The sequence below is a fragment of the Streptomyces sp. NPDC052020 genome, from assembly GCF_040680575.1.
Taxonomy (GTDB): domain Bacteria; phylum Actinomycetota; class Actinomycetes; order Streptomycetales; family Streptomycetaceae; genus Streptomyces.
This window is the reverse complement of sequence record NZ_JBFAWY010000011.1, coordinates 1-55,627: the sequence shown is the minus strand read 5'-3', so window position 1 is coordinate 55,627 and position 55,627 is coordinate 1. Positions and strand designations below refer to the sequence as shown.

Genomic DNA, 55,627 nt, shown 5'->3' with positions numbered 1-55,627 from the left:
CGGCGGCGGCAGCGACCCGGTCGGCATCACGTCGATGGTCGACTGGGTCTCGCAGACCTACCGCGCCGATCCCGGCCGGATCTTCGCCACCGGCAATTCCTCCGGCGCCATGATGACGAACGTGCTGCTCGGCGACTACCCGGACGTCTTCGCGGCCGGTGCCGCCTTCGCGGGCGTCCCGTTCGGCTGCTTCGCCACCACCGACGGCTCCGCGTGGAACAGCGCCTGCGCGGCCGGCACCGTGACCCGGACCGCGCGGCAGTGGGGCGATCTGGTCCGGGGCGCCTACCCCGGTTACACCGGCCCCCGGCCTCGTATGCAGCTGTGGCACGGCACGCAGGACGGGACCCTGCGGTACCCGAACCTCGGGGAGGAGGTCAAACAGTGGACCGATGTGCTCGGCGTCTCCCAGACCCCCGCCGTCACCGACTCCCCGCAGCCCGGCTGGACCCGCACCCGCTACGGCGGCACCGGTGACCGGGCGCCGGTGGAGGCGATCAGCCTCGCGGGCGCCGGACACGACCTCTACGCCCATGGCATGGGCGAGCGCGCCATCGCGTTCTTCGGCCTGGACGCCGCCGGCCCCGCGCCCGCGCCTCCGGCGGGCCCGTGCCGGGTGACCGTCACGACCAACGCGTGGAACACCGGCCTGACCGCCTCCGTGACCCTCACCAACACCGGCGCCACCACGGTGAACGGCTGGAAGCTCGCCTTCACCCTGCCCGCCGGCCAGACGCTCACGGCCGGCTGGGGCGCCGCCTACGCACCCGCCTCCGGCGCGGTCACGGCCACCAGCGCCCCGTACAACGGCACGCTCGCGCCCCACGCGAGCGTCACCCTCGGATACCAGGCGACCCACACCGGCGACAGCGCCGCCCCGAGCGCCTTCGCGCTCAACGGGACGGCGTGCGCCACGGGCTGAGCCCTCCGTACGTGCCCCTCCGACCGGAACCGGAGGGGCACTTTCCGTTCGTGCGGACCTCAGACGGAGCGGTGGTACTGGTCCGGCACGTGCACCTCGCCGCCCAGCTCACGCGCCGCGTGCCGCGCCCAGGACGGGTTGCGCAGCAGCTCACGGCCGAGCAGGACCGCGTCGGCCTCGCCGTTGGCGAGGATCTTCTCGGCCTGCCGGGTCTCGGTGATGAGGCCCACCGCGGCGACCGGCAGCGTGGTCTCGGCCTTCACCCGCGCGGCGAAGGGCACCTGGTAGCCGGGGCCGGTGGGGATGCGGACGCCCGAGGCGTTGCCGCCGGTGGAGACGTCGAGGAGGTCGATGCCGTGGGCCCGCAGATCGCGGGCGAAGCGCACGGTGTCGTCCGGCGTCCAGCCGCCCTCCTCAAGCCATTCGGTGGCCGAGACGCGGAAGAACAGCGGCTTGTCCTCGGGCCAGACCGCCCGGACGGCGTCGACGACTTCGAGGGCGAAGCGGGTCCGGTTCTCGTACGAGCCGCCGTAGGCGTCGGTGCGGTGGTTGGAGTGCGGCGAGAGGAACTCGTTGATCAGATAGCCGTGGGCGCCGTGGATCTCGGCGATCTCGAATCCGGCGGCCAGGGCGCGGCGGGCCGCGTCGGCGAACTGCCCGACGACCTTCCTGATCTCGTCCACCGTCAGCTCGTCCGGCACCGGGTGCGCCTCGTCGAACGGGAGCGCGCTGGGTGCCACCGGACGCCAGCCGAGCGCGTCCTCGCCCAGCGGGGCGCCGCCCTTCCAGGGCTGGTCGGTCGACGCCTTGCGCCCGGCGTGGGCGAGCTGGATGGCGGGCACGGTGTTCTGGGTGCGGAGGAAGTCCGTGATCCGGCGGAACGCCGCGACCTGGGTGTCGTTCCACAAGCCCAGGTCGTAGGGGGAGATGCGGCCCTCGGGAGTGATGCCGGTGGCCTCGACGATGATCAGGCCGGTGCCGCCGGCCGCGCGGGCGGCGTAGTGCGCGAAGTGCCAGTCGCCGGGGACGCCGGCCGACGGGCCCTGCGGTTCCGCGGAGTACTGGCACATCGGCGGCATCCACACCCGGTTGGGGATGGTCACGTCGCGCAGGCTCAAAGGCTGGAAGAGGGCGCTCACGGCGGGTCGCTCCATTCGTCGCGGTACCGATGGACGCTTCGTACGATAGCCCTCGTAGTACGGCGGATGTCAAACTACGGTGATCCTCGTACAATGGGGAGCTCCCCGGGAAGCCTTGCCGGACCGGCGGGAGCCCCCACCGGACGAACTGGAGCCGCCGTGACCGCCGCCGTCCCCGCCCCCAGCAGCCGCGACCTGCCCCACCCGGCCCGCGAGGAGATCCGGCTGGAGGGGGTGCTGCACGCGCTCGCCGACCCCATGCGGCTGCGGATCGTGCGCGAGCTCGCCGCCGACGGCGACGAGCTCTCCTGCTCGCACTTCGACCTGCCGGTCACCAAGTCCACCACCACCCACCACTTCCGGGTGCTGCGCGAGAGCGGGGTGATCCGGCAGACCTACCGGGGCACGGCCAAGATGAACGCGCTGCGCAGGGACGACCTAGACGACCTTTTCCCCGGCCTGCTCGACGCGCTCCTGGCCGCCGCCGCCCGCCAGTACGCCCGCCTCGGCAGCGGCTGAACCGCCCCTGGCCGGCAGGTGGTTGAAGAGCAGGTTCAGCACGATCGCGGTCAGGCAGCCGGCGCTGATGCCGCTGTGCATCACCGTCTGGAACCAGTCCGGGAACCGGTCGTAGACGGTCGGCACGCCCACCGGCAGCAGCCCCACCGCCACCGAGACGGCCACCACGGTCAGGTTGTGGTTCCCCGCGAAGTCGACCCGCGCCAGCGTGCGCAGCCCGCTGCCGGCCACCGTCCCGAACATCACCAGGCCCGCACCGCCCAGCACCGGCGCGGGTATCGCCGCCACCACCGCGCCCAGCTTGGGCAGCAGGCCCAGCAGGACGAGGAACCCGCCCGCCGCGGCGACGACCCAGCGGCTGCGCACCCGGGTCATGCCGACGAGTCCCACGTTCTGCGCGTACGCCGTGTACGGGAAGGTGTTGAAGACGCCGCCGAGGACGGTCGACAGCCCGTCGGCGCGCAGACCGTCCGCCAGGGACCGCGGCGCCACCCGCCGGCCCGTCATCTCGCCGACCGCGATGAAGTCACCCGTCGTCTCGGTCATGCACACCAGCGCCACGACCAGCATCGACACGATCGCCGGCGTCTCGAACACGGGCGCGCCGAAGTGGAACGGGGTACTGACACCGACCCAGCCGGCGTCCGCCACCCCGCCGAAGTCGGTGAACCCGAACGGCACCGCGACGGCCAGCCCGGCGGCGATGCCGATCAGCACCGCGATCCGGCTCAGGAACGCCGGCCCGAACCGCTGTACGGCCACCACCACGGCCAGCACGAAGGCGGCCAGCGCCAGGTTCCCCGGCTCCCCGAAGTCGCCGGCCCCGGAGCCCCCGGCGGCCCAGTTGCCCGCCACCGGCAGCAGTGAGACACCGATGATCAGGATGACCGTGCCGGTGACCAGCGGCGGGAAGAAGCGCAGCAGCTTCCCGAAGACCGGCGCCAGCAGCATGATCGCGAGTCCGGCGACGATCACCGACCCGTAGATCGCGGGCAGCCCGCCGCCCGTCGTTCCGATGAGCACCATCGGGGACACGGCCGCGAACGTACAGCCCTGCATGATCGGCAGCCGTATGCCGAAGCGCCAGAAGCCGACGCACTGGATCAGCGTGGCGATGCCGCACACCAGCAGATCCGCGGTGATCAGATACGCCAGGTCGGCGGGCGGCAGCTTCATCGCCCCGCCCACGATCAGCGGGACGGCCACCGCGCCCGCGTACATCGCGAGCACGTGCTGGAGGCCGAAGGCGGCCAGCCGCCCTGCGGGCGGGACCTCGTCGACGGGATGCGCGGGATGCGCGGGTGCGGTCGGGGCCATGGGAGCTCCTGGGCTGCGGGTGGGGGAGGAAACATCCGAACAGCCAGAGACCGTAGGCCGGTTGAACAGTTTGTTGATTTCCGGAGTGTTGCCGCCGTGTGTCGGGCCCGGCGGGCGGTTCCGCGCCGGTCTCACACCCGGCCCGGCGTCCCCGTCCGCGCCGCCGCCAGCAGCGACTCCCAGTCGGGCAGCTTGACCACGCCGCGCCCCAGCGAGGCGCCGAGCTCCGCCTCGGCCCGCTCGATGGCCCGCCATCCGGCCCACTCGACCGGTTCGACGCCCTCCGCGCGCAGCAGCGGCAGCGGGTCCCCGGGCACCTCCCGGCCCGGTACGAGCGCGGGGGCGTCCGCGAGCAGCGACGCCACGGTCTCCTTCGCGCACGGGCGGTTGCTGCCGATGACGCCCGTCGGGCCCCGCTTGATCCAGCCGGCCACGTACTCACCGGGTGCCACGACGCCCGCCCGCAGGACGCGGCCCGCCAGATGCGGCACCGTGCCGCTCGCCGCGTCGAACGGCAGACCCTCCAGCGGCACTCCGCGGTACCCCACCGACCGCAGCACCAGCTGCGCCTCGATCTCCTCGTGGCGGCCGGTGCCGGTCACGCCGCCGCGCCCGTCCGGCGCCGTCCGCTCGAAGCGCACGGCCCCCACCCGCCCGGCCTCGGGGAGCAGCGCGACGGGACGCAGGAAGAAGCGCAGCCTGATCCGGCGGGCGCCGCCGGGCGCGGGGGACCCGGCCCAGCCGCGCAGCACCTCCACGTTGCGGCGCTGCGTGCCGGGCAGCCCCGAGGGGTCGGTGCAGGCCGGGTCCAGCGCCAGCTCGGCCGGGTCCACGGCGACGCCGGTGTCCGGCAGGGTGCCCAGTTCGCGCAGCTCCTTGGTGGTGAAGCGCGCCTGGGAGGGGCCGCGCCGGCCGACCATGTGGATGTCGGTCACCCGGCTGGCGGCGAGTGCCGTCAGCGCCGCCTGCGGCATGTCGGTCCGGCTCAGCTCGGCCGTGCCGCGGGCCAGCATGCGCGTGACGTCCACGGCGACGTTGCCGGCCCCGATGACCACCGCCGACCGGGCGTTCCGTACGAAGCCGTTGCCGGCGGGGGCGCCCGCCCGCCCGGGCGGCGCCGAGGGCCCGGCGGAGTCCGGATGGGCGCTGTACCAGGAGACGAACTCGGTCGCCGACCAGCTGCCCGGCAGATCCTCGCCGGGAATCCCCAGGTGCCGGTCGGCCGCGGCGCCCACGCAGTACACCACCGCGTGGTACAGCTCCCGCAGCCGGGCGGCCGGCACGCCCCGGGCCCCCACTTCCACGCCGCCGAGGAAACGCACCCGGTCGTGCTCCAGCACCGCGCGCAGACTGTTCTGCAGCGACTTGATCTTCTCGTGGTCCGGGGCCACGCCGTACCGCACCAGCCCGTACGGGCACGGCAGCCGGTCCAGGACGTCGACGTACGCCTCGCACTCCTGCTCGACGAGGCTCTGGGCGACATAGCATCCGCTCGGTCCCGAGCCCACGACGGCGACACGCAGCACGGCGGCCTCCTTGCCGGGGGATCTCCGAGGGCGTCAGGAGATCGCTGGTGGTTTCCAGCATCGCACCGCGCGGCCTGCGCTGTCAGGGTGCTGCCCGCGGCGGGGGCGCGTGTTTCGTTCGTACGGATGTGATGATGCGGTTACGTTGCGTGTGTGCTTGAAGCATCCTGTCTTCATCATGACGCCCTCCACCTCGCCGGCCGCTGCCCGGCGGACGCCGCGGTGTCCGTACGGCGGGCCTGGACGGTGCGGCAGGGCTCCGGCGCGGTGACCTGGTTCGAGATCCGGGTCGTCTTCGGTGACGGCGCCCGGGTCGAGGCGCTCGCCGCGGTGTCCGACGACGGAGTCTGCCTGGAGGACGTCCGGGGCCGCCCGGGGCTGGCGCTGGAGGACCTGGCGGTGCTCGCCGAGTGGCTGGAGGGGCCGCTGGCCGACGCCTGCGCACCGCCGCCGGAATCCGGTGCGCCCGCCGCGCGGCGAGCCCGGCCCGCATGGCCGCGCGGCAGGGAGGGGCGGCGGCTGGCCGCCCGGGAGTACCGCGCGGCACAGGAGCGGGGCGCCGACCCCGTCCTCGCGGTGATGCGCGCGACCGGGTACAGCCGCCGTACGTCACTCAGGCTGATCGGGCAGGCCCGCGACGAGGGCTTCCTGGCACCGCGCCGGGCGCGGCGCTAGCAGGGCCTGCCGTCCCCCCCCGGCTGCCCCGCGACGCCATGTACGCCCTCTCGCCGCACCGGGCCCGACCCGGGTACGTCCGGGTACGAGGATCTGGCCCCGGCACGGCGAGAGCACGCGCCTGACGCCGCGAGGCCCGCCCTTCGGGCGCACGACGGAAGGTCGACGACCGGCCCCGGCTGTGCTGTCCCGGCGGCGGGGCCGCGGACGGCGGTCCCGCCCCCGGCGGGCGGGGCGGCGGCGTCACAGCATCGTGCGCATCCGCGTGATCTCGCTGGTCTGCTGGGCGACCACGTCGTCGGCCATCTCCTCGATCTGCACGTTGTTGCCCTGTGCCTTCACATCCGTCGCCATCGTGACGGCGCCTTCGTGGTGGGTGATCATCAGGGTGAGGAAGAGCCGGTCGAACGCCTCGCCCCGAGCCGCCCGGAGCTTCTCCAGCTGCGCGTCGGTCGCCATCCCGGGCATCGCGGCGTGGTCGTGGCCGTGGCCGCCGCCCGTCTCCCTCTCGCCGTGCCTCTTCAGCCAGCCCCGCATGGCCGTGATCTCCGGCCCCTGGGCGGCGCTGATCCGCTCCGCGAGCCGCTTCAGCCGCGCCGAACCGGCGCGCTGCGGGGCGAGTTCGGTCATGTCCAGCGCCTGGGCGTGGTGCTGGATCATCATCCGCGCGTAGGCGACGTCCGCCGAGTTGGGCGAGTCGTCGTCGGCGCGGTGCCGTTCGGCGTCCTGCGCGGACAGTGTCCGGTTGGCCTCGCCCGGCTTGCCCGGCGCGATCACCGAAGGCCCGTCCGCGGCGGCGGACTTCGCCGTCGAACCGGAGTCGCAGGCGCTGAGCCCCAGCACGGCGAGGGCGGCCAGCGAGGCCGTGACGAGCGAGGTGTGCGACGCGGAGCGGAAAAGCACAACGACCTCCTGTGACAGACGGGATGGGCGGCACCTCATGAGTCGCTTCACGACTGTCATGACCGTCTTAGCACGCCTCTACATGTAGAAGATCAAAACATTTCATTACGTGCACGCTACCCCCTGTTGATATGTGCATGGCGAGACGATACTGCCGGGAGTGCGTGAACCGTTCCGACGTGAACGGACGTAGGGAGGAAAACAGTGATCCTGTTGCAAAACCCCCGAACGCCGTGCAGACGCCTGGGCGTCGCGGCCGTCGCCGCCGGGCTTCTGTCCGCGCTGCTCACGGCCGGGCCGGCCGTGGCGACCCCCGACCCCGGGGACGCCCCGGCGAAGCCCAAGGCGGTGTCGAAGAGCGCTCAGGCCGAGACCCGGCAGGCCATAGCGGGCGGCGACATACCCGGCCAGAACCAGATCGTCCACTCGGCCAACATCGAACATCTGGCGAACATCCCCAAGGACGCCCTGCCGGGCACCAACTCGGACCTCGCCTTCCAGGGGAAGTACGCCTTCGCCGGAAACTACGACGGTTTCCGCGTCTTCGACATCAGCGACCCCAAGGCGCCGAAGACGGTCACCCAGGTCCTGTGCCCGGGCTCGCAGAACGACGTCTCCGTCTCCGGCGACCTGCTGTTCCTGTCGACCGACTCCTCGCGCAGCGACAGCAGTTGCAACAGCACCACCCAGCCCGCGACCGAGAAGTCCTCCTGGGAGGGCATGAAGGTCTTCGACATCAGCGACAAGCGGAACCCGAAGTACGTCGCCGCCGTCGAGACCGCCTGCGGCTCGCACACCCACACGCTGGTGCCCGAGCGCCGCGCCGTCTACATCTACGTGTCCTCGTACGCGCCGAGCGCCGCCTACCCCGACTGCCGGCCGCCGCACGACGGCATCTCCGTCATCAAGGTGCCGCGCAGCGCCCCGGAGAAGGCGGCGGTCATCGACTTCCCGGTGTTCTTCCCCGGCGAGGGACCGGACGGCGGCGGCAACCCGGGCGCGCCCGCCAACCCGGGTGTCTCCAAGACCACCGGCTGCCACGACATCACGGTGCTGCCCTCGAAGGACCTGGCCGCGGGCGCCTGCATGGGCGACGGCATCCTGTTCTCCATCGCGGACCCCGAGCGCCCCAAGGTGATCGACCGGGTGCAGGACAACGCCAACTTCGCGTTCTGGCACTCGGCGACCTTCAACCAGAAGGCGAACAAGGTCGTGTTCACCGATGAGCTGGGCGGCGGCGGCGCGCCGACCTGCAACGCGAAGACCGGCCCGAACCGCGGCGCCGACGGCATCTACGACATCGTCGGCAAGGGGGACAAGCGCAAGCTCGTCTTCCGTAACTACTTCAAGATCTCTCGGCACCAGGCGGACACCGAGAACTGCGTGGCCCACAACGGCTCGCTGATACCGGTCAAGGGCAAGGACCTCATGGTCCAGGCGTGGTACCAGGGAGGTGTCTCGGTCTGGGACTTCACCGACTCCTCCCGCCCGAAGGAGATCGCCTACTTCGAGCGCGGCCCGCTGTCCACGGACAACCTGGTCACCGGCGGTTCCTGGTCGGCGTATTACTACAACGGGTACATCTACTCGAACGACATGGCCAAGGGCTTCGACGTCCTGAAGCTCGACGACCGGCGCACCGACCCGGCCCGGCGGATCCAGCTGCGCGAACTGAACGTCCAGACGCAGCCGGACTACTTCGACTGACCGTGCGGACCGCTCCGCCGGCCGTCCCGGTGTCCGGCCGGCCGGCACTTCGGCGCGGTCCCCGTCGCGAAGAACCGTGACAGATCCGTCTCGCACGTCCCGCCGGGCGCTCCCGTGTCCGGCGGGACGCCCATCTCCCAGTCCAGCCGGTAGCGCTTGAACAGCTCCGCCCGCAGCACCGGCACGGGCATGGGCACACCCGGCACCAGCGCGGCGTACACCGCTCCCATCAGCAGCGCGCGCAGCATGGGGTAGTCGCTGTCGACGTCCCGGGAGCCGTGCCGGGCGACGGTGTCCCGCAGCAGCTCGGCCAGGCGCCGCTGCTCCGGGCACGGGACGAAGCCCTCGGCCTGCAACAGGCCGGCCATGTGCTGGCGCATCAGCACCGGCCGGTCACGGGCCAGCCCCAGGATCGCGTCGATGGCCCGTGCCATCCGCTCCCGCCCGTCCTCGGCGTGCGGCTCCCGCTCCAGGGCCTCCTCCAGCGTGCGGTGCATCAGCCGGTGCACGGCGGACTGGACGAGGTGGCGCTTGCCGGGGAAGTAGTACGACACCAGCCCGCGCGCCGAGCCCGCCCGGTCGGCGATGTCGCCGAGCGTCGTCGCCTCGTAGCCGCGCTCGCCGACCAGCTCCACGGCGGCTTGCAGAAGCCGCTCCTTCGAACGTCTCCGCAACTCTTCATTGACCGAGGCGCTGCGCGGGGACATGCTGGAAACTCCTGCGTTGACTGGCTGCCAGCCAACTATACTCAACGCATCCGGTCGGGCCCGTGATGGGCCTGGTCCGGGTTGCCGTCCGCCTCGGGCGACGCGGGGGATCGTCCGAGGCGGCCGGTCCGGCCTGCGCTGCCGCCTCTCGTCGTGCGGTTTTCCCGCTCCTCGCCTTCACCCCTTCCCGCCTCGCTCTTCTCGTCTTGCCGGGGCTTGTCCGGCTTCCCGGCTTCTCGTCTTGCCGGGGCCTCCGGCTTTCTCGCCTCCCGGGGCCGCTCCCGGTCGCTCTTTGCGCGCCCTCGTCTTGTCTCCGGCGTGCCCGAGAAGCTATATCGTATGGCGGAAAGAAAATGTCGCGAAGTGGAAAGCGTTCTCTGGGGGGCGTGAGCGGGACGTGCGACGGTCGGATGATGTGCGGTGGCGGCGTCCGGGGGGAGGCGCGGGTGCCGGGCCGCGGGTGCTGCGCGGCCCGGCGCAGGTGATGTTCCTGGCCAACGCGTGGACGGGCGCCGTCTTCTGTCTGGCGCTCTGCGCGGCCGACTGGCGCTACGGCGCGTACGGACTGGGGGGCGCCGCCCTGGGCACCGGTGCCGCACGTCTGCTGGGCGTGGCCCGCGACCGGGTGGAAACGGGGCTGGAGGGCTTCAACTCCTGCCTCGTCGCCCTGTGCTTCGCGGTCTTCCTCGACGCGGGCCGGCTGTCCACGGCGCTGCTCGCCGCCGCGGGCTGCGCCGTGGTCACGGTCGTCACCGCCGCTGTGGTCCGGCTGCTGCGCGTGTGGGACCTGCCGTCGCTGACCCTGCCGTACTGCCTGCTGGCGGGTGCGGTGACGGTCGCCGCGCCCGGATTCCGGCGGATCTGGCCGCACGGCGACAGCCTCGCCGCGCTGCCCCGCGCCGCCTCCGGGCCCACCTTCCTGCGTTCGGACGAGGTGTGGCGCGCCTTCTTCCGCAACGTCTCCCAGGTCTTCTTCCTGGACCGCTGGTACGTGGGCGCGCTGCTGCTGGCGGGGGTCTTCCTGGCGAGCCGGGTGGCGGGCCTGGTGGTCTGCTGCGGCAGCGCGACGGGCATTCTGACCGCCTGGGCGCTCGGGGCGCCGGCCGCACGGATCGCCGACGGCACGATGGGCTACAACGCGGTGCTCGTGGCGCTCGCGCTCTGCGGTGTGTTCCTGGAGGCGACCCGGGCCACGCTGCTGTACGCGCTGCTCGGCGCGGCGACCGCGACCGCGGTGACACCGGCGGTCGCCGCTCTGCTGGCCCCCGCCGGGGGCCACGCCTTCACCTGGCCGTTCGTCCTGACGACGTTCGGCTTCCTGCTCGCGGCCCGTTCCTTCCCGCGCCTGACCGGGCGCGGCCCCGGCCCGGGCGAGGCGGCCCCGCCCTGGCGGGTCACCGCGCCGCCGGTGCCCTCCGCGTAGGCCCGCGCGTCACGGGGCGGGCGGACCCCTGGTGCTCGCGTTACCCCCTGGGGCCTCTCGTTCGGGCGCGCCGGGCGCCCGCGGGGCCTGCCACCGCCCCTCGCGGCGTTGCCGAAAGTCCCTAGGACGCCGGGTCCCGCTGCGAGGGGAGTTCCCCGCTCCGGGCCGCAGGCGGTGTCTGTGCCCGCCACCGCCGGTGCAGCGGTACCGCCACCGCCACCACCAGGGCACCGAGCAGCCAGCCGCCGACGACGTCGGAGGTCCAGTGGACACCCAGCCACACCCGGGTCAGGCCGACCCCGGCCACGGAGACCACGGCCACGGCCAGCGCGGCCAGGCGCGCCGGGCGGGCGGCGCCGTGGCGGTGGAGGAGCCACAGCAGCAGGCCGCAGACGAGCGTCGCCGTCATGGCGTGGCCCGACGGGAAGGCGGCGTAATGGGCGCTGTCCACGGGGTCGGGCCAGACCGGCCGGGGGCGGCCCACCACCGCCTTCAGCACCTGTTGCAGCAGGCTGCCCACGGCGCAGGTCGCCGCCAGCCATCCGGCGGTCCACCACGCCGCGTGCCGCAACCCCAGCCACACCGCCACCACCGCGCACAGCAGGCGCATCGTCCAGGGGTCCCAGACCCAGTCCGTCAGGATGCGGAAGACCCGGGTGACGCCCTCTTCCGCCACCGCCCAGCGGTGGGTGGTGCGGGAGATGTCGCCGTCCAGGGCGATCAGGGGGCGCCACTCGGCCGCGACGAGGAGGAGCAGTACCGCGGAACACGCCGCGAGGATCCAGGCGGCGCGGACGGCGGTGCGGGACCGCGGTGGGCGGGGCGGGGAGGCGGCGGGCGAGGTCTGCATGGAGCGATCCTCGCCGACCGGTGGGTCCGCGGGCCACTCGCGCGGGCCGCGCGCCGCGCGGGCGGGACCGCCGGCCCGGTCAGCCCAGCGCGCGCAGCCCCGGCACGAAGGCCACCAGTACCGGCACCACCGGCACCAGGGACGCCGCCGCCGTCAGGCGCAGCCGGCGGACCGCCGGGAGCCGGCCGGGAGGGGTGAGCAGCCGGCGCACCCGTTGCGGCACATGGGCGTGTGCGGCCGGACAGGGGCCGAAGACGCCCCGGTCCTCGTTGAGTTCGACCAGTGCCAGGGCGGTCGTCAGCCGGCCGAAGCGCCGGGAGGCCACGTCGTCGGCGGCCAGTTCGACCAGCCGGTGCATCTCGTCGCGGAACGCGGCGAACACCGGTACCTGCGGGAACCCGTCCGCGAGCGCGGCCGAGCAGTGCAGCAGCCAGTCGTGCCGGGCCTGCGCGTGGCCCTGCTCATGGGCGAGGACGGCGTCCAGCCGCCGGCCCCTCAGCCGGCGCAGCGCGGCCGTGGTGACGACCAGCTGCGGGGGAGTGCCGGGCAGCCACCAGGCGCCGGGCCGCTCGCCCTCCAGGACGACCAGCGGACGCGACCCGGGCGCCTCGCCCGGCAGCAGCGGTGCCCGCAGCCGCAGTTCGGCCCGGCGGCGCCCGCGCCGGGCCCGGGCCCGTACGACCTCCCGGACCAGCATGGCCGCGCTCCACAGCCCGCCGAGGGCCAGCGTCACCGCGGTCGCCGCCGCCCACAGGCCGGCCGTGCCCAGGGCGTAGGCTTCCGCGACGGCGCGCGGCGCCGTGGCGAAGACGTGACCGCCCACCGCGTGCCAGGCCGCCGCCGCGCTGAACGTCATCGACAGCGCGCAGCACACGAGGACGGCCGCCACCACGCACTGCCACGCCCACAGGGCGACCACCGGTTCACGATCCGGCCAGTCGGCCCGGGCGAGCACCCGGGGAGCGGCGACGGCGGTCAGGGCACCGAGCAGCAACAGGACCGCGGGGAGGATCATGGGGGCAGCCTATGAGCGCCGCGCCGCCAGGGGTACGCCCCACCGGGCAAAGTGACGCAGACAACGGATTGCGCGGACCGGGACGACGAATTCCGCACGCGGGCCGCGCCCGTGCCCCGGGCGCGCGCCCGGCGGCGTCACAGCGTCAGCAGCATGGCGAGCATCGCGATCCCCATCGACAGCCGGCACGCCCGCGCCAGTTCCGGCCGGCCGGCCCACCCGGCGGTCGGCCCGTCGGCCGTGACGGCGGCGACCGGCACCAGGCGGATACCGCCGAGCAGCACATACCCGGCGAAGTAGAGCAGCAGCGCACCGGTCAGCGGCGGTACGCCCGCGCCGCCGTGCCCGTGGCCCTGCCCGTGGGCGGGGGAGCCGGCCATCACGACCGCCATGTAGACCATCGCGCCCGCGCCCACCAGATGGTGCAGGTGGTGCGGGCTGTCCCGGGCCGCCCACAGGGCGTGCAGCCCGGCCGCGCCGAACACGGCCGCGTACAGAGTCCAGGACCACGGGGGAGGGCTGAACACCGCGGGCGGTACGGCCATCGCGGCCATGCCGAAGCCCATGAGGGCCTCGCCGCCCGCCTCGCGGCGCTGCTCCTCCGTACCGCCGCGCATCCGCAGCAGGCAGTAGGCACCGGCCGCCGCGCACAGCGCCACCAGTGCCCAGCCGGACGACGCCCCTGCGTGCATGCGCGCACCTCCCGCTCGCCCGCCGCCGGGACCGCCGCTCGCGGCGGTCCCGGCGGCCTTCCCCCCACGGTCGCTTCCCCGACCGTCCCCCGACGATCGGTCAAGGGCTGCCCCGGCGTCGCGGCGCGCACGCGAGCGCAAGGATGTACGCGGGGAGCACGCGACGGCTCCCAGTTTATTTCACGAGTAAAACACCTGCTAAAGTATGGGTATGAGCAGTGCGACCCCCACCCCCCCGACCCCGCTTCGCCGGCGCCTGCCGCTGGCCGGCGTGCTGCGTCCCGGACGCCCCTCCGACATCTGGTTCAAGCCCGCCCTGAGCGTGGTCGCCGCCGTCGCGCCGCCCAACCTGATCCTGCTGGCGCTCGGCCGGCTCGACCTCGCGATGTACACCATGGCCGGGTCCCTGTGCGCCCTGTACGCCCACAACCGCCCCTACGCCGCCCGCGCCCGGGTCCTGGCCCGGGTGGTGCTCGGCATGCTCGGCGGCGTCGCCGTCGCCCTGGTCACGGCCTCGCTCACCCGCGACGCCGTCGTGCTGGTGACCGTCGGCGCCCTGCTGGCCGCCGCGCAGAAGGTCCTGTGCGACGCCACCCGCGTCGGCCCGCCCGGCAACGTCGTCCTCACCTTCGTCAGCTCCGCCTGCCTCTTCGCGCCGCAGACCCTCGGCCAGGTCCCCGGCCACCTGGCGCTGGGCGCCGCCGCGGGCGCCTGGGCCTGGCTCGTCGGCATGGCGCCGGCGCTGCTGCGCCCCACCGGCCCGGAGCGCCGCGCCACCGCCCAGGCCCTGAACGCCGCCGCCGCGTACGCCGCTGCGCACGGCGCCGGCGAGGGGCGGGCCCGGGCGGCGCGCGCCGCCGGATACGCCGCCGTGCAGGCCGCCTGGCAGACGCTGCTGTCGCTGCCGTCCAGCGGCGCCCGCGCCGCGACCCGGCACGCGCTGGAGCGGCTCGTCGTCCGCGCCGAGGTCGCGCTCGCCGCGCCCGCCGACGCCGACCCGGAGCGGCTGCGCGCCTGGGCCCGCGCCCTGCGCGGCACCGGACGCGTCCCCCGGACCGGGGACCTGCGCACCGGCGACGCCCGGACCGGCGACTCCCAGGCCGCCGCGGACGAACTCCTCGGCGTGGAGGCCGAGTTCGGTGCCCGGCCCGTGCCGCTGTGGCACCGTCTCGTCCCGCTGGCCCCGCTCGGCGTGCGCACCGCCCTCGGCTGCGCCCTGGCCGGCTACGCCTCGCTGGCCCTCGGCATCGGCCGCCCCTACTGGGCCCTGGTCACGGCCGCCGCGCTCTACCAGGCCAACCTCACCCTCACCTGGAGCCGGGCAGTCCAGCGGGTCGTCGGCAACCTGGGCGGAGCCCTCGTCTTCGCCGCCGTGGCCCCGCTGGCCCACCTCGGCCAGGCCGCCCTGGTCCTGTGCTGTCTGCTGTTCGCCTTCGGAGCCGAGGCCCTCATCAGCCGCAACTACTGGCTCGGCACCCTCTGCGTGACCCCGATGGCGCTGCTCATCACCGAGTTCACCGGCTACCAGGAGCCCGGCGTGCTGATCACCGAGCGGGTCGTGGACACCCTCGTCGGCGCGCTGGTCGGCTTCGCCGCCGCCGTGGCCGTCACCAACCGGCGCGCGGGCGACCGTGTCGAGCGGGCGGTGGCCGCCGTGGACCGCGCCCGTGAGCGCGCCGCCCGCCTGCTGGCCGAACCCCATGCGGCGCCCGGCGCCCTGGACGCCGCCCACCGCGCCCTGGCCGCCGCGCTGGTCGAGCTGCGGGCCACCGCCGACGCCGCGGCCGGCGAGTGGTGGCAGCGCGCACTGCCCCAGGAGAGGGTGGTGCGCGCCGAGCAGGCCGGACACCGTACGCTCGCGGCCATGGTCCGCCGCCGGACCGACGTGGAGGCGGCGCGGCCGGACCAGAGCGCGGGGACGACGACGGAGGACATACGGCCATGACGGCAAGCGCGGAGCACCCGGTGAACGACGGCGCCGCGGCGGGCACGGCGGCAGGGGACACCGTGGCCGCGGTCGTCCGGCAGTGGCGGGCCGTCCGCCCCGGTCTCGACACCGGCCCCATGGAGATCATCGGCCGCATCAACCGCTGCGCCGCCCTCCTCCAGCAGGCCGAGGACGCTCCGCTGCGCCGGGCCGGGCTGAGCCGTCCCGAGTTCGACCTGCTGGGGGCCCTGCGCCGAACCGGCCACGAGCTGACCCCGGGGGAGCTGGCCCGCGAGACCTTCTCCTCGGGCGCCGCCGTCACCAAGCGCCTCAAGCAGCTCACCGAACGCGGTCTGGTCGAGCGCCGCGGCGACACCCGAGACCGCCGGGTCGCCCACCTCCGCCTCACGGACGCCGGCCGCGACCTCGTCGACGGCATCCTGCCCGAGCAGCTCGCCTACGAGACCGCCGTGCTCTCCGGCATGGACGGCCCGCGGCGGGACGACCTGGCGGCGCTGCTCGGGGAGCTGCTCGGCCAGCTCGAAGGGCGCCTGGACGCGCTGCGGACCTGACGCCGGGCCCCGGCGCCCGCGCTCGCGACACGTCGTGCACCGTGCGGCGGTGGGCGGAGCGGCGGTCGTCGACGGCCGGCCAGCGGTCGCCGTAGACGTTCGGGGTGATGGCCGGCTCCCGCACGAGGTCGCGCGGGAAGCTCAGCGGCACGCGCTCGCCTCGTCCAGGCGGGCGAGGGCGTCCGCGTCCGGGTCTGCGGTGCGCTCGACCGCGAACCACCGAGGACGCACGCAGGCGGTGTCAGCCCCCGGGCGCGCCGTACACCCCGAACATAGCCCCCTGCGGATCCCGCAGCACCGCGATGCGCGGCCCCTCGGGAAGCGAGGTCGGCACCATGAGGACGCTGCCGGAGCCGCTCATGGCGTCGGCCGCGGCGGTGTCCGCGTCCGCCACCGCGAAGTACGGCAGCCAGTGCGCCGGCACCTCGTGCGGGAACTTGTCGTCCATCGTCACCATGCCGCCGAAGACGGCGCCGCCGACGCGCCACCGCGGGTAGCGCTCCCCGCCGCCGGAGCTCCAGCCGAAGACCGCGGCGTAGAAGTCCCGGGCCCGGCCGGGTTCGCGGGTCAGCAGTTCCACCCAGCCCAGCGCCCCCGCCGCGTTGAACAGCCCGGCGCCCGTGAAGGCGCGGGCCTGCCACACCTGGAACACCGCCCCGTCCGGATCCGCGGCCACCGCGAAGCGGCCCGCGTCGAACACGTCCGCCGGGCCGAGCAGGACCGCCCCGCCGGCGTCCGTCACCCGGCGCGCGGCGGCGTCCGCGTCGCCCACGGCGAACGAGACGGTCCACGCCACCGGCTGCCCCGGCTGGTACAGCGGGGTCAGCCCGGCCACCGCCGCGTCGCCGAGGCGCGCGATCGTGTAACCGCCCGTCTGCAGCCGCGCATCGGTCGTCGGGCGCCAGCCGAACAGCTTGGTGTAGAACCGCCTGGCCGCCGCCACGTCGCTGGTCCCCAGCTCGGCCCAGCAGGGCCCGCCGGTCACCGGTCGGTCGAGCTTCATGGCGTCGGGCGTCCCTTCCGCGGTCCTGGCCGGGCCCCCTCCAGCACGCTAAGCCTCCGCCAGGACTCCGGCCATCCGGCACCAGGACACCGGTGCGCGCGCCCCCGGGCCCGGCCACCCGCACGGGCCGTCCGCGGATCGGCCGGGACCACCGAGGTGTCCGCCCGGATGAGCTCAGATCCCCGGCCGGTACCGCAGCGGATGGTCCGCCGGCACCTCCACCAGCACGATCGGCGTCCCGTCCGGGTCCGCGATCCACATCTCCACCAGCCCCCACGGCTCCCGCGCCGGGGGCCGGGTGATCTCGACACCCCGCGAGCGCAGCTCGTCGCGGGCGGCGGCGACATCCGGGACCTGGAGCCACAGCCGCACGGCCGGGGGCGGCGGGGTGTCCGAGCGGCCGGAGACCTCCAGGAAGCCGCCGCCGAGGAAGTAGACCGTGCCGCGCTCCGGGCCCGTACCGAACTCCCGGTAGACGGCCAGGCCCAGTTGCTCGCCGTAGAAGGCGCGGGAACGTTCGGGATCGGTGGGGCGGAGCAGGATCCTGCTGCCGAGTACGTGGACCATGCGACCGGAGCCTAACGGCAGGGTTACCCTCGTCCGTGCCCACGCCGCGCCCGAGACGGGAGACACCACCATGGCCACCACCGCGACCGGACTGACGTTCCGCGACGCCGCCGACGCCGACGTGGACGAGCTCGTCGCGCTGATCGAGTCGGCGTACCGCGGAGAGTCCAGCCGGGCCGGGTGGACGACCGAGGCGGACATCCTCCAGGGGCAGCGCACCGACCCGGAGGGCGTGCGGGAGGTCGTCAAGTCGCCCGACAGCAGGCTGCTGACGGTGGAGCGGGACGGGCGGATCGTGGCCTGCTGCCAGCTGGAGCACCGCGGGGCGTACGCCTACTTCGGGATGTTCGCGGTCAGCCCGGCGCTCCAGGGCGCGGGCCTGGGCAGGACCGTCCTCGCCGAGGCCGAGCGGCAGGCCCGCGAGGCCTGGGGCGTGGCGGAGATGCACATGACCGTGATCTCCGTCCGCGAAGAGCTCATCGCCTGGTACGAGCGCCGCGGCTACCGCCGTACGGGACGCATGTCGCCGTTCCCGTACGGCGAGGAGCGCTTCGGTATCCCGCTCCGCGACGACCTGCGGTTCGAGCTGCTGGTCAAGCCGCTGGTGTGATCCTCACGCGGTGAAGCGGCCGGTGCGCTTGATCTCGGGGCGGTCGGTGGTCGCGCCGTCCAGGCCCAGGGCCCGTACGAGACGCAGGTGGTCCTGGGTGTTCACCACCCAGGCGAAGACCCTCAGCTCCGCCTCGCGCGCCAGCCGCACGACCTCCAGGGTGATCCGGTTGATGTCCAGGCAGAGCGTGGCTGCCCCGGCCTCGACGGCGCGCTCCACGACCTCGGGGCCGTAGTACTGGGCCACCAGCGCCGTGCGCACCCCCGGCACCAGGCGTGCGACCTCCATGATCGCCTCGGCGTGGAAGGAGATCACCTCCACCCGGCCGGCCAGATCCCGGCGGCGCATCACCTCGGCCAGCGTCCGTGCCGCCGCCATGTCCTTGATCTCGGCCTGGAGCGGCACCGACACCGCGTCCAGCACCTCCTCGAAGACCGGGACCCGCTCGCCGCGGCCCGCGTCCAGGGTGCGCAGCTCGGCGAGGGTCTTCCGGGCGATCGGGCCGGTGCCGTCGGTCGTCCGGTCCACGTCCGCGTCGTGCATGACGACCAGGGCGCCGTCCTTGCTCAGATGCAGGTCGAGTTCGACGACGTCGAGGCCGGCCTGCTCGGCGGCGACGAAGGAACGCAGGGTGTTCTCCGGTTCGACACCCATGACTCCGCGGTGACCGATGGTGAGGAAGTTCAAGGTCCGACTCGCTTCCGTCGACTGCGGCGGGCAGAGCGGCAGCGTAGCGCCGACCGGTGCACCCTCCCTCCCCCGGTGTGCCCGACAGGAAAACATGCGGTGAAGGCAGGGGTCAGGCAGGATAATTTCCTGAGGTGCCCCTTGCTGGGAGAAACCCCGTAGACATACGGTGGGACAACGCGAGGTTCTCCTGTGGAGGATGGGACATGACGGAAATTCTTGTGCAGGTGGGTGCGGAGGAGAAGGTTCCTCCCGTGGCCAGGGTGGTGGAGCACCCGGCATGGCCCGTGCTCAAGGATGCCGTGGAGCGGATCCGGCCATGGCAGTCCAAGGACGGGTCGATCGACTTCGACGCCGAGGGCGCCCCGCGGCGCGCCGAGGCCGAGGACGCCGTACGCCGCGTCGCCGGTGCCGTCGAGGAGCTGTCCCCGCTGCTTCCGCACGACCGCGCCTACCACGAGGCCCTCGTGAAGGACCTGCGCCGCTGGGCCGAGGGCGGCTTCCAGGTGCCCGACTTCCTGGACTCGCTGCTGGCCTTCCAGCCCGCCGCGAACCGCTGGGACGGCCTCCAGCACCTGGTCGTCTTCCCGATGTACACCCAGAACGGCAACCCCGACCGCAACCTGGAGGCGGTCGTACTGCGCATGGTCTGGCCCGACTGGCTTGCCGAGCTGGAGCGCACCCGCTACGACAACCCGCTGTTCTGCGGCATCACCTTCGAGGACTTCACGGCCGGGTACGACACCAACTCCGCCGTCCTCTTCCCCGAGACCATCGCCGTGCGCGAGGCCCCCGAGCGCTTCACCTGGGGCGGCATCTTCTGCGACCGCGAGGCCGCCCGCTTCCGCCGGGTCACCGCCGCCGCCGTCGACATCCTGGGCCTTCGGCTGCCCGAGGACATCGCCGCCATGGTCCACGACCAGAAGCGCTGCGAAGAGGCGTTCGTGCTGTGGGACATGATCCACGACCGCACCCACAGCCATGGCGACCTGCCGTTCGACCCGTTCATGATCAAGCAGCGCCAGCCGTTCTGGATGTACGGCCTGGAGGAGCTGCGCTGCGACCTCACCGCCTTCAAGGAGGCCGTGAAGCTGGCGGCCGACGGCGTCCCGCAAGCCCGCGACGTGCAGTACGCGGTGCTGTTCGACCGCATGTTCCGCTTCCCGGTCACCGGCGAGCGCGTCCGCAACTACGACGGCCTCGGCGGCCAGCTCCTCTTCGCCTACCTGCACAAGCACGACGTCGTCCGCTGGACCGACAACACGCTCTCCCTCGACTGGGAGCGCGCCCCGCAGGTCACCAACCAGCTGTGCGCCGAGATCGAGAAGCTGTACCGCGACGGCATCGACCGGCCCAAGCTCGTCCACTGGTTCGCCGGGTACCAGCTGGTCTCCGCCTACCTGGCCCCGCACCCCGGCTCGAAGTGGGCCAAGGGACCGGACGCCCTGGACCTGACCCAGCCGCCGCGCAAGCTCGTGGACGACGTGCTTCCGGACGAGTTTCCGCTGAGCATGTTCTACGAGGCGCTGTCCAAGAAACTGAAGAATGTGATCGCCTCCACCAAGGGCATCACGGCGGACGGCGCGGAGCGGGTCGCCGCATGAGCGACCGCACCACAGACAAGGCTCGGGAGGCGAGGACCATGGGGAACGGGGCGCTCGACGGCGCGGTGATCGCGGTGGCCGGAGCGGGCGGACCCGCCGGCCGGGCCGCGCTGCTGCGGCTCGCCGAGGCGGGGGCGACCGTCGTCGGCTCGGACAACGACCCGCAGCGGCTGGCCGAGGCCGTGGACGCGGCGCGCTACGCGCACGGCGGCGCCACGGTCACCGGCGAGACGGTCGACCTGCTCGACCGGGACGCCACCAAAGGCTGGGCGGACCGGATCGAGAAGGAGTACGGCCGCGTCGACGGCCTGGTCCACCTCGTCGGCGGCTGGCGCGGCAGCCAGACCTTCACCAAGACCGATCTCGGCGACTGGGACCTCCTTGAGAAGCTGCTGATCCGCACGGTGCAGCACACCTCCCTCGCCTTCCACGAACCGCTCCAGCGCAGCGACCGCGGCCGCTACGTCCTGATCAGCGCCGCGGGCGCCACCAGGCCCACCGCGGGCAACGCCGCCTACTCGGCCGCCAAGGCCGCGGCCGAGGCGTGGACGCTGGCCATGGCCGACTACTTCCGCAAGGCGGGGGGCGAACAGGGGCCGACGTCCGCGGCTGCCATCCTGGTGGTGAAGGCGTTGGTGCACGACGCGATGCGCGCCGAGCGCCCCAACGCGAAGTTCGCGGGCTTCACGGACGTCAAGGACCTGGCCGAGGCCGTCGCCGGCGTCTGGGAGAAGCCCGCCGCGGAAGTGAACGGAACCCGTCTGTGGCTGACCGAGAAGCCGTGAACCGACCGAGGACCGACGCGCGTCGCCACCACGACCCCGAGGTCCGCGGTTTCGCCAGCGACAACTACGCCGGCGCCCACCCGGAGGTGCTCGCCGCCCTGGCCCTGGCCAACGGCGGGCACCAGGTCGCCTACGGCGAGGACGCGTACACGGAGAACCTCCAGCGCGTCGTCCGCGGCCACTTCGGGGCGACGGCCGAGGCGTTCCCGGTCTTCAACGGCACCGGAGCCAACGTCGTCGCGCTCCAGTCGGTCACCGACCGCTGGGGCGCGGTGATCTGCGCCGAGAGCGCGCACATCAACGTCGACGAGTGCGGGGCGCCGGAGCGGGTCGGTGGGCTGAAGCTGCTCACCGTCCCCACCCCCGACGGCAAGCTGACCCCCGAGCTGATCGACCGGCAGGCCTACGGCTGGGACGACGAGCACCGCGCCATGCCGCAGGTCGTCTCGATCACCCAGAGCACCGAGCTCGGCACCCTCTACACCCCCGAGGAGATCCGGGCCATCTGCGAGCACGCCCACGCGCGCGGCATGAAGGTCCATCTCGACGGCTCCCGGATAGCCAACGCCGCCGCCTCCCTGGACGTGCCCATGCGGACGTTCACCAACGCGGCCGGGGTCGACATCCTCTCCCTGGGCGGCACCAAGAACGGCGCCCTGTTCGGCGAGGCGGTCGTCGTCATCAACCAGGACGCCGTCCGCCACATGAAGCACCTGCGCAAGCTGTCCATGCAGCTCGCCTCCAAGATGCGCTTCGTGTCCGTGCAGTTGGAGGCGCTGCTCGCCAAGGACCTGTGGCTGCGCAACGCCCGGCACGCCAACGAGATGGCCCAGCGCCTCGCCGAGGGCGTCCGGGCGGTGCACGGGGTGGAGATCCTCTACCCGGTGCAGGCCAACGCGGTCTTCGCCCGGCTGCCGCACGAGGTGAGCGAGCGCCTCCAGAAGCGGTTCCGCTTCTACTTCTGGGACGAGGCCGCGGGCGACGTCCGCTGGATGTGCGCCTTCGACACCACCGAGGAGGACGTGGACGCGTTCGTGGCGGCCCTCAAGGAGGAGATGGCCCGCTAGGCAACGCCGGCGCGAGGCCGGAGCGCCGAGCACAAGTGCATAGGTATGCGGTCACCTGAAAAGTCATTGACTCGCGGGTGATCGCGTTCCTATGCTCTGCGGGCATGGAGCCGATCCAGGAAACCCCCGACCTATCCGCTTACTTGGCTGCGGATGAGGCCATCGACCATGGCCATCCGGCCGTACGGCAGACGTCCGCGCGCCTCGCCAAGGAGGCGGAGGACTCGTATGCCTATGCCCGCCTGGCGTTCGAGTTCGTCCGCGACACGATCCCGCACTCGCGGGACTCCGGCGACCCGCGCGTCACCTGGAGGGCCTCCGACGTCCTGGAGCAGGGCACCGGCATCTGCTACGCCAAGGCCCACGCGCTGGCCGCGCTGCTGCGGGCCGAGGACATCCCCACCGCGCTGTGCTACCAGCGCCTGCTGCACGACGACGGCGCCGGGTACGCGGTGCACGGGCTGGTCGCCGTCCGCTTCAACGGCGCCTGGCACCGCCAGGACCCGCGCGGCAACAAGCCCGGAGTGGACGCCCGGTTCTCCCTGGACGGGGAGCGGCTCGCCTTCGTCCCCGATCCCGGGGCCGGCGAGGTGGACTACCCGGTCCTCCACCCGCGACCGCATCCGGTCGTGCTGGCCGCCCTGAAGGCGGCGCCCGACCGGCCGCACCTGTGGCAGACGCTCCCGACCGGGTTGTGAGGCGAGGCGGGGGTCGCGGTCGCCGCACGGCTCCCGGGACGGAGGGGCGGTCCCCAAGGGCCGTCCGATATCCGCGCGTCCGGCGCGGGCGCGCCCGGGGCGCTCAGTGCGCCTCCGCCGCGCGGACCTCCTCCGCCGTCGGCGCCGTGCCGCCGAGGTGGGCCGGCATCCACCAGGTGTCGTCCGGGCCCTTGGGGCGCGCGGGGTAGGCGCGCTGCGCGGCCTCCAGCAGCTCCTGCACCCGCTCGCGCACCCGGCGCGTGAGCGCGCCCGCGTACTGCTCGCGGGAGGCCTCGATCGCCTCGCCGACCCGGATCGTGACCGGGATGTGGCTGCGCTTGAAGTTGCGCGGCTGGCCCTTGGTCCACAGCCGCTGGGTGCCCCACACCGCCATCGGGATCAGCGGCACGCCCGCCTCCTGCGCCAGGCGCGCGGCACCCGACTTGAAGCTCTTGAGCGTGAACGACTGCGAGATGGTCGCCTCCGGGAAGACCCCGACGATCTCGCCCGACCGCAGGGAGTCCAGGGCGTGCGCGTAGGCGGCCTCGCCCTGGTTGCGGTCGACCGGGATGTGCTTCATCCCGCGCATCAGCGGGCCGGAGACGCGGTGGCGGAAGACGGACTCCTTCGCCATGAAGCGCACCAGCCGCTTCTGCGGCAGCGCCGCCAATCCGTTGAAGACGAAGTCCAGGTAGCTGATGTGGTTGCTCACCAGTACGGCGCCGCCCGAGCGCGGGATGTTCTCCGATCCCCGGCAGTCGATCTGAAGATCCCACACCTTGAAAAGGGTGCGGGCGAGACCGATGACGGGGCGGTAGACGAGTTCTGCCATGGGCCGGACGGACCCTTCCTGTCTCTGCCTGGGAAGGGGCTCCCAGTAAAAGTTACGCGGCCGTAGGTTTACGGCATGTCGCAGATGGTGCCCCAAGAACGGCCGGTGAACCAGTCCTGGTGCCCGTCCGCGGCGTAATCCTCGTCACGTCCCTTCTTTGACCCGCTTTTTGCCCAGTAGTTACCCCGTGTCTACCGTCGCCCGCCCCGCGGCGGCCCCCGTGCCGCCCGCCTTCGCGGGAATCAAGCGCCCGGTGGCGGACACCCGGACGGGGGCGGGAATCTTCGCGGCCCGGTGGACGCTTCCCACAGAGGCGACCGCACCGGAGCGGTGCGCCCCGGTGCCCGCGGCGGGAGCGGCCACGGCACCGGACGACGGACGGAGTGGGAGAGGACGCGTGCGCGAACGCGACGACGGCGTGCGGCTGGATGCCGCCCAACTGGGCGCCGCTCTCGGCGAACGCGCCACGCTCGTACAGTTCTCCAGTGCCTTCTGTGCCCCCTGCCGGGCCACCCGGCGCGTCCTTGGTGAGGTGGCCCGCATGGTGCCGGGCGTCGCCCATATAGAGATCGACGCCGAGGCCCGTCTCGGCCTGGTCCGCGCGCTGGACATCCTCAAGACGCCGACGGTCCTCGTCCTGGACGCGGACGGCCGGGTCGTGCGGCGCGCCACCGGCCAGCCGCGCACCGCGGACGTGATCGCCGCCCTGGGGGAGGCCGTGTGACCCCCCGCTCCGCCGGACCCGCCGCCCGTCCACTCCCGCGCAAGGACCGCTCCATGACGACCCCGCCCGATCTGACCGCGCCCGGACGCGCCGCTCCCGACCTGCTCCGGTCCGTCTTCCGGCGCCATGCCGCGGGAGTCGCCGTGATCACCGCGTGCGGCGAGAGGGGCCCGGCCGGATTCACCGCCACCTCCCTCGCCTCCGTCTCCGCCGAGCCCCCGATGCTCTCCTTCGGCGTCGGCACCGGTGCCTCCAGCTGGCCCGCCATCGCCGCCGCCGGCCACGTCGGCGTGCACATACTCGGTGAGCACCAGCGGGAGCTCGCCGCCACCTTCGCCCGCAGCGGCGCCGACCGCTTCGGCCCGCCGACCGCCTGGCGCGAGGGGCCCGAGGGCGTGCCCGTCCTCGACGGCGTCCTCGCCTGGCTGGTGGGCCGCGTCGTCGCCCGCGTCCCCGCCGGAGACCACCGCGTGGTGCTGGCCGAGGTCGTGCACGGCGACTGCGCCGGACCCGGCCGGCCCCTTCTCTACCACCAGGGACGCTTTACCGCCCTGCGTGACTGACCGCCCGGGGCCCTTCTGCGGAACGGTCGGGTTCCGGTTACGCTGCGTTGCGAAGGTCACAGTTCAAAGCGCTTGCTTAGCGGGCATGAACTGGGTGTACTGACGAGTAATATTCCGGCAGGGAGCGCGGGGACGCCCCGGCCGGGATCGGCCGCTTGGGGCGCCTATGCTGCCTGCAAGCAGGCAGCACTGAAATGTCGACGCAGTAGGAGAGCCGGCGTGAGCTTGAGGATCGTTGTCACCGTGAAGTACGTGCCCGACGCCACTGGCGACCGGCACTTCGCCGATGACCTGACCGTCGACCGTGACGACGTGGACGGTCTGCTCTCCGAACTGGACGAGTACGCGGTCGAGCAGGCGCTGCAGATCTCGGAGAACTCCGACGACGACGTGGAGATCACCGTCCTGACGGTGGGCCCGGAGGACGCCAAGGACGCGCTGCGCAAGGCGCTGTCCATGGGTGCGGACAAGGCGATCCACGTCGAGGACGACGACCTGCACGGCACCGACGCCATCGGCACCTCCCTGGTGCTGGCCAAGGCGATCGAGAAGGCCGGTTACGACCTGGTGATCTCCGGCATGGCCTCCACCGACGGCACCATGGGTGTCGTTCCGGCGCTGCTGGCGGAGCGTCTGGGCGTGCCGCAGGTGACGCTGCTGTCCGAGGTGAGCGTCGAGGACGGCGTCGTCAAGGGCCGCCGCGACGGCGACACCGCGTCGGAGCGGCTGGAGGCGTCCCTGCCGGCGGTGGTCTCGGTCACCGACCAGTCGGGCGAGGCCCGCTACCCCTCCTTCAAGGGCATCATGGCGGCCAAGAAGAAGCCGGTGGAGTCCTGGGACCTCTCGGACCTCGACATCGACGAGGACGAGGTCGGTCTCGAGGGCGCCTACACGACGGTCGACGCGGCGGCCGAGCGCCCGGCCCGCACCGCGGGCACGGTCGTCAAGGACGAGGGCGAGGGCGGCAAGCAGCTCGCTGAGTTCCTCGCGAGCCAGAAGTTCATCTGAGGGCCACGGCCCCTCACCGCCGCTTACGACTTCGCGATTCCGCAAGGAGATCCATCCCATGGCTGAAGTTCTCGTCTACGTCGACCACGTGGACGGTGCCGTCCGCAAGCCCACGCTGGAGCTGCTCACCCTCGCCCGCCGCATCGGCGACCCGGTCGCGGTCGCCCTCGGCAACGGCGCCGCCGACACCGCCGCCACGCTCGCCGAGCACGGCGCGGTGAAGGTCCTCACCCACGACGCGTCCGAGTACGCCGAGTACCTGGTCGTGCCGAAGGTGGACGCGCTCCAGGCCGCCCACGAGGCCGTCTCCCCGGCCGCCGTGCTCGTCCCCTCCTCGGCGGAGGGCAAGGAGATCGCCGCACGTCTGGCGCTGCGCATCGGCTCGGGCATCATCACCGACGCCGTCGACCTGGAGGCCGGCGACGAGGGCCCGGTGGCCACCCAGTCGGTGTTCGCCGCCTCCTACACCACCAAGTCCCGCGTGACCAAGGGCACCCCGGTCATCACGGTCAAGCCGAACTCGGCCGCCGTGGAGGCCGCGCCGGCCGCCGGCGCGGTCGAGGCCCTGTCGGTGACGTTCTCCGAGAAGGCCACCGGCACCAAGATCACGGGCCGTACGCCGCGCGAGTCGACCGGCCGCCCGGAGCTGACCGAGGCCGCCATCGTGGTCTCCGGCGGCCGTGGCGTCAACGGCGCGGAGAACTTCTCGGTCATCGAGGCCCTGGCCGACGAGCTGGGCGCCGCCGTGGGCGCCTCGCGCGCCGCGGTGGACGCGGGCTGGTACCCGCACACCAACCAGGTCGGCCAGACCGGCAAGTCGGTCTCCCCGCAGCTGTACATCGCCTCCGGCATCTCCGGCGCGATCCAGCACCGCGCCGGTATGCAGACCTCCAAGACGATCGTGGCGATCAACAAGGACCCCGAGGCCCCGATCTTCGACCTGGTCGACTACGGCGTCGTCGGCGACCTCTTCGATGTCGTCCCGCAGCTCACCGAGGAGATCAAGACCCGCAAGGGCTGAGCCCCTCCCGCGTCACTCCCGCGGCCCCGCGCCCCGCGCCAAGGCCGCACCGAGGCCCCCGCGACCGTCCCTGGCCGCGGGGGCCTCGGCCGTCCCGTGAGCCGTTCGGCGGGCCGCCCCCGGGGGGGCCCGTCCGGCGGGCCGCCCGGGGCCGTCCCGCGCCGGTTCCGCCGCCCCTCCCAGTGCTGTACTGGACGTCAAAGGGGGTGCCCCGGCCGGAAAGAGGGTGTTGACCGGCGGGAAGGTCGACGGATAACTTCGCTGTGCGGATTATTGATTCCGCACAACGGAAAATAGGAGGGTGTGGAATGGGTCAGCAGGAGAAGGTGGCGACGAGCCTCGCGGGCACCGTGAGCGAGGAGATCAGCGCCTCCCTCGCACCGGTCGACGCGGAGCTGGAACGCCGCTACCCCGGAGACCCCGGCACCCGCCAGCCCGTCCACACGGTCTACGTGCCGGGCGACGTCTTCGCCGCCGACACCATCCGCTCCTGGGGCGACCGGGCGCTCGCCGCGCTCGACGAGCACGCCCCCGACGCCGCGTCCTTCGCCGCCGTGCTCGGGCTGTCCGACGAGCTCGCCGAGCCGGTCTACTCCCGGGTCCGTGCCAAGCTGGAGCGCGAACCGGTCGAAGACCTGCGCATCGACTTCGAGGACGGCTACGGCAACCGCCCCGACGACGAGGAGGACGAGGCCGCCGCCCGCGCGGCCCGCCTCGTCTCCGAGGCGTACGCCCAGGGCACCGCCGCCCCGTACATGGGCATTCGCATGAAGTGCATGGAAGCGGCCGTGCGCGACCGGGGCATCCGCACCCTCGACATCTTCCTCACCGGCCTCATGGAGGCGGGCGGCCTGCCGGACGGGCTGGTGCTCACCCTGCCCAAGGTCACCTACCCCGAGCAGGTCACCGCCATGGCGCGGCTGCTGGAGGCGTTCGAGAAGGCGCACGGGCTGGAGCCCGGCCGGATCGGCTTCGAGATCCAGATCGAGACCAGCCAGTCCATCCTCGGGTCCGACGGCGCCGCCACCGTCGCCCGCATGATCCAGGCCGCCGAGGGCCGCGCCACCGGCCTGCACTACGGCACCTTCGACTACAGCGCCTGCCTCGGTGTCTCCGCCGCCTACCAGGCCAGCGACCACCCGGCCGCCGATCACGCCAAGGCCGTCATGCAGGTCGCCGCCGCCGGCACCGGCGTCCGCGTCTCGGACGGCTCCACCAACGTCCTGCCGGTCGGTCCGACCGAGAAGGTCCACGACGCCTGGCGCCTGCACTTCGGTCTCACCCGCCGCGCCCTGGCCCGCGCCTACTACCAGGGCTGGGACATGCACCCCGGCCACATCCCCACCCGCTACGCCGCCGTCTTCGCCTTCTACCGCGAGGGCTTCGAGCAGGCCGCCGGCCGCCTCGCCCGCTACGCCAGCCACACCGGCGGCGACGTCATGGACGAGCCCGCCACCGCCAAGGCCCTCAGCGGCTACCTGCTGCGCGGCCTGGACTGCGGCGCCCTCGACACCGCCGAGGTGGCCCGGCTGACCGGCCTGACCCGCGCCGACCTGGAGGGCTTCGCCGCGCCCCGGCGCGGCGACTTGACGGCCTCGGCGCAGTAGCCGGCCGCTGCGGCGGTGCCCCTTCGCGAGGCCGCGGCCGGGGTACCGCCGCGCCCGCCAGGTGCGGGCCGCGTCCGCCGGCGGTGAGCCCCTCGGCCCGGGCGGGGGGTACCGGAGGGCGCCCGGCGCCCGGCGCGGGCACCGGCTCGTCCTCGGCGCACCCGCCCGCCGGGGCGGTGGGGACCGGCGGCGCCCCGGCGCTCGGTCCGCCCGGCCGGCGGCGCCCCCGGACGCGGCGGGCCGGGCAGGGCGACCGCCCGCGGCGTCCGGTCCGCGGCGGGCCGCTCAGTGGGCGGGCGGCAGCTCGCCCGAGCCCCGGGTGATCAGCCGGGTCGGCAGCTCGATCCGCTCGGGCGCGACCAGGGTGCCGTCCAGCTGCCGGAAGAGCCGCTCGGCGGCGGTGCGGCCGAGGGCCGCCGCGTCCTGGGCGACGACCGTGACCCCCGGCTGGAGCAGGTCGGCCAGTTCGATGTCGTCGAAGCCCACGAGGGCGACGCGGCGGGAGTGCTCGGCCAGGACGCGGATCACGGTGACCGTCACCCGGTTGTTGCCGGTGAAGACCGCGGTGACCGGATGCGGATCCGAGAGCATCTCCTCGGCCGCCCGCCGCACCCGCTCGGGATCCGTGACGCCCAGCGACATCCAGGAGTCCCGCACCGGTATGCCCGCGTCCTCCATGGCCGCCCGGTAGCCGCGCAGCCGCTCGGCCGCGGTGTGGATCCGGGGCATGTCGCCGATGAAGCCGATCCTGCGGTGCCCGTGCGCGATCAGATGGGCCACGCCGTCCCGGGCGCCGCCGAAGTTGTCCGAGAGCACCACGTCCGCGTCGATCCGCCCGGCCGGCCGGTCCACGAACACCGTGGCGACGCCCGCCTTCAGCTCCGGCTCCAGATACCGGTGGTCGTCCCCGGCCGGGATCACCACCAGCCCGTCCACGCGCCGGGCGCACAACGCGAGCACCAGCTCCCGCTCGCGGTCGGGGTCCTCGGCGCTGGACCCGTTGATGAGCAGGGCGCCGTGGGCGCGGGCCACCTCCTCCACCGCGCGGCTGAGCGGCCCGTAGAACGGGTCCGCCAGGTCCTCCAGGACCAGGCCGACGCTCGCCGTGCGGCCCTTGCGGAGCACACGCGCGCTGTCGTTGCGGCGGAAGCCGAGCGCGTCGATGGCCTCCTGGACCCGGCGCTCCGTCTCCGGTGTCACGCCGGGCTCGCCGTTGACCACGCGGGAGACGGTCTTCAGCCCCACCCCGGCGCGGGCGGCGACGTCCTTCATGGTCGGACGGTTGCCGTAGCGGGTCCCGGAGAGGCGGTCGGGGCGGCGGGGCGTCTCGGGCACGGTGCGGTGTCCTGTCCTGTCGTCCACGGGACGCGTCGGTCCCTGCGGTGATCTTTGAGGATGTGGCGTCGAGCATAGAGCCTGGACAACGTTGTCAAACCCGGGGGAGACTGTCCACAGCGCCTCCCGGACCGTGCCGTCGCCGCACGGCCGGCCCGGGGTGCCCTTTTGCGTGTTTTTCCAGGTTTCTTTTCCAGGTTTCTCATGGTGGACGGGGAGATCCGACTCTGATGCACACCGACCTCGTGGCCGCGCTGGACATCGGCGGCACCAAGATCGCCGGAGCGCTGGTGGACGGCGCCGGCCGCATCCTGGTACGCGCCCAGCGCGCCACGCCCGCGCAGGAGGACGGCGAGAGCGTGATGCGGGCCGTCGGGGAGGTGCTCGGTGAGCTGAGCGCCTCTCCGCTGTGGGCGCGCGCCGCGGCGGTCGGCATCGGCAGCGCCGGCCCGGTGGACGCCGCCGCGGGCACGGTGAGCCCGGTCAACGTGCCCGGCTGGCGCGACTACCCCCTGGTCGCGCGGGTCCGGGCCGCGACCGGGGGGCTGCCCGTCGAGCTGATCGGCGACGGCGTGGCCATCGCGGCGGCCGAACACTGGCAAGGCGCCGCCCGCGGACACGACAACGCGCTGTGCATGGTGGTCTCCACCGGAGTCGGCGGCGGCCTGGTCCTCGACGGGCGGCTGCATCCCGGCCCGACCGGCAACGCCGGTCACATCGGCCACATCAGCGTGGAACTCGACGGCGACCCCTGCCCGTGCGGGGCGCGCGGGTGCGTGGAGCGGATCGCGAGCGGTCCGAACATCGCGCGGCGGGCCCTCGGCAACGGCTGGCGGCCCGGCCCCGACGGCGACGTCTCCGCCGCCGCGGTGGCCGCCGCCGCCCGGGCCGGCGACCCGGTCGCCGTGGCCTCCTTCCGGCGGGCGGCCCGGGCGCTGGCCGCCGGTATCGCGGCCACCGCGACCCTCGTCGAGATCGACATCGCGGTGATCGGCGGAGGCGTGGGCAAGGCGGGCGAGGTGCTCTTCGCCCCGCTGCGCGAGGCCCTGGCCGACTACGCCACCCTGTCCTTCACCCGCCGCCTGACGGTGGCCCCCGCCCAGATGGGGACGGACGCCGGACTGGTCGGAGCGGCGGCGGCCATCCTCACCAGGCGGGGGGACACGGCTCCGGCGGGGGTGTAGGGCGCCCGCGGCGAGGCGCTGCCGTGCGGTGTTCCCCGCGCACCGGGGCGTCCCGCGGGCGGGTGGCGCGGTACGGGAGGACAGAAGCGTTTCCCCGCGGCATCGCCCGCACCCGTGTCCCCGGCCCGCCCGCGCAGTTGAACCCGGCATGAAGAAGCGCTGCATGCTCGCCCTCGCCTCCCTCGCCGCCGGCTTCGTCGTCGCGGCCGTCACCCCCTCCCACGCCGCGCACGCGACCCCACTCGGTCCCGACGTGACGGACGACACTCTCAGCACCCTCGAACAGAGCACCGGCGACGACAGTTTCGCCTTCGCCGTCCAGCCGGAGGGTGACCAGTACTGATCCCATCCTGTCCACCGGAGCGCGCACGGCGCCGGTGCCCCGCGGCGACGGGGCGCCGGCGCCGTTGCCGTGTGCCCTCAACTGCGCCTGGTTTCCATGGCAGGGTGGAGCGGGCAAGCCACAGGGGGCCAACAGAAGAGGGGGACCTGTGACCGTCGTCTGGATCAACGGCGCGTTCGGTGCGGGCAAGACGTCCACCGCACGGGAACTGATCGAACTGATCCCGAACAGCACGCTCTTCGACCCTGAGGTGATCGGCACGGGGCTCACCCATCTGCTGCCCCCCAAGCGCCTCGCCGAGGCCGGCGACTTCCAGGACCTTCCGATCTGGCGCCGCCTCGTGGTCGATACGGCGGCGGCGCTGCTCGCCGAGCTCGGCGGGACCCTGGTCGTGCCCATGGCCCTGCTGCGCCAGGAGTACCGGGACGAGATCTTCGGCGGCCTCGCCGCCCGCCGGATTCCGGTACGGCACATCCTCCTGGCCCCGGCTGAAACGATCCTGCGGGAGCGGATAGCCAGCCGGGAGGCCCCGCCGGACCTCCCCGAGGGCGAGATACGGATACGCCAGTGGTCCTACGACCACATCGAGCCCTACCGGGCCGCCCTCGCCTCCTGGCTGACCGCCGACGCCCACCCGATCGACACCAGCGCCCTCACGCCGCGCGAGACCGCCGCCCGCATCGCCGAGGCCGTCGGCTCCGGTGCCGCGCCCGTCTGCGACATCGTGCAGACGCCCGAGCCGACCGCCGAGACCCTCGCCGCCGGCGTCCTCCTCTTCGACGAGCGGGACCGGGTGCTGCTCGTCGACCCCACCTACAAGCCCGGCTGGGAGTTCCCCGGCGGCATCGTGGAACCCGGCGAGGCGCCCGCCCGCGCCGGCATCCGCGAGGTGGAGGAGGAGACCGGCATCGTCCTGGACGACGTACCCTCCCTGCTCGTCGTCGACTGGGAGCGGCCCGCGCCGCCCGGCTTCGGCGGGCTGCGCCTGCTCTTCGACGGCGGCCGTCTCGACTCCGCCGAGGCCGGGCGGCTGCTGCTGCCGGGGCCCGAGCTGCGCGGCTGCCGCTTCGTCACCGAGGCCGAGGCCGCCGACCTGCTGCCCCCGGTCCGCTACGAACGCCTCCGCTGGGCTCTCCGGGCCCGGGAACGCGGAGCGGCCCTCTACCTGGAGGCCGGAGTCCCGGTCGGCTGACGGCGGCCCGGCGCGCCCCGGCCGTCCCCGCCGGGCAGGCCGGGGCGCGCCGGGCCGCCTCCGCGCCGCGGCGGCGACCGGAACCGGGAGGCGACGGCCTCCGCCCGGCCGGCGGCCTGCACCTCCGACGGGGCACTCCCGCCGACGGGGGAGGCGGCCACGGCACCGCCCGGGAACGGCGCCCGGTGGTGCGGCGGTCAGCTCGCCGCGTAGTTGAGCAGGAACAGCGCCTCCGCCACCGACAGCCGCTCCAGCTCCTCGGGCGACACGCTCTCGTTCACGGCGTGGATCCGGGCCTCCGGCTCGCTCAGGCCGATCAGGAGGATCTCCGCCCGCGGGTACAGGGCGGCGAGGGTGTTGCACAGCGGGATGGAGCCGCCCTGGCCGGCGTACTGCATCTCCTGGCCGGGATAGGCCACCGCCATCGCCTCGGCCATGGCCTTGTACGCCGGGCTGCTGGTGTCGGCGCGGAACGCCTGGCCCTGGCCGATCTGCTCGACGCCGACCCGCGCCCCCCACGGCGTGTGCGCCTCCAGGTGCGCCATGAGGAGCCTGGTCGCCTCGGCGGCGTCCACGCCCGGCGGCACCCGCAGGCTGACCAGCGCGCGGGCGCTCGCCTGCACCGACGGGGTGGCGCCCACGACCGGCGGGCAGTCGATGCCGATCACCGTGACGGCCGGACGCGCCCAGATGCGGTCGGCGACCGTGCCGGAGCCGATCAGTTCCACCCCGTCCAGCACCTTGGCGTCCCGGCGGAACTGCTCCTCGTCGTACCGCAGGCCCTCCCACCGAGCGTCGGAGGTGAGCCCGTCGACGGTCGTCGTGCCGTCCTCGGCGCGCAGCGAGTCCAGCGCGCGGATCAGGGCGGCCAGCGCGTCGGGGGCGGCGCCGCCGAACTGGCCCGAGTGCAGATTGCCCGCCAGGGTGTCGACCCGCACACGGACGAGGGTCATGCCGCGCAGGGTGGAGGTGACCGTCGGCAGACCGGCCCGGAAGTTGCCCGCGTCGCCGATGACGACGGTGTCGGCCGCCAGCAGCTCCGGGTGCTCCTCGGCGTACCGCTCCAGGCCGCCCGTGCCCTGCTCCTCCGACCCCTCGGCGACCACCTTGACGTGCACCGGGACGCCGCCGTTGGCCTTCAGCGCCCGCAGCGCCAGCAGGTGCATGATCAAGCCGCCCTTGCAGTCGGCGGCCCCGCGTCCGTACCAGCGGCCGTCGCGCTCGGTCAGCTCGAAGGGCGGGGTGTCCCAGCCGGCCTCGTCGAGCGGGGGCTGCACGTCGTAGTGGGCGTAGAGCAGCACCGTCTTCGCGCCCTCGGGGCCGGGCAGGTAGCCGTACACCGACTGCGTGCCGTCCGGGGTGTCCAGCAGCGCCACGTCCTGGAAGCCCTCGGCGCGCAGCGCGTCGGCTATCCAGTTCGCGGCGGCCTCGCTCTCGCTCCGCGGGAACTGGCCGAAGTCCGCCACCGACTTGAAGGCCACCAGTTCGGCGAGCTCCTCCTTCGCCCTGGGCATCAGCGAGGCGACGGTCCCGGCGACCGGATGCGACGACATGGGCACGCTCCTTGTGGGTGCGACGTTGTACAGGTGGTCGATCCTCGCACAGCGGGGCGCGGCTCCTCGTACGGCGGCCGGGCTCCCGGCGCGGTGGCCCGCGGATCCTCGGGCGGGGGCCCGCGGCGATGCCGCCGTAGGATGCGGGGGACAGGAGCGGCATGCGGCTGGATCGGAGCGGTAGACCATCGTGAGCAGCGAGAACTCTTCGGCGGAGGACGCGCGGCAGGTGTGGGACGTCGTGGTGGTGGGGGCGGGACCCGCGGGGGCCTCGGCCGCCTACGCGGCGGCGGTCGCCGGGCGGCGCGTGCTGTTGCTGGAGAAGGCCGAGCTGCCCCGCTACAAGACGTGCGGCGGCGGCATCATCGGCCCCTCGCGCGACGCCCTGCCGCCCGGCTTCGAACTGCCCTTCAAGGACCGCGTGCACGCCGTCACCTTCTCCCACAACGGACGCTTCACCCGGACGCGCCGCTCCCGGCAGATGCTCTTCGGGCTGATCAACCGGCCCGAGTTCGACCAGCAGCTCGTCGAGCACGCGCAGAAGGCGGGCGCCGAACTGCGCACCGGCGTGACCGTCTCGCGGGTCGAGCAGCACGGATCGGCCGTGCCGGACCGGCGCACGGTCGCCGTCGTCCTCCAGGGCGGCGAGACCGTGCTCGCGCGGGCCGTCGTCGGCGCGGACGGCAGCGCCAGCCGCATAGGAGCCCACGTCGGGGTCAAGCTCGACCAGGTCGATCTCGGGCTGGAGGCCGAGATCCCGGTGCCGGAGACGGTCGCCGAGGACTGGAAGGGGCGGGTCCTCATCGACTGGGGGCCGATGCCCGGCAGTTACGGCTGGGTCTTCCCCAAGGGCGACACGCTGACGGTCGGTGTGATCTCCGCCCGGGGCGAAGGCGCCGCGACCAAACGGTACTTGGAGGACTTCATCGGCCGGCTCGGTCTCGCCGGCTTCGAACCGAGCATCTCCTCCGGCCACCTGACCCGCTGCCGCGCCGAGGACTCACCGCTCTCGCGCGGCCGGGTCCTGGTGTGCGGGGACGCGGCGGGGCTCCTGGAGCCGTGGACCCGCGAGGGCATCTCGTTCGCGCTGCGGTCGGGGCGGCTCGCGGGGGAGTGGGCGGTGCGGATCGCCGAGGCGCACGACGCCGTGGACACACGCAGGCAGGCCCTGAACTACGCGTTCGCCGTCAAGGCCGGCCTCGGCGTGGAGATGAGCGTCGGCAAGCGCATGCTCGCCGTCTTCGAACGGCGTCCGGGGATCTTCCACGCCGCGCTGACCGGTTTCCGGCCCGCCTGGCGGGCCTTCAAGGACATCACGCAGGGTTCGTCGTCGCTGGGCGAACTGGTCCGCGGCCACCCGATGGCCCAGCGCGCCCTGAACGCGCTGGACCGCCGGCCGGCCGACGGCCCGGCCGGCGGCCCGGCCGGCTCCTAGGGCGGATCCCACCCGGTCAGCCCGTGGGCGGGACGACCGTGATGCGGAAGACCGGGTGGTCGGGGGCCGAGGCGATGATCTCCTCGTCGGAGGACTGGGCGGTGACCCCCTGGAAGTACTGGTTGACCTCCCAGCCCCACTTCTCCAGATAGGTCCGCAGGATGGGGAGCTTCTCCTCGTCGGGGAGCTCCACCGCGGTGAAGGCGCGGACCTCGCGTCCGACGCGCAGTTCCCCGCCGCCGGCGGCGCGCATGTTGCGCACCCACTGCGAGTGTCCGCGCGCCGAGACCAGATACCGCGCGCCGTCGTGGGTGTGCGGGTTGACCGGGATGCGCTGCATCCGTCCGCTGGTGCGGCCGCGGACGGACATCTCCGCGGTGCCCGCGAGGCTCAGGCCGTGCCGGGCCAGCCAGCCGACGACTCGGTTCAGCCGGACGGCCATCGGGCTGCCCTTGAGGTAGTACGGCGATGACGGCGTCGGTGACGGTGGCATGCGGGCCCCCAGGAGGTTGCGAGAGAGTGGCGCTCGCAATTGTGAGCAGTGATCTCTCTTTCGTGGGTCCAGTCTGAACGAGGGGGGTGGTCTCGCGCAAGAGCACTGCTCTCTTTTGCGTGTGCTGATCTCTTTTGCGTGCACTGCTCTGATCTTCATGGAACACTGGCCGCCATGAGCAGCACCGCACACGGCGCCCGCGCACGGGCCAGGGCCGAGGTCACCGCCGCCATCAAGGACGAGGCGCGCAGGCAGCTGGCGGCGGAGGGCGCCGCCGAGCTGTCGCTGCGTGCCGTGGCACGCGCCCTCGGTATGGCCTCCTCCGCCCTCTACCGCTACTTCCCCAGCCGCGACGACCTGCTGACCGCGCTGATCATCGACGCCTACGACTCGCTCGGCGAGGCCGCCGAGGCGGCGCACGGCGCCGAGGCGGAGGCGGGCCCCGTACAGCGCTGGATCGTGGTGTGCGAGGCCGTCCGCGCCTGGGCGCTGGCGCACCCCCACGAGTACACGCTGATCTACGGCTCACCGGTCCCCGGCTACACGGCGCCCGCGGACACCGTCCCCGCCGCGTCCCGTGTCGGGCTCCTGCTCATCGGCATCACGAGGGACGCGCATCAGGGCCTGGGGCTCGCCAAGCCCCGGCTGCCCGCCGAGCTGCGGCCCGAGGCCGTGCGGATGGCCGCGGACCTCGCTCCCGATCTGCCGCCGGAGGTCGTCGCGGCGCTCGTCGCGGCCTGGGCCCAGCTGTTCGGGCTGGTCGGGTTCGAGCTGTTCGGGCACTTCCACCGGATCGTGGAGGACCGGGAGGCGTTCTTCCGGCACGCCGTCGCCCAACTCGCCCACGGCGTCGGCCTGGTGTACCCGCAGAAGGGTCGGCCCGGCGGCGCGGCCACGGGAGAGGGGTGACGGGCCGCGGGCCGGGCGCCTCACGCCACGGGAGCCGGGAGCGCCGGCAGCAGCGCCGCGTCCTGCCGCAGGACGCGGGCGTGCAGGGACCGCAGCCCGGGCCCCGGGTCCGCGCCCAGCGCCTCGGCGAGCCGCCGCCGGGCCGCCTCGTAGGCGGCGAGCGCGTCGCCCGGGCGGCCGGCACGGCACAGGGCGAGCATCAGCAGCTCGGCGAGGCGTTCCCGCAGGGGGTGGGCGGCGACCAGCCGGACGAGTTCGTGGACGTACCCGAAGGAGTTGCCGAGCTCGATCTCGGCGGCCAGCCGCGCTTCGAGGACGGTGAGGCGTTTCTCCGTCCAGCGGAGCCGTTCCGCCGCCAGACAGGGAGCCTGTAGGCCCTCGGCGAACTCCCCGCGCCACAACGCCTCGGCGCGGCGGGCCAGTTCGGCCGCCCGGCGCAGGTCACCGGCGTCACGGGCGGCCATCGCCGCGTCCACGGCCGCCCGCCGCTCGTGCAGATCGTCGGCCCGGACACCGGTGAGCCAGTAGCCGCTGCCGGTCCACGCCAGTTCCGCGTCGGCGCCCAGTGCGCGGCGCAGCCCGGAGACGTACTTCTGCACGAGGTTGCGCACATGAACCGGCGGGGTCCCGCCCCACACGGCGTCGACCAGTCCGTCGTAGGACAGGGGACGTCCCTCCTGGAGCAGCAGGACGGCGAGCACCGCCCGCTGCTTCGGCGGGCCGAGCGGGACCTCGGCACCGTCCCGCACGGCGCGCAGCGGACCGAGCACCTCGCATCGCAGGCCCCCCGGTGTCCGCCCGGACCCCGCGGCCTCCCTCGTGCGTGCCGCCCCCGCCGCCGTCGCCGTCCCCTCACCCATGTGCCGAGCGTAACCCGGACGCCGGCTGCTAGGCGTCGGTGCCGGTACGGCCGGGTCGCGCCGACCGCCGGAAGCGGACCAGCACACTGACGACCCGGACGACGAACACGGCGGCCGCCACCGTCGTCCCGGCCCCGACGAGCGTGCCGCGCGCGCCACCCGCCAGGCCGAAGACGTACGCCGGTCCCGCCACGGCTGCGAACAGCACGGCCGCGGCGAACGCCGCGCTGCACAGCGCGTACCCGATCTCGACGGTGACCGCGTCCCGCTCGGCCCGCGTCCGCCGCCCCCCGCGATGTTCCATGCGGTGAGCGTCACAGGGAGGCACCTGGCGGGCAAGCAGACCGGCCGGGCGTGCGAGGCCCCGTGCGGGCGCGGGCGGCCGGTGCGGCGCCGGGCTCAGACCGCGGAGGTGTCGCGCCACAGCGTGGCGACGGAGGCGTCCCCGGTCACGTCCGGGTACGGCTGACGGTTCCACAGCGACAGGTACAGCCGTGCGGCGGGGCCGGCGATCTCGCAGTCGGCGTCCTTCGTGTCGTTCCGCTCGGTGACGGGCGGCTCCTCCGTCAGCCGTACGGTCCATACGGCACCGTCCACGTCCGTGGCCCGCACCCGCAGCACGCGCGGCTTCTCGCTGCGGACCCTGCTCTTGTGCCGGGCGTGGAAGCCGCGCAGCAGCTCGTCGACGCCGTCCGCGGCGAAGCGGGCGGTTATGCCGCCGGGCGTGCCGCCCCGGGCGGACTCGGCGTCGAACCGGTGCACGGTCGTCTCGTGCGCCTGCCGCCGGGCCCAGAAGGCCAGCGGCGAGGGCGCGGGCAGGAAATGCCAGCATTCCAGGCCGGACGGGGCTGCGGTGAGGGTGGAGACCAGGTGGCGGTGGCCTTCCCGGAACCAGGCCAGAAGGCCGGGACCGTCGAGCTCCGGGGCATCGCCCAGAGGGCGGGCGGCGGTGTGCCGCTCGGTGACGAACCCCGCCGCCCAGCGGTGCACCGCCCCCGTGTGCCGCAGCAGGTCCCGCACCTGCCAGCCGGGACAGGTGGGCACGTGGGTGTCGACCCCGGCGGTCTCGGCGGCTTCGGCGAGCAACCGGCCTTCCCGGTCCAGGATTTCGATGTACGCGGCGGTCTCCATGGCAGGCAGTCTGCACGATGGAGTGCGGTCCAAGGGAAGGGTGTCCAGGGCGAGGGCGTTCCAGGGCAAGGGCCGGCGTGCCCGCCGCCGCGCGGCGGCGGCCGTCGCGGTGGGGCGGCGGCGCTCAGTGGCTCGCGGTCTCGCGCGGCGGGCCAGCGGCCGCGTGCCGGGTCGCGAGCGCGACCAGCACGGCCACCGCCGCCAGGACCGCCACGCTGGTGAGCGCGGTGGGCAGCGAGAACCAGTCCGCCATGAAGCCGATCGCGGGCGGCCCGAGGAGCATGCCGCCGTACCCGAGCGTGGACGCCGTCGCCACGCCGCTCGGCCCGCCCAGCGCTCCGGCGCGTTCCACCGCCACCGGGAAGATGTTGGCGAGGCCGAGCCCGGTGACGGCGAAGCCGAGCAGGGCGGCCCAGACCGACGGGGCGAGCGCGCCGAGCAGCATGCCCGCCACGGCGGTCGTGCCGCCCACCACCACCGTGCGGGTGCGGCCCAGGTGCTCCAGCAGGGTCGTCCCGCTGAGTCTGCCGATCGTCATGGCCAGCGCGAAGCAGGAGTAACCCGCCGCCGCCGAGCCCGCCGACGCGTCCAGGTCCTGTTCCAGGTGCAGGGCGCCCCAGTCGGCCATGGCGCCCTCGCCGTAGGCGGTGCACAGGGCGATCAGGCCGAAGGTGAGCACGAGGGCGCGAGTACGGCCGGCCGGCGGGTGCGGCGCGGCGTCGTGCCGGGGCGCGGACTCCGGCGGTACGGGCGGCTCGCAGCGCAGCAGCAGACGGCCCGCGACGAGGGTGACGAGCAGGCCGATCAGGGTGAGGCCGAACAGATGCCGCACCGGGGAGAGTGACCCGGCGACGAGACCGCCCAGCCCGGCCCCGGCCATCCCGCCCAGGCTGAAGGCGGCGTGGAAACTGGGCATGATGGGGCGCCGCGCCACCGCGACCAGGTCGACGGCGGCGCTGTTGAAGGCGACGTTGATCCCGCCGTACGCGCTGCCGAACACGAGCAGGACGGCGCCGAGGGCGAGCGCGGAGTGGGTCAGCGGCGGCAGGGCCACGCTCAGGGAGAGCAGGACGGCGCAGGCGACGGTGACGGGGTGGCTGCCGTAACGGCGGCAGAGGCGGCCGGTGAGCGTCATCGTGACGACCGCGCCGGCGGAGACGCCGAGGAGAGCGAGTCCGAGGGCGCTGGCGGAGGCGCCGGTCTGCTCCTTGATGGCGGGGATGCGGACGACCCAGCCGGCGAAGACGAAGCCGTCGAGGGCGAAGAAGGCGGTGAGGGCGATGCGGAGGCGGGCGAGGTCGTCGCGGGGACCCGGCACGACGCTGTGCGAACGGGTTTTGTTTATGAGCGGCACAAAGTCAGGGTAGGAAGGAGGAAGGGCAACGGCAAGGGGAGGGGAAGCGGCGGGGGGCGAGGGGGGCCGCGGCGCGGCCGGGCTCCCGCCCGCGCGGACGCCCGCGCCGCGCAGGGGGCCCCGTCGTTTCCCCCACCCGGGGCGGGCCGCTTCGGGGGCTCCGGCACGGTCACCTGACCGGCCGTGCGACGCTCCGGGCGGCGTCGCATACGCTCGGCACCACCATGAAGAGCCACCTGACCCCCCTGGAGCCGAAGGCCGACAAGGCCACGGTGCGACGGCACAACCTCAGCCTGGTGCTGCGGGCCGTGCATGACGCGGGGGAGGCGACCAGGGCCGGGATCGCGACGCACGTGGGCCTCACCCGGGCCGCGGTGTCGTCCCTGGTCGAGCAGTTGCTGGCGTACGGCTTCGTCAGCGAGTGGGGCAAGACGAGCAGCGGGCAGGCCGGACGGCCGGGGACCGTGCTGAAGATGGCCCGGTCGGGGCCGGCCGGGCTCGGGGTCGAGATCAACATCGACTACATCGCCGTCTGCGTGGTCGACCTCGCCGGCACCGACCGCGTCCGCCTGGTCGAGCACGTCGACAACCGCGGGGTGCGGCCGTCGGAGGTGCTGGCGCGCGCCGCCCGTCTCACCGCCCGCGCCATCGGGTCGGCCGCCGAGCAGGAACTGACGCCGGCCGGCGTCCACGTGGCGCTGCCGGGCCTGGTGACCGGCGGCACCGTGCGCCAGGCACCCAACCTCGGCTGGCAGCGCGTCGCCGTGGAAGGGCTGTTCGCCCAGGCGCTGCTGGCGCTCCCCACCCCGCACCGGGCGCTGCCGGTCAGCTCCGACAACGAGGCCAACGTCGCCGCGCTCGCCGAGCTGTGGTACGGCGCGGGCACCGAGGGCGTGCGCAGCTTCCTGTACCTGACCGGCGAGATCGGCATCGGCGGCGCCCTGGTCCTGGGCGGCGAACTGCTGCGCGGCGCGCACGGCTTCGCCGGGGAGATCGGGCATATGGTCGTCGACCCGCAGGGGCCGCGCTGCCGGTGCGGCGCCCGCGGCTGCCTGGAGCAGTACGCCGGGCAGAGCGCCCTGCTGGCGGCGGCCGGGCTCGACCCGGACGCGGGGGTCTCGGGCGTCGCCGAGCTCCAGCGGCGGGCCCGGCGCGGCGAGCCGTCCGCCCTGTCCGCGCTGGAGCGGGCGGGACGACAGCTGGGTGTCGTGGTGTCGGGCGCGGTCAACTTGTTCGACCCCGACGCGGTGATGCTCGGCGGCGTCTACCGGGACCTGATGGACTGGCTCGCGCCCGCCGTCGACCGCGAGCTCGCCCTCCGGGTGGTGTCCGGGCTGTGGAGCGCGGGCGGTGACCGGCTGCGGGCCGCCTCCTCGCTGGGGGACGCGGCACGGGGCGCCGCCGGGGTGATCGTCCGCGAGGTGCTCACCGACCCGGTGGCCTATGCCGAACGCGAGCCGGGCTGACCAGCGGGGGGTTGACGCTCCTACCACCGGCGCGTCCCGGGACGCCCGCCCGGCTCCGAGCGGACGGTGGGGCCGGGGCGGGCAGGGCCGGGGCCGTCGCGTCCCGCCGGCCCCGTGCGCCTCGCCGCGGTCAGCGGCGCTGTGCCGCGATCAGCTCCCGGTACCAGTGGTAGCTGTCCTTGGGCGTGCGCCGCTGCGTGTCGTAGTCGACGCGGACGATCCCGAACCGCTTTCCGTAGCCGTACGCCCACTCGAAGTTGTCCAGCAGCGACCAGACGTAGTAGCCGCGGACGTCGACGCCGGCGTCCATCGCCGCCCGCAGCGCCGTGAGATGGTCGCGCAGGTAGGCCACGCGGTCGGCGTCGTGCACCGCCCCGTCGGCGGCGACCGTGTCGTCCTCCGCCGAGCCGTTCTCGGTGATGTGGATCGGCGGCAGCGCCTCCCCGTACTGCTTCTTCAGCCGCACCAGCAGGTCGGTGAAGGTGTCCGGGGCGACCGGCCAGTCCATCGCCGTGTGCCGCACGCCCGGCAGCCGCACCTCCTCGTACCGGTTGTCCGTCGCCACCCGCTTCGCCGGGTCGGGCTCCCGGTGGGGCGCGTCGGCGACCACGATCGGCCGGTAGTAGTTGACGCCGAGGAAGTCCAGTGGCTGGGAGATCAGCTCCAGGTCGCCGTCGCGCCGGAAGTCCTGGCCGGTGATCAGCTCGCCCCAGGTCTCCTCCTCCGTGGCCGGGTAGCGGCCGGCCAGGATCGGCTCGGTCCACACCAGATTGTGCTGGGTGTCCGCGCGGACCACGGCCGCCAGATCGGCGGGGGAGTCGGTGGCCGGCAGGTTCCGGTCGAGGTTGAGCGTGATGCCCACCTCGCGCACCCCGGCCGCCCGCAGCGCCGACACCGCCAGTCCGTGACCCACCAGCAAGTGGTGGGCGGCGGCCAGGGCGCCCCGGCCCTCGCGGGCGCCGGGCGCGTGGCGGCCGACGGAATAGCCGAGGAAGGCGCTGCACCACGGCTCGTTGAGGGTGATCCAGCGCGGCACCCGGTCGCCGAGACGCTCGGCGACGAGGGCCGTGTACGCGGCGAACCGCTCGGCCGTCTCCCGCACCCGCCAGCCGCCCCGGTCCTCCAGCGCCTGGGGCAGGTCCCAGTGGTAGAGGGTGGCGGCCGGTTCGATGCCCGCCGCGAGCAGTTCGTCCACCAGCCGGGAGTAGAAGTCCAGGCCTTTGGGGTTCGCCGGGCCCGAGCCGTCGGGCACGATCCGCGGCCAGGCGATCGAGAAGCGGTAGGAGTCCACCCCCAGGTCGCGCAGCAGCGCCACGTCCTCGGGGTAGCGGTGGTAGTGGTCGCAGGCGACATCACCGGTGTCGCCGCCCGCGACCAGGCCGGGGGTGTGGCTGTAGGTGTCCCAGATCGACGGGCCGCGGCCGTCCTCGCGCGCCGCTCCCTCGATCTGGTACGAGGCGGTCGCCGCGCCGAAGACGAAACCGGGCGGGAAGCCGGGGAAGTCACTCATGGGTCGGGCCATCTCCAAGGGTGCGGTGGTCACTTGACGGATCCGCCGGTGATGCCGGCGGCGATGTACTTCTGGGCCAGGACGAGCAGGATCGCCGCCGGGACCGCGGACAGGACGGACGCCGCCATCACCGAGCCCCAGTCACCGACGTGCGCGCCGATGTACTGATAGATGCCCAGCGTGATCGGCTTGACGTCGTCCGTGGTGTTCAGGGTGAGGGCGAACATGAAGTCGCTCCACGAGAACAGGAACGCGAACAGGCCCGAGGTGATCAGCGAGTTGCGGCTCATGGGCAGCACCACCCGCACGAACGTGCGCACCGGCCCGGCCCCGTCCAGCTGCGCGGCCTCGATCACCTCGCCCGGGATGGACACCATGAAGGACCGCATCAGCACGATGGAGAACGGGATGCCGAGCGAGGCGTCCGCCAGCATCAGGCCGAAGTAGGAGTTGACCAGGCCGAGGTCGACGTACGAGTTGTACAGCGCGTTGGCGATGACGATGCCCGGCACCATCTGGGTGATCAGCGTGCCGAACACGATCCCGCGCGAGCCGCGCAGCCCGAACCGGGCCAGTCCGTACGCCGCCGGGGCCGCGATCAGCAGGCAGATCGCGACGGCGCCGAGCGAGACCGCCAGCGAGGTGAGCAGATGACCGCCCTGGTCGCTGACGGCCTTGGAGAAGCCGGACAGGTCCAGGCCGCCCGGCACCGGGTCGACCTGGAGCAGCCCCGACTCGGGCTGGAGCGCGGTGTTGAGCATCCAGTACAGCGGAAACAGCATCACGCACAGGATGAGCACCCCGGCGAGACTGGAGCCCCAGCGGCGCCGGGGCGTGGTCGGCGTGGGAGCGGCCATGTCCGTCACTTCCCCTCGGTGCGGTTGGCCCGCAGGTAGAACACCGCGAACACCGCGGAGATCAGGATGAGTACGTTGCCGACGACCGCGCCCGCCCCGAAGTCCAGCTGCACGAAGGAGTTCTGGTAGGTGAGCGTGCCGAGGGTCTGGGTGGCGTCGGCGGGACCGCCGTCGGTGAGGGCGAGGATCAGGTCGAGGATCTTGACCGTCGACATGAAGCCGAGCACGAGGACGACCGTGATGACCGGCTTGAGCATCGGCAGGGTGATCGAGCGGAAGGTCCGCCACGCCGACGCGCCGTCCAGCGAGGCCGCCTCGTACAGCTCCTTGGGGATCTCCTGGAGGCCGCCGTACAGGATGACCATGTTGAACGGGATGCCGATCCAGATGTTGACCAGCACGACCGACAGCAGGGCCAGGTCCGGGCTGGTGAGCCACGGCGTGTGACCGTCCAGGCCCACGGTGCCGAGGAACGAGTTCAGCACGCCCGTGTCCTGGTCGAGGATGCGCCGCCACACGATGCCGGACACCACCATGGGCACCAGCCAGGGCAGCAGGATCAGTGAGCGCAGCGCCCCGCTCAGGGGGAACCTGCGGTTGAAGAAGACGGCGAGGGCGAGCCCTACGCAGAACTGCCCGAGCAGCGAGCCGGCGGTGAAGACGAGCGTGTGCCACAGGGCCTTGCCGAACAGGGCGTCCTGGAACACGTTCGCCCAGTTGTCGGTGCCGTTGAAGGGCGCCTCGCCGGTGAAGAACGTCTTCGGTGTGTAGTGCTGGAAGCTCATCACGACGTTGCGGACGAGCGGGTAGCCGAAGAACAGCAGCATGAAGACGACCGCGGGGGCGACGAACCCCCACTGGGCGAGCCGGCGGCGCAGCCGGCCGGGGCCGGCGGAGCGGGCCGGTGGGACGGTGGTGGCCGGCGCCGGAGCGGTGGCGGTGGACATGACGGCGTACCTCAGTTCCCGCTCGTGGCCCGCTGCTGGGCGCGCTGGAGGGCGGCTTCGCTGGTCTGGCCGGTCAGGGCGGACTGGAAGGCGCTCTGGAGGGCGAGCGACACGTTGGGCCAGCCGGCGCCGAGCCGCGCCGTACGGGACCGGGCGGCGGCCACCTGGTCGGCGAGGGCGTCCAGCTCGGGCACCCGCTCCCGCCAGACGGCGGCGGCCTTGGCGTTGGCCGGGACCATCCAGCTGTTGAGCGCGTAGGTCAGCTGCTCCTTCTCACCCGCCAGGCAGGCGACGATCCGGCCGGCCGTCCGCTCCCGCTCCGCGTCCCCGGTGCGGGGCACGGTGAGCACGGCCCCGCCCAGCGGGCCGACCGACGTGGCCCCCGCCTCGGGCACCGGGATCTCGGCGATGCCCCAGTGCAGCGACTTCTTGCTGTTGAGCGTCTCCACCTGCCACGGCCCGTTGATCATCATGGCCGCGTTGCCCGCCATGAACTGGTCGTTGACGTCCGCCTGCGTCCAGTTGACCGTCGACTTCGACAGCGAGCCGTCCTTCAGCAGCGCCTTCCAGTAGTCGAGCGCCTCCACGACCCGCGGGCCGTCCAGCTTCCGCTCGTCGCCGCCGTTGGACCACATGAACGGGGTGAACTGGAAGACGCCGTCCTCCGCGCCGCCCGCGCTCAGCGCCAGCCCGTACCGCCTGCCCTCGGTCAGCTTCCGCGCCGTCTCGCGCAGCTCGGCCCAGGTGGTGGGCACCCGTACCCCGGCCTCGTCGAGGATGTCCTTGTTGTAGAAGAGCGCGAGGGTGTTCACCGACCGCGCCGCGCCGTAGTACGTCCCCTGGTAGGAGCCGAAGTCCACGATCCCCTCGGGGATGTCCCGGGTGCTCAGGCCCAGCGTCCGGAGGTCGACGAGACCGCCGGCCTCCGCGAAGACCGGCATCTCGGAGGCGTCGAACTGCACGATGTCCGGCAGCGACTTCGAGGACGCCATGCGCAGCGCCTTCGTCATCACCTGCGCCGCCGGGACGCTCTGCTGTTCGATCCGCACGCCCAGCCGCTCGCCGCAGCGGGCCATCGCCTCCGCGTCCCAGCGGTGGTAGGACTCGTCGGTCGAGGAGTTCATCACGGTGTACACATCGCCGTCGCGTTGCTGCGCGCAGCCGGCCAGCGCCGCCCCGGCGATCAGGACGGAGGCGGCGGCCAGTGGCGTGACGGCTCCGCGCGAGCGTCCGCGCAGGCGGCGTACGGCGGCCGGAGAAGGTGCTGTCACGGTGGGTGTGCTGCCCCGCGTGAAGCGTTCGGACATTGCTAGCGGCCCTTGCTGTCGTACCGCTCGGCCCCTTCGCCGAACGGATTTGTTTGATGTGATGACTAATACGTCAGCAACGGGTCGGCGCGCTAGGGAAAGTGGCGTCCGTCTCGCTGTTTCGGAGGGTGAAAACCGCTTGTCACTCGGTGATAAGCCCTGGTCACGCTGTTGCTTGCGGCCCGGGGGGTCCCTGGAAGGCATTTGTTTTGTGTACGATCAAATCGCTTCGCGCGGTCCCTTCCGGGGGCCGTCGGACAGCTCCAGGCCGAAACTCCGTCGCCAGTTCGTCGAAGCGCCGTCGAACTCCGTCGAATCGCCGTCGAAACGGCGTCGATCGAGCGTCGAATGGCCGTCGAATTACTGTCGAACGAAGTCGAATGGGCTGGGGCCGGAACAGCTCGGCCGAACAGCTACCGCCGAACGGTTCCCCACCGGACGGATCCCGCCCCACCCGAGGAAGATCATGAAGTTCACCGATGGCTTCTGGCTCGTCCGCGACGGTGTGCGCATCTCGTACGCCACCGACGTCCGTGACGTGCGCTCCGGCGCCGACCGTTTCACCGCCCACGCCGCCGTCCGGAAGGTGACCGGCAGAGGGGGCACGCTCAACGCGCCGCTCCTCACGGTCGACTGCTTCTCCCCGGCCGAGGGCGTGATCGGCGTCCGCGTCACCCACCACGCGGGCAAGCGCCGCCCGGGCCCCGACTTCGCCCTCACCACACCCGCCGGCGAGACCGCCCGGGTGCGCAGGGACGGCACCGTCACGGAACTGACCAGCGGCCCGCTGACCCTGCGCCTGGACGAGTCGGCCCCCTGGGCCCTCGCCTTCCACGACGCGGACGGACGCGAGCTGACCCGGTCGGGGCGCAAGGGCACCGCCTTCGCCGTCACCGGCGACGGCACCCACCACATGCTCGCCCAGCTCGCCCTCGGAGTCGGCGAGCAGATCTACGGCCTCGGCGAGCGGTTCACCCCGTTCGTCAAGAACGGCCAGGTCGTCGACATCTGGCAGGCCGACGGCGGCACCAGCAGCGAACAGGCCTACAAGAACGTCCCCTTCTACCTCTCCTCGCGCGGCTACGGCGTCTTCGTCAACCACCCCGGCGCGGTCTCCTTCGAGGTCGGCTCCGAGTCCGTCGGGCAGGTCCAGTTCAGCGTCGAGGACCAGACGCTGGAGTACTACGTCGTCGCCGGCCCCACCCCCAAGGACGTGCTGACCCGCTACACGGCCCTCACCGGCCGCCCGGCGCTGCCGCCCGCCTGGTCCTTCGGCCTGTGGCTCAGCACCTCCTTCACCACCTCCTACGACGAGCGGACCGTGATGTCCTTCGTCGACGGCATGGCCGAGCGCGGCATCCCCGTGTCCGTCTTCCACTTCGACTGCTTCTGGATGCGCGAGTACCAGTGGTGCGACTTCCAGTGGGACCCGGACGTCTTCCCCGATCCGGAGGGCATGCTGGCCCGGCTGAAGGAGAAGGGCCTGCGGGTCAGCGCCTGGATCAACCCCTACATCGCCCAGAAGTCGCCGCTGTTCGACGAGGCCGCCGCCCTCGGCCACCTGGTGCGCCGGCCCGACGGCGACATCTGGCAGTGGGACCTGTGGCAGGCGGGCATGGGACTGGTCGACTTCACCAGCCCCGACGCGCGCGCCTGGTTCCAGTCCAAGCTGAAGCCGCTGCTCGACCAGGGCGTCGACTGCTTCAAGACGGACTTCGGCGAGCGCGTCCCCACCGACGTCGTCTGGCACGACGGCTCCGACCCCGAGCGGATGCACAACTACTACACCCACCTCTACAACCGGACCGTGTTCGAACTCCTGGAGCAGGAGCGCGGCCCGGGCGAGGCCGTGCTCTTCGCCCGGTCCGCGACCGCGGGCGGCCAGCAGTACCCGGTGCACTGGGGCGGCGACTGCTGGTCCTCCTTCGAGGCCATGGCCGAGTCCCTGCGCGGCGGTCTGTCGCTGTCCCTGAGCGGCTTCGGCTTCTGGAGCCACGACATCGGCGGCTTCGAGGGCACCCCCGAGCCGTCGGTGTTCAAGCGCTGGCTGGCCTTCGGCCTGCTGTCCTCGCACAGCCGCCTGCACGGCTCCTCGTCGTACCGGGTGCCGTGGGAGTTCGGCGACGAGGCGGTCGCCGTCGCCCGGCACTTCACCCTGCTCAAGCACCGGCTCATGCCCTACCTGTACGGCGCCGCCGCCGAGGCCCACCGCACCGGCGTGCCGGTGATGCGGCCCATGGTGCTGGAGTTCCCGCACGACCCGGCGTGCCGCCCGCTGGACCGCCAGTACATGCTCGGCCCCGACCTGCTGGTCGCCCCGGTCTTCACCGAGGACGGCGAGGTCGAGGTCTACCTCCCCGAGGGCACCTGGACCCACCTCCTCAGCGGCGAGCGGGTCACCGGCCCGGCCTGGCGCACCGAACGGCACGGCTACGACAGCCTCCCGCTGTACGTCCGTGAGGGCGCCGTCCTGCCGCTGGCCGCCGACGGCACCCGCCCCGACGGCGACTGGCTGGAGGCCCTCACCCTGCTCGTCCACCCCTCCACCGGGCCCGGGTACGACGCCGAGATCACCGTGCCCGACGCGGCCGGGGCGCCGGCGGCCGGCTTCCGCGTGCGGCGCGACGGCGATCTGCTGCGCGTCACCGCGAGCGGCACCGGCCGGCCGTTCACCGTGCGCGTGGCGGGCGGCGCGAGCGCCGAGGGGACGGGCGAGGTGACCGTGCCGCTGGCCTGACACGCGGCCGCGCGGGAGGGGCGGACGGCCCCCGGTGGACGACACGCCGGACCGGACGCACGTGGGGCCGCCGTCCTCGACGCGCCACGACGATCACCGCCCGTGCACCGCGACCGTTCCTCCCGGCGACGCGGAGACGACGGCTCAGCAGTTGAGTCCGCCAGGACCACCGAAGAAGCGGTAGGGGCGCGGCGACGTTCACGACCTCTCGCCACTGGCCGTCAGCCGCATGACGGCGCCGGGGCCGCGTGCCGAGAGGTCGTACCAGGAAGCGCTTGACCTGGTGCGCTCGCGGCCGCTCACGGAGGACGCACGGGCTCTTTCCGAGACCGCACGGGAACTGCCGGAAGACGAGCGGCAGAGTCGTCCCGCGCCGCAGGTCGACGTACGCGCCCGCGAGCTGCCCGTCGCCACCAGGCGGTCGGCGGCCTGCCGCGGCACCGCGACGACCGGAGCTGGGGCGTGCCGCGACGCGTGCGAGGGCCGAACCAGATGGCTGCGCCCTGTCGGGGTGGCGTCGCGGGAACCTCCGTGACCTGGACGGGGGTGCCTCACGAACCGGCGTGCGCCGGACGGCGTTCCCGGCTGCCGGGATGGCGGTGCCGCCAGATCCAGAAGACCGCGCTGGACAGCAGCGCCCAGCCGGTCAGCACCAGGAAGGGGAACGCGTGCTGGTGGCCCGGGAAGTACACCGCCGTGTGCTGGGCGTTGATCGAGGCGCCGGGCGGCAGCCACTGGCCGATCACCCCCAGCACCGACGGCAGCAGCGGCCAGGACACCGCGCCGCCGGAGGACGGGTTGCCCAGCAGCACCATCAGCCCCCACGTCGGCAGCATGGCCCAGCGGCCGACCAGGGTGTTGAACATGGTGAAGACCATGCCGCTGGCGAACATCGTGAACGCCAGGATCAGCCACGACTCGACGAACGGCAGGTCGAGCGCGCCCAGCAGCCAGTCCACCACCGCCGCGACGGCGAAGGCGCCGAGCAGCGCGTAGGCCAGCGTGAAGGCGATCCGCTCCAGCGGAGTGAGCGCCCGCGCGTGCACGCTCAGCTGGATCGCCCCGACGAAGCCGATGATCACGGCGGCGAGCGAGATGTAGAAGATCGCCAGCCCGCGCGGGTCGCCCTCCTGGAGGGGTTTGATGTCCCGGACGGTGACCTCCACCCCCGTCTGCGCGCCCACGGCGGGCGCCGCCTCGGCCAGGACCTGGGCGACGGAGGCGCCCGAGGCGCTCGACAGGTCCATGAGGACGGAGCGGCCGTCGTCCCGCAGTTCCAGGAGCGCGAACACCTCCTGTTCCTCGACCGCCCGCCGGGCGTCGGCGACGCTGCCGTAGGTGCGCACCTTCACCGAGGCGTTGAGGGCCTTCTCCAGCCCCACCAGGAAGGCCCGGCCCCGCCCCTGCTCGTAGGAACCGACCACCGCCGTCGGGATGGAGCGCGGCGTCGGGTTGGCCATGGAGTACGTGTAGGAACCCGCGAAGAGACCGGCCGCGGCCGCCAGGATGAACACCAGCACCACGGCCGGCAGGAACGGGGACTCCTTGAACTGGGCCCACCGCTGCGCGGGCGTCGGCGGCCTGCCGTGCTCACCGTGTGACATGTCGGGCATCTCACGCTCGTTCGCTCGTCCTGTGCCGGGGGTGCGGTTGCCGCCGCCGGCGCGGTCCTGTCGCCGTCCGGTGAGGCCCGGGTGCCGCCGGGCCGCCGCGCCGGGCGGGTCAGACGCGCACCAGGGGCGTGTCGACGAGGTGCTCCGCGATGAACCACGCCTGGAGTTCGTTGGTGCGGACGACATCCGAGACCAGCAGGTCGTTGGTGCCGTCGTCGCCCTGCTCCTGGGTGCGGGCCGCGGCGTCGTGGCAGTCGGTCAGGATCAGCTCGTGCGCCTCCAGCAGCCGCGACAGCATGGCCGGCACCTCCTCCACCCCGTCCGGCGGGCGCGGCACGCTGGTGATCTCCGCGACATGACGGGGGTCGCCGACCGCCACCCCGCCCAGGGTCTGGACGCGTTCCGCGATCGTGTCGATCAGCTCCAGCTGCTCGCCCGCGTGCTTGTCCAGCAGCAGATGCAGCTGGTAGAACGTCGCCCCGCGCATCAGCCAGTGGTACTTCTTGTACAGGTCGTGCAGGATGCGCGTGTCCGCCAGCACCTTGTTGAGCCGCTGGCAGGAGTAGAGGCGGGCCTCCATGGCCAGGGCCACGGGGAACTGCTTGACGGTGCCGAACTCCTGGATGACGCGGCCCCTTTGGTGCAGCCACGGCTGGCTGCCGTCCGGGTCCCGCCCCGCGGGCGTCGACTGGGGATCGCTGGTCACGCCTGAACTCCTTCCACGGAGAGCCAAGGGGGTGCCGGGGCGCCGCACATCCGGCTCCGGCCCCCCGCGACAGTCGATCAGCAGCCAGGCCGCCCCGCAAACGCTGCGGCCCGAGTGAGGCACGGGCCCGCCCGGACCGGTGGCGGACGCCGCCCGTGATGTCCCCCGGGGGGTTGTCCGGACATCAGGGACGCCCCTAAGGTTCAGCGGGAGTGAAAGCGCTTTCTGTCCGCGCTGTCCACCGTACGTCCGAGGAGGACCGCATGGCCCGCACGTCCCCGGCCCCCGCCCGCCGCCGCGTCGCCGTCGTCGGCACCGGTGCCGTCGTCGGCGGCGGCCACCTGCCCGCGCTCAGGGCCCACGCCGACCGCGCCGACCTGGTCGCCGCCGTCGACGTGGACGCCGACCGGCTGGCCGCCTTCCGGGAGCTGGCGGGCGCGGACGTCGCCGGGTACACGTCGATGGCCGCCATGCTGGACGCCGAGCGCCCCGACCTCGTCCTCATCGGCACGCCGCCGTCGCTGCACCGGGACCAGACGGTGGCCGCCCTGAAAGCGGGCGCCTGGGTGCTCTGCGAGAAACCGCTGTGCCTGTCCCTCGCCGCGTACGACGACATCGCGGCGGCCGAGGAGGCGTCCGGGGCGTACGCGTCCGTGGTCTTCCAGCACCGCTACGGCTCCGGTGCCGTCCACGCCCGCGATCTCATCGCCCGCGGCGAGCTCGGCGCCCCCCTGGTCGCGCACTGCCAGACCACCTGGCACCGCGACACCGCCTACTACGCGGTGCCCTGGCGCGGGCGGTGGGCCACCGAGGGCGGCGGGCCGACCATGGGCCACGGCATCCACCAGTACGACCTGCTGCTGCACCTGCTCGGCCCCTGGGAGGAGGTCCGGGCGATGGCCGCGCGCCTGGTCCACGACACCGAGAGCGAGGACGTCTCCACGGCGCTGGTGCGGTTCGCCAACGGCGCCCTGGCCACCGTCGTCAACAGCGTGCTGTCCCCGGACGAGGTCAGCCGCGTCCGCGTCGACTGCGCCGACGCCACGGTGGAGCTCACCCACCTGTACGGGCACCGCAACGACGACTGGGTCTACACCCCGGCGCCGCACGTCGCCCCCGACCGCGCCGCCGCCTGGCGCGCCCCGGCCGCCGACGTGCCCAGCTCGCACACCGCCCAGCTCGGCGCCCTCCTCGACGCCTACGACCGCGGCGTACGGCCGCCCGGCAGCGGCACCGAGGCCCGCGCCACCCTCGAATTCGCCGCCGCCCTGTACAAGGCGGCCTTCACCGGCCGCCCGGTCCGCGCCGGAGAGATCGGCCCCGGCGACCCGTACTACGCCGCCATGCACGGCGACCACCCCGAGTGGGCCCCCAAGGAGCGCGCATGAACCTCCGCGTCAGCCACGAGCACGGCGACCACGTCGCGGTCACCGCGGCGGGCGGCACCGAGATCCTGCGGTACGTCTACCGCCCCGACCCCGACCCGTTCGAGTCAAGGAAGCCGTACGCCCACCCGGTGCGCACCCTGGCCGGGCGCACCGTCACCGGCTACCGCCCCAGCGACCACCGCTGGCACAAGGGCGTGCAGATGACGGCGAGCCACCTCTCCGGCCAGAACTTCTGGGGCGGCAACTCCTATGTGCACGGCCGGGGTTACCTGGCCCTGCCCGAGCGCGTCGGCTCCATGCGGCACGACGGCTTCTCCGCGTTCACGGCCGAGGACGACCGCCTCGCCCTCACCGAGGACCTGACCTGGGTGGCGCACCACGGGGAGGAATGGGCCCGCGAGGCACGCGGCCTCACCGTCCACTCGGTCGACGAGGAGGCCGGGGCCTGGGCCCTGGACTGGTCGATCCACCTCACCAACCTCCGCGCCGAGCCCCTGGCCTTCGGCTCCCCGACCACCGCCGGGCGCGAGATGGCCGGCTACACCGGGCTGCACTGGCGCGGTCCCCGCGACTTCACCGGCGGCACCGTGTTCGCCCCCGGCACCGACGCGGGCGCCGCGGACCTCATGGGCACCCAGGGCCCCTGGCTCGCCTTCACCGCCGAGCACGACGAGACCGACGCGCACTCCACGCTCGTCTTCGCGCACGCACCGGAGAACCTGGACGACGCGCGCGCGATCCACCCGTCCCACTGGTTCGTGCGCGCCGAACCGGTCCCGGCGGTCGCCTTCTCATGGGCGTTCTTCGAGGAGTTCGAGCTGCCGCCCGGCGAGGCGTTCACCTTCCGCTACCGCCTCGTCGTCGCCGACGGCGCCTGGGACCGCCACCGCGTCGCCGCCCACCTGGAGCGCCTGCCGTGGTGAACGACGCCCCCCGGCCCGCGCTCCCGCGCCCCCTGCCCGGGGCGGTCGGCCTGTCCCATCTGAGCGCCTACGACTGGGAGGCCGCCGACGGCGTGTGCGGCGGCAGCCCGCACCTGCACCTGGTGTGCGCGGAGGCGTACGTCGTCACCGGCGGGCACGGCGCGGTGCAGACGCTGAGTCCCGACGGCTACCGGGACATCCCCCTGGAGCCCGGCTCGGTCGCCTGGTTCACGCCGGGCACCGTGCACCGCATGGTGCAGGGCGGGGGCCTGCGCGTCACCGTGCTGATGCAGAACAGCGGCCTGCCGGAGGCCGGGGACGCCGTCTTCACCTTCCCGCCGAAGGTGCTCGCGGACCCGGAGGCGTACGCCGCCGCGGCGACGGTGCCGCCGGGGACCGGACCCCGGACGGAGGCGGCGGCCCGGCGGCGCAGGGACCTCGCCGTCGAGGGCTACCTCGCCCTGCGCGAGGCGCTCGTCTCCGGGGACGACGGTCCGCTGCGGGCGTTCCAGCGTGCCGCCGCCCGCCTTGTCCGCGACCAGGTGCCCCGCTGGCGGGAGCTGTGGCGGGCCGGTGCGCTGGCCGCCGCCGAACGCACCGGCGCGCAGCTCGACGCGCTGGCGGCGGGCGACCCGTCCCACCTCGGCGCCGCCACCGCCTACCGGGCCGCGCCGACCCGGCTCGGCGGTTACGGCATGTGCGGGCGGCGCGACGAGTACGCGCTGCCGGGGACCACGCTGCCCTACCGGAGCCCGTAGGCCCGGCCGTCACACGCCCGTCGTCCGCGCCGCGCGCTCCCGCCGCGCCGGGCACCGGCCCACCGCCGCGCTCTCGCGGCGGCCCGGAGCACGGCTCGCGCGGTGCGGGAGGGCTCAGTGCCTCCGGCCGGCCGGTCCTCCGCCGGGACCCCGGCCCACCGCCGACGACGCCGTCAGCGCGGCGGCGGCGCTCGCGATGCCCAGCACCGCCCCCGCGGCCACGTCACCCGGATAGTGCACGCCGGTGTGGACGCGGGAGTACCCGACGGCGCTCGCCAGCGCCCCGAGCGGTACCGCCGCCCCCGGCAGGACCACCCCGACGGCGATGGCGAACGCCACCGCCGACGCCGTGTGACCGGAAGGAAACGACGCCGACGCGGGCATCGGCACACGCCGGTCCACGGTCACCCGGGCCGCCTCCCGGTCGGGCCGGGCCCTGCGCACCAGGCGCTTGCCGAGCAGGTTGGCCGAGACCGAGGCCACGGCGACGGCGCCCACCCCGACCAGCGCCGCCCTGCGGGGCCGGGGGCCGCCTGCGGCGAGGGCCGCGGCGATGGCCAGCGAGATCCTGGAGTGGTCGGCCGCGTGCGACAGGCGCCGCAGGGCGCGGTCCAGCGCGGGCGTGGGGGTGGCGGCCACGGCGGCGTACAGGGCGCCGTCCACGGCCCGCAGATCGCCGAGGACCGCCGCGGGACCCCTCCGGCGGTGGGGCACGGGACCGGCCGCCGGGGCGGGCGGTCCGGTCGTGTCACCGTCGGCGTCGGTCGGTTCGGTCATGGGTTCCTTCCCCCGAGGGCGCGGCGGGGCGGCGTCCACCCGCCCCGCGGTCCGTTGCCGCACCAGCCTGGTCCCCGCCCGCCCCGGCCGCCGCCCGGCGCGCCCGTCCGGGCGGGCGCCCCGCAGTCCGGCCCCGGTGGTACCCGCCCCGGCGTGGTGGACGACGGCGGCGGTGCGGG

At 73.7% G+C, this 55,627-nt stretch carries 53 protein-coding genes (1 of these 53 cut by a window edge); 27 read left to right on the top strand and 26 right to left on the bottom strand.

Annotation, left to right across the window (positions count from 1 at the left end; all coding sequences use genetic code 11):
• Positions 1-922, top strand: partial view of a PHB depolymerase family esterase gene (locus tag AB0L74_RS13980; RefSeq protein ID WP_365650238.1) — the 3' portion only. It extends 413 nt beyond the left edge of the window; only the last 922 of its 1,335 coding nucleotides appear in the window; its start codon lies off the left edge, out of view; it ends in the stop codon at positions 920-922.
• Positions 923-981: 59 nt separating this feature from the next.
• On the opposite strand, the gene AB0L74_RS13975 is transcribed toward AB0L74_RS13980, so the two are convergent.
• A complete protein-coding gene (locus tag AB0L74_RS13975; protein WP_365650235.1) occupies positions 982-2,061 on the bottom strand; it encodes an NADH:flavin oxidoreductase/NADH oxidase in 1,080 nt (359 codons plus the stop codon).
• Positions 2,062-2,220: 159 nt separating this feature from the next.
• On the opposite strand from AB0L74_RS13975, the gene AB0L74_RS13970 reads away from it, so the two are divergent.
• The gene (locus AB0L74_RS13970) at positions 2,221-2,580 is read left to right on the top strand and encodes a helix-turn-helix domain-containing protein (protein ID WP_365650232.1); all 360 of its coding nucleotides are present in this window, start codon (positions 2,221-2,223) and stop codon (positions 2,578-2,580) included.
• Here AB0L74_RS13970 and AB0L74_RS13965 read toward each other — a convergent pair.
• Positions 2,500-3,897: a nucleobase:cation symporter-2 family protein gene (locus AB0L74_RS13965; protein WP_365650229.1), complete on the bottom strand. Its 1,398-nt coding sequence runs from the start codon at positions 3,895-3,897 to the stop codon at positions 2,500-2,502. The two genes, AB0L74_RS13970 and AB0L74_RS13965, sit on opposite strands and share 81 nt — an antisense overlap.
• Before the next feature lie 131 nt (positions 3,898-4,028).
• Positions 4,029-5,423 (bottom strand): FAD-dependent oxidoreductase, encoded by a 1,395-nt coding sequence (locus AB0L74_RS13960; protein ID WP_365650226.1) that lies wholly within the window; start codon positions 5,421-5,423, stop codon positions 4,029-4,031.
• A gap of 222 nt (positions 5,424-5,645) precedes the next feature.
• Here AB0L74_RS13960 and AB0L74_RS13955 point away from each other — a divergent pair, with 222 nt between their 5' ends.
• Positions 5,646-6,098, top strand: a complete 453-nt coding sequence (locus AB0L74_RS13955; protein WP_365650662.1) for a DUF6214 family protein — start codon at positions 5,646-5,648, stop codon at positions 6,096-6,098.
• Between the two features lie 243 nt (positions 6,099-6,341).
• On the opposite strand, the gene AB0L74_RS13950 is transcribed toward AB0L74_RS13955, so the two are convergent.
• Positions 6,342-7,001: a DUF305 domain-containing protein gene (locus AB0L74_RS13950; protein ID WP_365650223.1), complete on the bottom strand. Its 660-nt coding sequence runs from the start codon at positions 6,999-7,001 to the stop codon at positions 6,342-6,344.
• A 204-nt stretch (positions 7,002-7,205) separates the two neighbouring features.
• Between AB0L74_RS13950 and AB0L74_RS13945 the strand changes: the two genes are divergently transcribed.
• A complete protein-coding gene (locus tag AB0L74_RS13945) occupies positions 7,206-8,708 on the top strand; it encodes a hypothetical protein (protein ID WP_365650220.1) in 1,503 nt (500 codons plus the stop codon).
• Here the strand turns inward: AB0L74_RS13945 and AB0L74_RS13940 are convergent.
• Positions 8,696-9,415, bottom strand: coding sequence for a helix-turn-helix domain-containing protein (locus AB0L74_RS13940; RefSeq protein WP_365650217.1), 720 nt, complete (start codon positions 9,413-9,415; stop codon positions 8,696-8,698). The two genes, AB0L74_RS13945 and AB0L74_RS13940, sit on opposite strands and share 13 nt — an antisense overlap.
• Positions 9,416-9,875: 460 nt before the next feature.
• Here AB0L74_RS13940 and AB0L74_RS13935 point away from each other — a divergent pair, with 460 nt between their 5' ends.
• The gene (locus AB0L74_RS13935) at positions 9,876-10,838 is read left to right on the top strand and encodes an urea transporter (RefSeq protein ID WP_365650214.1); all 963 of its coding nucleotides are present in this window, start codon (positions 9,876-9,878) and stop codon (positions 10,836-10,838) included.
• Between the two features lie 121 nt (positions 10,839-10,959).
• On the opposite strand, the gene AB0L74_RS13930 is transcribed toward AB0L74_RS13935, so the two are convergent.
• The 3 genes from AB0L74_RS13930 to AB0L74_RS13920 all read right to left on the bottom strand — a co-directional run bounded on the left by AB0L74_RS13930 (position 10,960) and on the right by AB0L74_RS13920 (position 13,395).
• Positions 10,960-11,688: a phosphatase PAP2 family protein gene (locus tag AB0L74_RS13930; protein WP_365650211.1), complete on the bottom strand. Its 729-nt coding sequence runs from the start codon at positions 11,686-11,688 to the stop codon at positions 10,960-10,962.
• A 79-nt stretch (positions 11,689-11,767) separates the two neighbouring features.
• Entirely contained in the window at positions 11,768-12,703 is a 936-nt protein-coding gene (locus AB0L74_RS13925; RefSeq protein ID WP_365650208.1) for a M56 family metallopeptidase, read from the bottom strand.
• 137 nt (positions 12,704-12,840) lie between these two features.
• Entirely contained in the window at positions 12,841-13,395 is a 555-nt protein-coding gene (locus AB0L74_RS13920) for a DUF5134 domain-containing protein (protein WP_365650205.1), read from the bottom strand.
• Between the two features lie 211 nt (positions 13,396-13,606).
• Between AB0L74_RS13920 and AB0L74_RS13915 the strand changes: the two genes are divergently transcribed.
• A complete protein-coding gene (locus AB0L74_RS13915; protein WP_365650202.1) occupies positions 13,607-15,340 on the top strand; it encodes an FUSC family protein in 1,734 nt (577 codons plus the stop codon).
• The gene (locus tag AB0L74_RS13910; protein WP_365650199.1) at positions 15,337-15,894 is read left to right on the top strand and encodes a MarR family transcriptional regulator; all 558 of its coding nucleotides are present in this window, start codon (positions 15,337-15,339) and stop codon (positions 15,892-15,894) included. Before AB0L74_RS13915 ends, AB0L74_RS13910 begins: the two co-directional genes overlap by 4 nt.
• A 241-nt stretch (positions 15,895-16,135) precedes the next feature.
• Here AB0L74_RS13910 and AB0L74_RS13905 read toward each other — a convergent pair whose 3' ends face one another.
• Positions 16,136-16,897, bottom strand: a complete 762-nt coding sequence (locus AB0L74_RS13905; protein ID WP_365650196.1) for a VOC family protein — start codon at positions 16,895-16,897, stop codon at positions 16,136-16,138.
• Positions 16,898-17,071: 174 nt separating this feature from the next.
• Positions 17,072-17,464, bottom strand: coding sequence for a VOC family protein (locus tag AB0L74_RS13900; protein WP_365650193.1), 393 nt, complete (start codon positions 17,462-17,464; stop codon positions 17,072-17,074).
• 70 nt (positions 17,465-17,534) lie between these two features.
• On the opposite strand from AB0L74_RS13900, the gene AB0L74_RS13895 reads away from it, so the two are divergent.
• Positions 17,535-18,074, top strand: coding sequence for an N-acetyltransferase (locus tag AB0L74_RS13895; protein WP_365650190.1), 540 nt, complete (start codon positions 17,535-17,537; stop codon positions 18,072-18,074).
• A gap of 3 nt (positions 18,075-18,077) precedes the next feature.
• On the opposite strand, the gene AB0L74_RS13890 is transcribed toward AB0L74_RS13895, so the two are convergent.
• Positions 18,078-18,761 (bottom strand): glycerophosphodiester phosphodiesterase family protein, encoded by a 684-nt coding sequence (locus AB0L74_RS13890; RefSeq protein WP_365650187.1) that lies wholly within the window; start codon positions 18,759-18,761, stop codon positions 18,078-18,080.
• A 206-nt stretch (positions 18,762-18,967) separates the two neighbouring features.
• On the opposite strand from AB0L74_RS13890, the gene AB0L74_RS13885 reads away from it, so the two are divergent.
• From AB0L74_RS13885 to AB0L74_RS13870, 4 genes are all read left to right on the top strand, one after another.
• Complete coding sequence (locus AB0L74_RS13885) at positions 18,968-20,365, top strand: DUF6421 family protein (RefSeq protein WP_365650184.1); 1,398 nt, start codon at positions 18,968-18,970, stop codon at positions 20,363-20,365.
• Positions 20,366-20,403: 38 nt separating this feature from the next.
• Positions 20,404-21,150, top strand: coding sequence for an SDR family NAD(P)-dependent oxidoreductase (locus AB0L74_RS13880; protein WP_365650659.1), 747 nt, complete (start codon positions 20,404-20,406; stop codon positions 21,148-21,150).
• Positions 21,147-22,217 (top strand): low specificity L-threonine aldolase, encoded by a 1,071-nt coding sequence (locus AB0L74_RS13875; protein ID WP_365650181.1) that lies wholly within the window; start codon positions 21,147-21,149, stop codon positions 22,215-22,217. The genes AB0L74_RS13880 and AB0L74_RS13875 overlap by 4 nt, the downstream gene beginning before the upstream one ends.
• 104 nt (positions 22,218-22,321) lie before the next feature.
• On the top strand, positions 22,322-22,915 hold the full coding sequence (locus AB0L74_RS13870) for a transglutaminase domain-containing protein (RefSeq protein WP_365650178.1): 594 nt from the start codon (positions 22,322-22,324) through the stop codon (positions 22,913-22,915).
• Positions 22,916-23,018: 103 nt separating this feature from the next.
• Here the strand turns inward: AB0L74_RS13870 and AB0L74_RS13865 are convergent, their stop codons facing one another.
• The gene (locus tag AB0L74_RS13865; protein ID WP_365650175.1) at positions 23,019-23,747 is read right to left on the bottom strand and encodes a lysophospholipid acyltransferase family protein; all 729 of its coding nucleotides are present in this window, start codon (positions 23,745-23,747) and stop codon (positions 23,019-23,021) included.
• Between the two features lie 340 nt (positions 23,748-24,087).
• On the opposite strand from AB0L74_RS13865, the gene AB0L74_RS13860 reads away from it, so the two are divergent.
• The 5 genes from AB0L74_RS13860 to AB0L74_RS13840 all read left to right on the top strand — a co-directional run bounded on the left by AB0L74_RS13860 (position 24,088) and on the right by AB0L74_RS13840 (position 28,670).
• Positions 24,088-24,471 (top strand): thioredoxin family protein, encoded by a 384-nt coding sequence (locus AB0L74_RS13860; protein ID WP_365650656.1) that lies wholly within the window; start codon positions 24,088-24,090, stop codon positions 24,469-24,471.
• A gap of 53 nt (positions 24,472-24,524) precedes the next feature.
• The gene (locus tag AB0L74_RS13855) at positions 24,525-25,034 is read left to right on the top strand and encodes a flavin reductase family protein (RefSeq protein ID WP_365650173.1); all 510 of its coding nucleotides are present in this window, start codon (positions 24,525-24,527) and stop codon (positions 25,032-25,034) included.
• 219 nt (positions 25,035-25,253) lie between these two features.
• Entirely contained in the window at positions 25,254-26,042 is a 789-nt protein-coding gene (locus AB0L74_RS13850; protein WP_365650170.1) for an electron transfer flavoprotein subunit beta/FixA family protein, read from the top strand.
• A 58-nt stretch (positions 26,043-26,100) separates the two neighbouring features.
• Positions 26,101-27,063, top strand: coding sequence for an electron transfer flavoprotein subunit alpha/FixB family protein (locus AB0L74_RS13845; protein WP_365650167.1), 963 nt, complete (start codon positions 26,101-26,103; stop codon positions 27,061-27,063).
• A gap of 308 nt (positions 27,064-27,371) precedes the next feature.
• The gene (locus AB0L74_RS13840; protein WP_365650165.1) at positions 27,372-28,670 is read left to right on the top strand and encodes an aldolase; all 1,299 of its coding nucleotides are present in this window, start codon (positions 27,372-27,374) and stop codon (positions 28,668-28,670) included.
• 285 nt (positions 28,671-28,955) lie between these two features.
• On the opposite strand, the gene AB0L74_RS13835 is transcribed toward AB0L74_RS13840, so the two are convergent.
• On the bottom strand, positions 28,956-30,032 hold the full coding sequence (locus tag AB0L74_RS13835; RefSeq protein ID WP_365650162.1) for a LacI family DNA-binding transcriptional regulator: 1,077 nt from the start codon (positions 30,030-30,032) through the stop codon (positions 28,956-28,958).
• 203 nt (positions 30,033-30,235) lie between these two features.
• On the opposite strand from AB0L74_RS13835, the gene AB0L74_RS13830 reads away from it, so the two are divergent.
• The 3 genes from AB0L74_RS13830 (at position 30,236) to AB0L74_RS13820 (ending at position 32,724) form a co-directional block, all read left to right on the top strand.
• A complete protein-coding gene (locus AB0L74_RS13830; RefSeq protein ID WP_365650159.1) occupies positions 30,236-31,189 on the top strand; it encodes an ROK family protein in 954 nt (317 codons plus the stop codon).
• A gap of 148 nt (positions 31,190-31,337) precedes the next feature.
• Entirely contained in the window at positions 31,338-31,532 is a 195-nt protein-coding gene (locus AB0L74_RS13825; RefSeq protein WP_365650156.1) for a hypothetical protein, read from the top strand.
• A 148-nt stretch (positions 31,533-31,680) separates the two neighbouring features.
• Positions 31,681-32,724 (top strand): NUDIX domain-containing protein, encoded by a 1,044-nt coding sequence (locus AB0L74_RS13820; RefSeq protein WP_365650153.1) that lies wholly within the window; start codon positions 31,681-31,683, stop codon positions 32,722-32,724.
• A gap of 197 nt (positions 32,725-32,921) precedes the next feature.
• Here the strand turns inward: AB0L74_RS13820 and AB0L74_RS13815 are convergent, their stop codons facing one another.
• The gene (locus tag AB0L74_RS13815; RefSeq protein ID WP_365650150.1) at positions 32,922-34,277 is read right to left on the bottom strand and encodes a dipeptidase; all 1,356 of its coding nucleotides are present in this window, start codon (positions 34,275-34,277) and stop codon (positions 32,922-32,924) included.
• Positions 34,278-34,467: 190 nt separating this feature from the next.
• Between AB0L74_RS13815 and AB0L74_RS13810 the strand changes: the two genes are divergently transcribed.
• The gene (locus AB0L74_RS13810; protein ID WP_365650147.1) at positions 34,468-35,712 is read left to right on the top strand and encodes a geranylgeranyl reductase family protein; all 1,245 of its coding nucleotides are present in this window, start codon (positions 34,468-34,470) and stop codon (positions 35,710-35,712) included.
• A 16-nt stretch (positions 35,713-35,728) separates the two neighbouring features.
• Here AB0L74_RS13810 and AB0L74_RS13805 read toward each other — a convergent pair whose 3' ends face one another.
• Positions 35,729-36,205 carry a nitroreductase family deazaflavin-dependent oxidoreductase gene (locus AB0L74_RS13805; RefSeq protein ID WP_365650144.1) on the bottom strand — a complete coding sequence of 159 codons (477 nt, stop codon included), beginning with the start codon at positions 36,203-36,205 and terminating at the stop codon, positions 35,729-35,731.
• Between the two features lie 174 nt (positions 36,206-36,379).
• Here AB0L74_RS13805 and AB0L74_RS13800 point away from each other — a divergent pair, with 174 nt between their 5' ends.
• The gene (locus AB0L74_RS13800) at positions 36,380-37,114 is read left to right on the top strand and encodes a TetR/AcrR family transcriptional regulator (protein ID WP_365650141.1); all 735 of its coding nucleotides are present in this window, start codon (positions 36,380-36,382) and stop codon (positions 37,112-37,114) included.
• A gap of 20 nt (positions 37,115-37,134) precedes the next feature.
• Here AB0L74_RS13800 and AB0L74_RS13795 read toward each other — a convergent pair whose 3' ends face one another.
• The 4 genes from AB0L74_RS13795 to AB0L74_RS13780 form a co-directional block, all read right to left on the bottom strand.
• A complete protein-coding gene (locus AB0L74_RS13795) occupies positions 37,135-37,974 on the bottom strand; it encodes a BTAD domain-containing putative transcriptional regulator (RefSeq protein ID WP_365650138.1) in 840 nt (279 codons plus the stop codon).
• Positions 37,975-38,002: 28 nt separating this feature from the next.
• Complete coding sequence (locus AB0L74_RS13790) at positions 38,003-38,278, bottom strand: DUF6332 family protein (protein WP_365650135.1); 276 nt, start codon at positions 38,276-38,278, stop codon at positions 38,003-38,005.
• 95 nt (positions 38,279-38,373) lie between these two features.
• Positions 38,374-39,105, bottom strand: coding sequence for a maleylpyruvate isomerase family mycothiol-dependent enzyme (locus tag AB0L74_RS13785; protein ID WP_365650132.1), 732 nt, complete (start codon positions 39,103-39,105; stop codon positions 38,374-38,376).
• A 124-nt stretch (positions 39,106-39,229) separates the two neighbouring features.
• On the bottom strand, positions 39,230-40,423 hold the full coding sequence (locus tag AB0L74_RS13780; protein WP_365650653.1) for an MFS transporter: 1,194 nt from the start codon (positions 40,421-40,423) through the stop codon (positions 39,230-39,232).
• A 260-nt stretch (positions 40,424-40,683) separates the two neighbouring features.
• Between AB0L74_RS13780 and AB0L74_RS13775 the strand changes: the two genes are divergently transcribed.
• Positions 40,684-41,925, top strand: coding sequence for an ROK family protein (locus AB0L74_RS13775; protein ID WP_365650129.1), 1,242 nt, complete (start codon positions 40,684-40,686; stop codon positions 41,923-41,925).
• A 130-nt stretch (positions 41,926-42,055) separates the two neighbouring features.
• Here the strand turns inward: AB0L74_RS13775 and AB0L74_RS13770 are convergent, their stop codons facing one another.
• From AB0L74_RS13770 to AB0L74_RS13755, 4 genes are read right to left on the bottom strand one after another with little or no spacing between them, the layout of a single operon-like run.
• Complete coding sequence (locus AB0L74_RS13770) at positions 42,056-43,435, bottom strand: GH1 family beta-glucosidase (protein WP_365650127.1); 1,380 nt, start codon at positions 43,433-43,435, stop codon at positions 42,056-42,058.
• A 29-nt stretch (positions 43,436-43,464) separates the two neighbouring features.
• Positions 43,465-44,292, bottom strand: coding sequence for a carbohydrate ABC transporter permease (locus tag AB0L74_RS13765; RefSeq protein ID WP_365650124.1), 828 nt, complete (start codon positions 44,290-44,292; stop codon positions 43,465-43,467).
• Positions 44,293-44,297: 5 nt separating this feature from the next.
• Complete coding sequence (locus tag AB0L74_RS13760; RefSeq protein ID WP_365650121.1) at positions 44,298-45,239, bottom strand: sugar ABC transporter permease; 942 nt, start codon at positions 45,237-45,239, stop codon at positions 44,298-44,300.
• Between the two features lie 11 nt (positions 45,240-45,250).
• Positions 45,251-46,546: a sugar ABC transporter substrate-binding protein gene (locus AB0L74_RS13755; RefSeq protein WP_365650118.1), complete on the bottom strand. Its 1,296-nt coding sequence runs from the start codon at positions 46,544-46,546 to the stop codon at positions 45,251-45,253.
• A gap of 466 nt (positions 46,547-47,012) precedes the next feature.
• Between AB0L74_RS13755 and yicI the strand changes: the two genes are divergently transcribed.
• On the top strand, positions 47,013-49,283 hold the full coding sequence (yicI, locus tag AB0L74_RS13750; RefSeq protein ID WP_365650115.1) for an alpha-xylosidase: 2,271 nt from the start codon (positions 47,013-47,015) through the stop codon (positions 49,281-49,283).
• A gap of 551 nt (positions 49,284-49,834) precedes the next feature.
• Here yicI and AB0L74_RS13745 read toward each other — a convergent pair.
• Together AB0L74_RS13745 and AB0L74_RS13740 are read right to left on the bottom strand one after the other, a co-directional pair.
• Complete coding sequence (locus tag AB0L74_RS13745) at positions 49,835-50,896, bottom strand: ABC transporter permease (RefSeq protein ID WP_365650112.1); 1,062 nt, start codon at positions 50,894-50,896, stop codon at positions 49,835-49,837.
• 109 nt (positions 50,897-51,005) lie between these two features.
• Positions 51,006-51,602 (bottom strand): DNA starvation/stationary phase protection protein, encoded by a 597-nt coding sequence (locus AB0L74_RS13740; protein WP_365650109.1) that lies wholly within the window; start codon positions 51,600-51,602, stop codon positions 51,006-51,008.
• Positions 51,603-51,865: 263 nt separating this feature from the next.
• On the opposite strand from AB0L74_RS13740, the gene AB0L74_RS13735 reads away from it, so the two are divergent.
• The 3 genes from AB0L74_RS13735 to AB0L74_RS13725 are packed head-to-tail and all read left to right on the top strand — an operon-like array spanning position 51,866 to position 54,671.
• Positions 51,866-52,990: a Gfo/Idh/MocA family oxidoreductase gene (locus tag AB0L74_RS13735; RefSeq protein ID WP_365650106.1), complete on the top strand. Its 1,125-nt coding sequence runs from the start codon at positions 51,866-51,868 to the stop codon at positions 52,988-52,990.
• Complete coding sequence (locus AB0L74_RS13730; RefSeq protein WP_365650104.1) at positions 52,987-53,913, top strand: PmoA family protein; 927 nt, start codon at positions 52,987-52,989, stop codon at positions 53,911-53,913. The genes AB0L74_RS13735 and AB0L74_RS13730 overlap by 4 nt, the downstream gene beginning before the upstream one ends.
• A complete protein-coding gene (locus AB0L74_RS13725) occupies positions 53,907-54,671 on the top strand; it encodes a cupin (protein WP_365650101.1) in 765 nt (254 codons plus the stop codon). Before AB0L74_RS13730 ends, AB0L74_RS13725 begins: the two co-directional genes overlap by 7 nt.
• A gap of 114 nt (positions 54,672-54,785) precedes the next feature.
• Here AB0L74_RS13725 and AB0L74_RS13720 read toward each other — a convergent pair whose 3' ends face one another.
• Positions 54,786-55,448: a phosphatase PAP2 family protein gene (locus AB0L74_RS13720; protein WP_365650098.1), complete on the bottom strand. Its 663-nt coding sequence runs from the start codon at positions 55,446-55,448 to the stop codon at positions 54,786-54,788.
• Positions 55,449-55,627: the final 179 nt, after the last annotated feature.

Bases quoted from the DNA above. Each gene is read 5' to 3' on its own strand.
- AB0L74_RS13965 (WP_365650229.1), bottom strand. From the start codon at position 3,897: ATGGCCCCGACCGCACCCGCGCATCCCGCGCATCCCGTCGACGAGGTC.
- AB0L74_RS13940 (WP_365650217.1), bottom strand. From the start codon at position 9,415: ATGTCCCCGCGCAGCGCCTCGGTCAATGAAGAGTTGCGGAGACGTTCG.
- AB0L74_RS13930 (WP_365650211.1), bottom strand. From the start codon at position 11,688: ATGCAGACCTCGCCCGCCGCCTCCCCGCCCCGCCCACCGCGGTCCCGC.
- AB0L74_RS13925 (WP_365650208.1), bottom strand. From the start codon at position 12,703: ATGATCCTCCCCGCGGTCCTGTTGCTGCTCGGTGCCCTGACCGCCGTC.
- AB0L74_RS13920 (WP_365650205.1), bottom strand. From the start codon at position 13,395: ATGCACGCAGGGGCGTCGTCCGGCTGGGCACTGGTGGCGCTGTGCGCG.
- AB0L74_RS13915 (WP_365650202.1), top strand. From the start codon at position 13,607: ATGAGCAGTGCGACCCCCACCCCCCCGACCCCGCTTCGCCGGCGCCTG.
- AB0L74_RS13910 (WP_365650199.1), top strand. From the start codon at position 15,337: ATGACGGCAAGCGCGGAGCACCCGGTGAACGACGGCGCCGCGGCGGGC.
- AB0L74_RS13905 (WP_365650196.1), bottom strand. From the start codon at position 16,897: ATGAAGCTCGACCGACCGGTGACCGGCGGGCCCTGCTGGGCCGAGCTG.
- AB0L74_RS13900 (WP_365650193.1), bottom strand. From the start codon at position 17,464: ATGGTCCACGTACTCGGCAGCAGGATCCTGCTCCGCCCCACCGATCCC.
- AB0L74_RS13895 (WP_365650190.1), top strand. From the start codon at position 17,535: ATGGCCACCACCGCGACCGGACTGACGTTCCGCGACGCCGCCGACGCC.
- AB0L74_RS13885 (WP_365650184.1), top strand. From the start codon at position 18,968: ATGACGGAAATTCTTGTGCAGGTGGGTGCGGAGGAGAAGGTTCCTCCC.
- AB0L74_RS13880 (WP_365650659.1), top strand. From the start codon at position 20,404: ATGGGGAACGGGGCGCTCGACGGCGCGGTGATCGCGGTGGCCGGAGCG.
- AB0L74_RS13870 (WP_365650178.1), top strand. From the start codon at position 22,322: ATGGAGCCGATCCAGGAAACCCCCGACCTATCCGCTTACTTGGCTGCG.
- AB0L74_RS13865 (WP_365650175.1), bottom strand. From the start codon at position 23,747: ATGGCAGAACTCGTCTACCGCCCCGTCATCGGTCTCGCCCGCACCCTT.
- AB0L74_RS13855 (WP_365650173.1), top strand. From the start codon at position 24,525: ATGACGACCCCGCCCGATCTGACCGCGCCCGGACGCGCCGCTCCCGAC.
- AB0L74_RS13845 (WP_365650167.1), top strand. From the start codon at position 26,101: ATGGCTGAAGTTCTCGTCTACGTCGACCACGTGGACGGTGCCGTCCGC.
- AB0L74_RS13840 (WP_365650165.1), top strand. From the start codon at position 27,372: ATGGGTCAGCAGGAGAAGGTGGCGACGAGCCTCGCGGGCACCGTGAGC.
- AB0L74_RS13830 (WP_365650159.1), top strand. From the start codon at position 30,236: ATGCACACCGACCTCGTGGCCGCGCTGGACATCGGCGGCACCAAGATC.
- AB0L74_RS13825 (WP_365650156.1), top strand. From the start codon at position 31,338: ATGAAGAAGCGCTGCATGCTCGCCCTCGCCTCCCTCGCCGCCGGCTTC.
- AB0L74_RS13815 (WP_365650150.1), bottom strand. From the start codon at position 34,277: ATGTCGTCGCATCCGGTCGCCGGGACCGTCGCCTCGCTGATGCCCAGG.
- AB0L74_RS13805 (WP_365650144.1), bottom strand. From the start codon at position 36,205: ATGCCACCGTCACCGACGCCGTCATCGCCGTACTACCTCAAGGGCAGC.
- AB0L74_RS13800 (WP_365650141.1), top strand. From the start codon at position 36,380: ATGAGCAGCACCGCACACGGCGCCCGCGCACGGGCCAGGGCCGAGGTC.
- AB0L74_RS13795 (WP_365650138.1), bottom strand. From the start codon at position 37,974: ATGGGTGAGGGGACGGCGACGGCGGCGGGGGCGGCACGCACGAGGGAG.
- AB0L74_RS13790 (WP_365650135.1), bottom strand. From the start codon at position 38,278: ATGGAACATCGCGGGGGGCGGCGGACGCGGGCCGAGCGGGACGCGGTC.
- AB0L74_RS13785 (WP_365650132.1), bottom strand. From the start codon at position 39,105: ATGGAGACCGCCGCGTACATCGAAATCCTGGACCGGGAAGGCCGGTTG.
- AB0L74_RS13775 (WP_365650129.1), top strand. From the start codon at position 40,684: ATGAAGAGCCACCTGACCCCCCTGGAGCCGAAGGCCGACAAGGCCACG.
- AB0L74_RS13770 (WP_365650127.1), bottom strand. From the start codon at position 43,435: ATGAGTGACTTCCCCGGCTTCCCGCCCGGTTTCGTCTTCGGCGCGGCG.
- AB0L74_RS13765 (WP_365650124.1), bottom strand. From the start codon at position 44,292: ATGGCCGCTCCCACGCCGACCACGCCCCGGCGCCGCTGGGGCTCCAGT.
- AB0L74_RS13760 (WP_365650121.1), bottom strand. From the start codon at position 45,239: ATGTCCACCGCCACCGCTCCGGCGCCGGCCACCACCGTCCCACCGGCC.
- AB0L74_RS13755 (WP_365650118.1), bottom strand. From the start codon at position 46,546: ATGTCCGAACGCTTCACGCGGGGCAGCACACCCACCGTGACAGCACCT.
- yicI (WP_365650115.1), top strand. From the start codon at position 47,013: ATGAAGTTCACCGATGGCTTCTGGCTCGTCCGCGACGGTGTGCGCATC.
- AB0L74_RS13745 (WP_365650112.1), bottom strand. From the start codon at position 50,896: ATGCCCGACATGTCACACGGTGAGCACGGCAGGCCGCCGACGCCCGCG.
- AB0L74_RS13735 (WP_365650106.1), top strand. From the start codon at position 51,866: ATGGCCCGCACGTCCCCGGCCCCCGCCCGCCGCCGCGTCGCCGTCGTC.
- AB0L74_RS13730 (WP_365650104.1), top strand. From the start codon at position 52,987: ATGAACCTCCGCGTCAGCCACGAGCACGGCGACCACGTCGCGGTCACC.
- AB0L74_RS13720 (WP_365650098.1), bottom strand. From the start codon at position 55,448: ATGACCGAACCGACCGACGCCGACGGTGACACGACCGGACCGCCCGCC.